Below are 57,671 nucleotides of genomic sequence, written 5' to 3'. Positions count from 1 at the left end.
ATCAATATCTATATTGCCTTCTGCATCAATATGTTCCATCGGTTGTTCTACATAAATTTGCTGATTTCCTAACACATCATTAGTTTTCTTGAAGGCAGTTTGATTAACTACTACATAGTACGGGATTGAAATATGGAACATATCCTCAATAACAGCTTTAGTAAGTTCAATGCCTCCTTTTTCATAAATACTATTTAACATAGTCGCATCGGTTTGATCACGATTATCGATTTTACTATTACTTGGAATGCCGATAACGTCCATCGTTTTTTGATCAAGGTTTACAGATAATAGGAATAGACTATCACCTTGACTAGGATTATTGTCATCAGTGCCGATAACCAAAATATATAAAGGTTTATCTAAGCCTTTTTGCTCTACTGATACAGTATTTGCGTCCTGTTTATTTCCACTATCTGTCACGGCTTCAGTAGCTTCAGTAGTTCCTACAATTGCTCTATATGCATAAGATACACCACTATATATGCCATACCCTATCCCACCGAGCAAAGTGAAAACTACAACAATAGCCAAAATAACTCTAGGCCACTTCACAGATGGCTTTTGTTGACGTCTTTTTCTACGTCGGCGAGCTCTTGCACGTTCACGTTCGTCCATATAAAAACTCCATTATTTACAAGATTTTAATACATCATTACGACCAAGAATGGTCAAAGGATAAATTGAAAGATGTTGCTCAATAAGGTGGTTAATAGTATTGTCAAAACCAAGCAATACAGCCTTATTTAGATCTTTTTTAGCCACATTTCGAAGTTCATCAACACCTGGAAAATCACGATTGGGTTCAATATAATCTGCTAAGAATATAACTTTATCTAATTTAGACATTCCCACCTTACCAGTTGTATGAACACGAATAGCTTCTAAAATCTCTGAATCGGTTATAGAGAACTCAAGTTTAGCTCGAATCATACCTGCTAATCCATGTAAAAGATTACCATTGGCTAATAATTCTTCATCAGCTTTGTAATTATTCTCCTTCACCAAATCTTGCATCTCTTTCAAAGGCATTTCTTTAGCACAATCATGTAGCAATGCCGCTAATCGTGCTTTTTCTACATCAACATTATAAAGTTTAGCCAACTGAGTTGCGGATTCAACAACACCTAGAGTATGCTTAAAACGTTTTTTCCCCATCCATTGGCTTACCCTATGTTGTATTTCATCAAACGATAACATCATTTATTCCTTCCCATATATATGGTTTTCTTCTATATAATCCACTACACATTTAGGCAACATATAACGAACGGTCTTTCCAGACCGTAAGCGCTCTCGTAAATACGTAGCAGACAATTTCATTTCAGGCACTTCCATAACATGTATTTTTTCACGTGCTTTAGATCCTAACTCATCCAAAGTAGAATCAATAGCACTTGATCCATCTGGCCTAGTAGCTCCAATAAAATGAACCTCATCTATAAGTTCATCTATAAATTTCCAAGTCGGTAATGCACGAATAGTATCAGTCCCTGCAATAAAGTAAAATTCAACAGTAGGACCATATAGTTTTTTAAAATATTGAATCGTATCAACGGTATACGAAGGGCCTTCTCGGCGCATCTCTACATCAGAAATTTCAAAATTTGGATTATCCGAAACTGCGGCCGCCGTCATAGCATAGCGATGATGACTATCAATCACATCATGTTGCTTATGTGGTGGAATACGAGCAGGTACAAAGATAACCTTTTCTAAATTAAAGCTTTCACAAGCCACCTCTGCAATCATTAGATGACCTAAATGAATGGGATTAAATGTTCCACCAATTATACCTATACGACGTTTATCTACCATAATGTGGTCACTCCCTTAATGACAATGACACAAATAATGATGAATATGAGCAATGCTTTTATATAGGATATCCATTCATATCGTCCCTTTGGTGTTTGAATGTATCTATAGTATGCCCTTAAAAAATAATATAATTTCTTCACGTCCGTACTTGGCCTTCTCCAAATACAAAATATTTATAAGATGTTAGAGCCTGTAACCCCATAGGACCTCGAGCATGGAGTTTTTGTGTACTAATGCCAATCTCAGCACCAAAGCCAAACTCAAAGCCATCTGTAAAACGTGTAGATGCATTATGATACACAGTAGAGCAATCCACTAAATTCATAAACACATTAGCACGCATAGGTTCATCTGTGATAATAGCCTCAGAGTGATGTGTAGTATACCGATTCACATGATCAATAGCTTCTTCAAGATTTTCAACGATACGCACATTTAAGTCCATATCATTGTATTCTGTGCTGAAAGACTCTTCTGTTAGAGGAATTGTATTTACCATATATTGAGCTACAGCCTCATCACCATGAATACGAACACCATATTCTAGTAGTGCTATATTAAGGCGTGGTAAAAACTCTCTAGCCACAGCTTGATGAACTAGTAAGGTTTCCATAGAGTTACATACAGATGGACGTTGGACTTTAGCATTGACTGCAATTTCTAAAGCCATCTCTAAATCAGCAAATTCATCAACAAAGGTATGACATACACCGCTACCAGTTTCAATAACAGGGATACTACTATCTTCTACAACACGACGAATAAGTCCAGCACCCCCACGTGGAATGATTACATCAATATATTCCCGTTGTTGTAAAAGTACTCCAACCAGATCTCGATCAAGCACCTCAACGAGTTGAATAGAGTCACCATTAATACCTAACGACTCTAAGGTATTCCGCATGATAGACACGATGATTTGATTCGTGTGAAATGCCTCCTTACCACCTCGTAAAATTGTAGCATTTGCTGTCTTTAAACAAAGAACACCTGCATCTATGGTTACATTAGGACGGGCTTCAAAGATAATACCAATTACACCAAAAGGTACGGATCGCTTTTCAATAATCAAACCATTAGGACGAGTGATTGTTTCTATAATGGAACCTACAGGACTTTCAAGAGCAGCCACTTGACGCACCCCTTCTGCCATTAAAGCAATGCGACTAGGTGTCAAAGTCAATCGATCTATCATAGTTCGAGGTAAATTATAGTCAACAGATTTTTCTAGGTCTAACTCATTAGCCGCCATAATTTCATCTGTTTGTGCTTCTACAGCATCAGCAATTGCTAACAATGCAGAATCTAAAGTTTCTTGGTCGAGTTGGGCTAATTCAAAAGATGCCGTTTTAGCTCTCTGGCCCATATCTTTACAAATTTTTTCATACTGGTTCATAGGATTTCCTCAGTGTAATAAAACTAGATTATTACGATGTACAGCCTCATCATAGGTCGTATTAATACCCAGAATCTCGGCTATATCATTTGTATTGTGACCTTTAATCGCCTTCATATCATCAATACTATAATTAATAAGTCCACGACCAATTTCCTTATGATCATGATAAATGGAAATTGTATCACCAGGTCCAAAAGTCCCCTCTACTTCAATAATACCAGCGGGCAGAATGCTAGCACCCTTATCTAAAACAGCGCGAGCACACCCGTCATCAATCGTAATGGAGCCTTTTAATCGTTTACCAAAAGCTAACCAATGATGTTTACCAGATAAACTTGCATCATGGGCTTCAAAGAGTGTCCCAATTTGTTCACCCTTACATACACGACGAACAGAATCCTCTACTTCACCTGAGGTAATAACCATTGGTACACCAGAATTTGTTGCCATATGAGCAGCTTTAATTTTTGTATACATACCACCCGTTCCCATATTAGAACCAGCACCACCTGCAATAGCATAGGTTTCATCGTTAATTTCAGAAACAGTTTCTATCAAAGTAGCATCTGGATTAGTGGCTGGGTTAGCTGTATATAAGCCTTCAATATCTGACAAAATGATAAGTAAATCTGCATCTACAATACCTGCAACAGTAGCAGATAATGTATCGTTATCACCGATTTTAAATTCTTCGATAGCAACCACGTCATTTTCATTAATAATAGGAATAACGTTAAGTTGCAATAAAGTATGTAATGTATTACGCAAGTTAAGATAACTATGTCGTCCAGTACTATCCTCTTTCGTTAAAAGAATTTGCCCTACGGTTCGACCATATTCTCGAAACATGCGCTCGTACATATGAATGAGAATACCTTGACCTACTGCAGCAGCTGCTTGTTTTAATACGAGATCTCTAGGCTTTTCTTTAAAGCCTAAAGGGGCAAGACCTGCACCAGTAGCACCAGAGGAAACAAGAATAATCTCTTTACCTTGGTTAGCCAAATCTGATAATTGGCGCACTAATCTTTCAATACGCTCCAAATTTAAATGTCCGTTAGTGTAACAAAGCGTACTGCTACCAACTTTGACTACAATTCGTTTTGCATTAACGATGGCGCTGCGCATAGACTAACCTCCTAAGGTTGAAATTCTTAACTACGATGTATACAAATTTTTATGATCTACTAGATATAAAATTATTTTGGCAAAATGATTTTAGGTTCTTTTTTAGCTTTATATAAAACACCATTAAAACCAATCACTTGAACTAGTTCAGCGCCAAGCATATCTGCTAAGTCTTGAAAAATTGTCTTATCTTCAGGACTATTATTATGTAATTTAACCTTAATAAGCTCACGTGCTGTAATCGCTGCACGAGCACTATCTATAACGCTATCCTCTAAACCATTTTTACCAATTTGGACAACCGGTGGTATTGTAGCCGCCAATGAACGTAAATACCGTTTTTGTTTTCCTGTCATTATTACTCCTACTCTTGGAAAGTAAAGCGCTGATCGCCGATTACAACTTCATCACCGTCTTTACAGCCTTTTTCCTTCAATTTTGCATCAAGCTCCATAAAGCACCAAATGCGTTGGAATCTACGAAGAGATTGATCATCGTCAAGATTTGTCATAGCTACTAATCGTTCAATACGTTTACCAGTAATGTAGAAAGCAGCATCATCACCACGAGTAATGACAAATTCTACATCTTGTTTTGCTTCGTATACAACTGTGTCATCATTTGCTTCAGGCTCTGGTTCGTAGTTTTCTACATAGTAGTAAGCTCGTTCCATAAGCTCTGACAAACCTTCACCACTTAAGGCGTTAATGAGAAATACTTCATAGCCTTTATCTTCAAAATATTTTTTTGTTTCGGGAATCGTCGTGTCATCAAAGACCATATCGATCTTATTGAGAGCTATAATTTGTTTCTTATTAGCCAATTTTTCAGAGTATTTACGTAACTCTTCATTAATCGCATCAAAGTCGACCTTAGGGTCTCGGCCTTCCATACCAGATACATCTAGAACATGAATTAAAATATTCGTACGTTCAACATGACGTAGAAAATTGTGACCTAGACCTACACCTTCACTAGCCCCTTCAATAAGACCCGGAATATCAGCCAAAACAAAGCTACGATCTCCAGAAATTGTAACTACCCCGAGTACTGGTGTTAGTGTAGTAAAGTGATACGCTGCCACCTCTGGTTGAGCTTTAGATACTTTTCGCAAAATACTAGATTTACCAACAGATGGATAACCTAATAAACCTACATCAGCTAATACTTTAAGCTCTAATTGTAACCAGAATTCTTCACCAGGTTCACCCTTTTCTGCAAAGGTTGGTGCACGGTTAGCACTAGTTTGGAATCGAGCATTACCACGACCGCCACGACCACCTTTTGCAATAACAAAGGTATCGCCATCGTTGACAAGGTCGCAAAAGATTTTTCCTGTTTCCTCATCTTTAATTACTGTACCCAATGGAACTGGAATGATAAGAGGATCGGAACCTCGACCGTGCTTATTAGAGCTTTCACCATTACCGCCAGCTGGTGCCTTAAACTGACGTTTATATCTAAAGTCTACAAGCGTATTAATATTCTTGTCAGCTTTAAAAACAACATCCGCACCTTTACCACCATCACCACCACTAGGGCCGCCATTTGGCACGTATTTTTCTCGACGGAAGCTGGACATACCATCCCCACCGTCACCAGCTTTAACAAAGACGCGCGCTCTATCTATAAACATAATTTAACTCCTATGCATTATTGCTGTAATAGCTCTAATGCTTTTTTAATTTGAATATCATCTAATGTACTAGATGGATGTACACCTTTTGGTAAATCGATTTCTACATCAGGTTTAATACCTGTTCCATCAATAACACGATCACTTGGCGTGTGGTACTTAGCAATAGTTACTTTAATTCCTTCATCATCTAAACTAGGGAAAATAGTTTGAACGGTACCTTTACCATATGTATTAGTACCTACGATAGTGCCTAATTTACGATCTTGAACAGCCCCTGCTATGATTTCTGATGCACTAGCAGAGCCCTTATTAACTAAAACAACCAATGGCATAGCTACATCAGGTCCATCTGACTTATAAGTATCCTTTTTACCTGATCGATTTTGTACTGTTACGAGTGTACCTGGAGGCATAATATAGTTAGATATCTTTTCAGTAGTAGATAATAAACCGCCTGGATTATCTCGTAGGTCCAAGACAAGGGCCTTCATACCTTGAGATTGAAGCTCTTTATATTGAGTGGCAAAATCTTCTGCGGTATTTTCTGCAAACTGACTAATACGAATATATCCAACTGTGCTAGTAAGCATTTTACTTTTAACAGTAGGCAAAACTATGGATTCACGAGTGATATCAAAATGCAACTTTTCACCATTACGTTCAATATCTAAAGATACGGTAGTACCAGCTTCGCCACGAATACGAGAAGATGCTTCCTCTACCGGAATTTCAGTAGTGGATTGTCCATCGATAGCAATAATGTGGTCTCCAGGTTTAATTCCAGCTTTAAAAGCTGGTTGGTCTTCCATTACGCTAACTGCATATAGACCTTTATCATCAGTACCAAGAACCATACCAACACCAGCATATGTTGCAGATGTTTGCATTTTCATGGATTTATATTCTTCTGCATTTAAATAAACACTATGTGGTTCTCCCAAAGAGTCAATTAACCCCTTTAGCATACCATCATAAAGGGTAGTTTTAGCCATAGGTGTCATAAAAACTTGACTCGCAGTATAATAGGCTATAAATAATCTTGGTAGCCCCCAGAATGAACCGGAAAGATACCAAAATGTAAGCCACATAATAACAATGCCAGAGCCTATATATTTCAATAGACTCCATAACACTGTACGTGTATCAAATTTCATATTATAAATATCCCATAGGATCCACAGGATCCCCACTTATACGAACTTCAAAATGTACATGTGGCCCTGTACTATTACCTGTGCTACCAGCATAGGCAATAACCTGACCCTTACCTACGTCTTGCCCTTCAGAGACAGCAAGTTCAGAATTATGTCCATAAAGAGTAGACATGCCATTACCATGATCGATAACTACGGCATAACCATAGCCACCCATCCAACCCGACCAAGCAACAGTACCACCATCTGCAGCATGAACAGGTGTACCTTCATCAACACCAATATCAATGCCAGAATGATAAATTGTAGTGCCCCAAATCGGATGTGTACGATAGCCATATGGAGAGGTAATTTCACCACTTACAGGCCAGCCAAGTTGACCAGACCCTTGTACCCAAGAGTAAGTTGGTGAAGATTGTTGAGCCGCTGCTGCAGCACGAGCAGCGGCACGCTCTGCTTGACGTGCTTTCAATAACGCTGTAATCTGTGCAGAAGATGCATTTAATTCTTCTACTGCTTGCATTGCTGTAGCACGATCATTTTGAGCCTTTTGAAGAACTACCTCACGTTCTTTCTTCTTTTGCTCTATTTCAGCTCGTTTTGCCGCAGCTGCTTTTTCAAGCTCAACTAGTTTTGCGCGAGACTGTTCTAGTGCTTGCTTTCGAGCCGCTATTTCAGCGCGCTCTTTTTTGATTTCCTCAATTAATTTAATATCAGAATCAATAATTCGTTTTAAAATTTCTAAACGATTAGCAAAGTCTGTAAAATCTTTAGATCCAATAACTACATCTAAGTAACTTAAACGACCATTAATATAAATATCAAGTACACGCTTATAAAATACGGCTTCTCGCCCTTCTAGTCGCTTTTGTGCTTCAGCAAGTAATTTTTCATTCACTGTAATATCATTTTCAACAGCTATACGTTGTTGTTGAATAGAATCCAATTGTTGCTGAGCCTGACGTAATTGTTCTTCGATTTGACGTAACTGTTCGGATACACTGACTATTACAGTTTCAGCATCTGCCTTTTTAGCATTTTGTTGATTAACTTGTTGTTGAATTGAATCAAGTTGATTTGTTAAATCTTCGTCCTCTGCAACGATGTATAATGGTGTTCCCAATACCACTATACCAGTCAAAATTGCCGCTACGAAGCGAGATTTAAATATACTATTATTCATAAACATTACACCTTCATGTATTGTTTCAAAGAAATAGTACTACCAATAGCACCTACTACTATGCCGCCACCTAAGATATAAAGGGCTACATCATAGAAGAATGGGAACATTGGTACTAAAGGGAAGAATGCTAATGATTCAGAAACTTCCATTGTGATGAAGTGATAAAATTCACCAACGCAAAGAACGGCAATGATAGCACCAATTAAGCCTAACAACATGCCTTCAATCAAAAATGGCCAACGAATAAATCCATTAGTAGCACCTACATATTTCATGATTGCAATTTCTTTACGACGTGCGAATACAGTCAACCGAATTGTATTTGAAATGATGAATAGTGTTGCAGCTGCTAGGAAAGCAATCAATACAATCCCACCAATACGAATTACTTGCGTAATGCGGAAAAGCTCTTCTACAATATCTTGACCATAGTGTGTACTTTCTACGCCTTGGAATGTCGTAGCTAATTTTGCAGTTGCTTTTACATCGCTAGGATTATCAAAGGTTAACACATATGAGTTAGGCAACGGATTTACATCACCTAAAGCATTCACCAATTGTTGCTGATCACCAAGGCGTTCTTTGAACTCCTTCATAGCTTGCTCTTTATTAACAAATTCTAAATGCTTTAAGTTAGGTATAGCCTTAATTTGCTTTCCTACTGCCATAATTTGATCAGTTGTTAAGCCATCCTTTAAGTAAATACTTAACTGTACTTGATTTTCTAGACTGGATGCCATGTTATTCAAATTAATGACACCACAAAGGAATACACCGAGCATAAATAAGGATAAAGCCACTGTAGAAATGGACGCTAATGTCATAAGTCCATTACGTTTCATAGACTTCAGTGCTTCTTTAAAATAGTATTTTATCGTTCTAGGCTTCATTAATTTCTGCACCTCTCATATTATCACTTTGAACACGGCCGTCTTTTAAACGAATAACGCGTTTATTCAAGTATGAAACAAGATCCATATTATGGGTAACCATAATAACGGTAGTGCCGAAATTGTTAATATGCTTAAACAATTCAACAATATCCTTACTAGTATCAGGATCAAGGTTACCAGTAGGTTCATCAGCAATTAATACTGTTGGGCGATTAACAATTGCACGCGCAATAGCAACACGTTGTTGTTCCCCGCCAGAAAGATCCTCTGGTAAATCATTAGCCTTCTCAGATAAACCAACAAGGTCTAATACATGACTCACCTTTTCTTTAATAATTTTTGGTTTTTCTTCAATAACTTCAAGAGCAAAAGCAATATTCTCTGCTACCGTTTTATTAGGCAATAATCGGAAGTCTTGGAATACAACGCCAAGCTTTCTCCGCAATTTAGGAATTTTACTGCGCTTCATACGCGTAACATCAAAGTCATCAACAATGACAGTACCAGCATCTGGCACTACCTCATGTGTTAATAACTTAAATAATGTCGATTTCCCTGCACCACTGTGACCACAAACGAGAACAAATTCACCATCGTTAATGGTTAAACACACATCGTCTAATGCAACAGAACCATTATCATAGACTTTACTAACATTCTTAAATTCAATCATGGGATCCCCTTTGATTATTTACGAGCGATTACACGTTTTACGGCTTCTACAATATCATTGGCAGTTAAGCCATACTTTGCCATTAGTTCTTTTGGTGTTCCACTCTCCCCAAATGTATCTTGGACACCAACGAATTCCATAGGTACAGGCTTATTAGATACTACTACTTCAGATACAGCAGAACCGAGGCCACCAATAATATTATGTTCTTCAGCTGTAACGATAGCACCAGTTTCCGCAGCGGCTTTTATAATTGCTTCAGCATCAATAGGTTTAATAGATGCCATATTAATAACACGTGCAGATATATTAGATTCAGATAAAGTTTTAGATGCCTCTACAGCAGGTCCAACTAATGCACCACAAGCAATAATTGTAACATCAGAACCATCTACCAAAATAGTAGATTTACCTGGCACAAATGAGTAGCCTTCTGTTGTTACATCATCTACACCAGCACGCCCCAAACGAACGTATACTGGGCCGTTATAAGATGCAGCCCATTCGATAACAGCCTCTGTTTCACGCTCATCAGCAGGCACCACTACAGTCATATTTGGCAATGTACGCATACAGGAAATATCCTCTAAACTTTGGTGCGTTGCACCATCCTCACCAACAGTAATGCCCGCATGTGTAGCACATACTTTCACGTTTAATTTAGGATAGCATACAGCATTGCGAATTTGTTCAAATGCACGTCCTGTAGCAAACATGGAGAAAGATGATACAAATGGAATCTTACCTGCCGCTGCAAGTCCAGCACCAACAGAAATCAAGTTTTGCTCTGCAATACCTACGTTAAAGAAACGTTCCGGGCACACAGCTTTAAATGTATCTGTTTTAGTAGATTTGGATAAATCCGCATCTAGTACGATAATATTAGTATTCTCTTTACCAATGCGAGCTAGCGCATTACCATATGCTTCACGTGTTGCTTTACCCATTATTGCACCCCCATAATTTCATTAACAAAGGCTACACCTTGCTCTTCACTTGGTGCTTTACCATGCCAGCCTGCTTGACCTTCCATCTCTTCAACGCCTTTACCCTTTACAGTATGCATGATAATACATGTTGGGCCTTCTGTGAAAGCTTTCGCAGTTTCAATAGCATTATGAAGCTCATCAAGGTCATGACCATTAACTTCAATAACATTCCAATTGAAAGCTTTGAACTTTTCTGGAATTGGTAATGGAGAAAGAACTTTAGTAATATCACCATCAATTTGAAGACCGTTAAAATCGACAAAAGCTGTCAAATTATTCAGTTTATAAAAGCCAGCAAACATTGCAGCTTCCCACACTTGACCTTCTTCAAGCTCACCATCACCAAGAATAGAGTATACACGGTAATCTGCATTATCAATTTTGCCTGCCAATGCCATACCACAAGCCGCAGAAATGCCTTGTCCTAAAGAACCTGTAGACATATCTACACCTGGTGTGTGTTTCATATCAGGATGGCCTTGTAACATATGATTAATTTTACGTAAGTTCAAGAGTTCTTCTTTAGGGAAATAACCTTTTTCAGCCAATGTAGCGTATAGTGCAGGCGCTGCATGACCTTTAGAAAGGACAAAACGATCTCTATTAGGAGCTTTTGGATTTGCTGGATCTACATTCATCTCAACATAGTACAACAAGGCCATCACATCGGCGATGGATAATGAACCACCTGGGTGACCGGATTTCGCTGCCGTTACAGACTGTACAATACCAACGCGAATAGCTTTTGCCTTCTCTTGAACTAATTGTTTAACATCTTGTGTTAATGTAGCCATAGAGACCTCACTTTCTGGATAAAATCCAATATATTAATAATCTTTAAGTAATGAAATAGCAATTTCTGCATTGCGTTGGGAATCTACACGCAATGATTCAATGCGATCATAAGATGCTTGATACTCCTCACGAGAATTCAACAATTTATGACACCATTGATATAAGGCTTCTTCACGCAAATGAGTCATTGTGCCAATAGGCTCTTGACCAATCATATGTAAAAAGCTTGTAATTTTAGGATCATAGGAAATACCAATAACTGGTTTTCCCATTAAAGAACTAAAAACTAAAGCGTGAAGACGTATACCAATCATGAGGTCCACATTTCCAGATAATGACACTTGTTGCTCTGTAGAGAACGGACCTTCTAGCACAATAGCGCCATTCGGCATATAGCTGGCAATGATCTTAGCCTCTTTTGTATCCTCAGGATGTGACATAGGAATAAAGATAATTTCCACATTATCTTGTTCTTGTAATCTGCTCAATACATTAGCTAAGGATTCTCTATACTCTGTATCCTCTTTCCAACTACGAACCGCCACACCAATTCGTTTACGTTGTTCATCTGCTTCAGATATTTTAGATATATACCCTTTCAGAATATGAGAGCCAATTGAAAGATCTGCTGGTTGCATGGCCAATACCGCATCTGCAGTAACTTCTACATCTTCAATTCCCAAAGAAACTAGTTCATCCTTTGAAATAGAATCTCTAACTGTAATAGTATCTACAAAACGCAATACAAATCCAACGGCACGACGTGTTGATGAACGATTTAAAGGACCAATACCTTGGGAGTATAGCATTACTTTTTTCCCAAGCAACTTTGCTAACGCCATAATACTTAAGTAATAGTAAGTATTGCGAATACTAGTAGCATCTTGTAATAAACTACCACCACCACTAATAACAAGATCCGAATGAGCAATTGCTTTTAAGATACCCAATGCAGAAAATGTACCTACAGCATTAATATTATGCTTTTTACTAGTCTCTTTAGGATTACCAGAAATTACAGTAATATGTGCATCAGCCTCTTCTTTACGAATAGCATCGATAATAGCACAAAGCATGGCCTCATCACCAGCATTACCAAAGCCATAATAACCAGAGATAACAATATTACTCATGGTCAACCTCCCTAGCTTGGGACCATTGTGTTACGTACATCATAAACCGTACTGCGATGATAAGAAGCACTCCAAAAAGGGCGCCAATTAACAAACCATCATAACCACGCATGATGGACATGAACACTGGCGTTCTAAGATGACAGAAGGTTTCAACCATCGAAGCAATGCCAATAACACCAGCTAGAGTTAACAAGAAATGAATTACTGTAGGCCACTTACGCATGAACGCAAAGGTAGCTAGCATTAAAGCAGGATGACCAATAATGAACTCTTTTTCACGCGGTCTCGCATACATTGTATTTTCAAGAAAACGACGTAGCATAAGTTCAAAGCCTGGTACAGGAACACCTGCAGTGTGTCCACTACGGCCAACAAATACCCATACTGCACCACCAAGTGCTGCTATTATAAAGAATACATATAATTTAACATCCATAGTTAAGAATTCCACTACAAATGTTTTCGCTTCTTCTTTGGAATTAATCATGCGGCCGTTCCACAATGGGAATCGTTGAAGGTACGCAATAATAACTAAAATAATTGGCAGAACAAAGGTCAACTTAACACCTCTAAAGAGAGCAAACTCCATAAAGAATTTCGTATTGCCCAATAAAGATGCGATATACATTCCGCCAATAGCAGCAAATAATGCAGCAATTACAAGATATAATAAGGCAAGAATCGTAGACTTAATGGCACCTAATGGACGTGCACCATCATAACGGCGCCACTCTTCCATCAAGCGTATCATAGCACCTACAGGAGCCATAATAGCACTAGATAGAGCCCATATTTGAGTAATTAAGGTACCACTTGTAAGAATAAATACAACAATGGATGCCAAAGAAATTCCAAAAAAGGCCACAAGTTGCGTATGCTTAGACATTGGTAACATCATTTGTAGAACATATACAAAAAGTGCTATAGCCCCGATCATTGTAATAACTACTAATAATGGATTTGGTGTATAAGCAGGATAAATATCCGCTGGACCAAATTCATAACCTTTTACAGCCAATTTCTCTGTAGCTATGTTAATATAGTTGATTGTAGTCTGTAATACAGTTTCATTATTTATACCTGTTTCATACATCGGAAACAAGTTAAAACGAATATTTCGCTCTATATCACTAATGTAAAAGCGTTGTGCCGCTTCTTCAGGGGTAATTTTCTTTAACTCCTCTTTAGCGATAGTATACACACGACCTACACTATAATTATTTTTGGCCGCCATTTCCAAGAAACCTTGTTGTGGCTCATACTGCAACTGATTTACAGCTTCGATACCAACTAGTGGAATATGGTTTTTATTTAGTAATGCTAATGTTTCATCCGTTAAATTAGGTGCACCTAGAGCTTCTTTACCAGCAAAAATCATCCCTGTTACATGAGGAATGCCTTCAAGTCGTTTAAATACATATTGAATATCTTCAGATGTTACGTTTCTATAGTTTGTTGGACGAACGATAACATTGAAACCACGATCTACAACCTCTTGTGCTTGCAACTTTGAAATACCAAGATTCATCTTTGCATAGCTATCTGCTGTTGCACCATACAATTCAAGAACAGGACCAATACTTGTATTAAGCTCTTTCACCTTGTCCTTGCCAATACGGTGGTATAAATCCTCTCGAATTTCTTTATAATAACCTTCTTTACCTGAAATTAATGCCACATAAGTCGCCCCAGGTTTAATCGCAGCGCCATTAACACGAACAGAGTCCATCTCTTCAGAGCTTAATACTTTAACTTGGCCCGCATCTTTTGCTTTTTCTAACGTGCGATCATAAATAGCAAAAGCAGTCACACCAGCATTACGTAATGCATCAAAAGCTTCTTGTTGACTACGCTTTTCAAAGGCGCTGGCTCGTAAAACTGCATCATAGTCTACAATATTTTCAATATGATTTTGAGATTTCTCAATCTGATGGCGTTCAAATACTAAGTATAAGGAAGATAAAAGACCTATAATAATACAAAGTATAAGAATCCATGAGTACTTACTTTTTTGTGCGTTCCGATGATTCACGACAAATCCTTTCTAGTTGAGTACAGGTTTAACTTTAATGAGAATTTCACCATTATCAACAGTTAAACTTTCCGCTTTTACAGGAATTGGAAAATTGTTAAAGTCATAAATTTGAGTACTTTCTAACACATTAGATGTCATACCAGGAATTGTAGCACCATTTATGGTGAACTTTTTAGGTGAAAACAATAATGTATTGCCCTTTAACTCTAAATTCCCATCTAATTTAACATCCCCTTTAAACACCATGCCTACATTCATTTTACCGGTTAGGCTGATATTATCTTTACTAATGTCAACTTGTACGTCTTGAATATCACTACCTGCTTCATTACTTAAGAAAGTCCCTAAATCAGCTTTATTAATAGTCCCATCAATACTAGCATTCCCAACACTAACGATATCAATTTGTTGACTAGCTAATAAAGAAATTGGATTAACAAAAATTTGTTTAGCATCAAATCGGAAGCTAGCAAAATTCAATTTACCCAGTTTAATATTCTCCAAAGTGCCATAAACACGATCCACCTCACCATATAAAATTTTGAAAGCAGGTTGAGCCTCAACATTTACTGTTTGAGCCGTTGGTTTCAATGTTTCATTTAATTGACTTTCAATACGAGAGCCAATAAAAGATGGTAATAAAAATTGGGATGCCACTACAAGAGCAATAATTAGCACTAATAGGAATAGTAAAAACTTTTTCATAGTATCTCCTAAATTGTTAAGTTAGCCTCTTTTTTTAAGAAACCTTCGATAAATGGGTCTAAGTTGCCATCCATAACAGCTTGAACATTACCAGTTTCTACACTAGTACGATGATCCTTAACAAGATTATATGGATGGAATACATAGGAACGAATTTGACTCCCCCACTCAATTGCTTGGTAGGTACCTCCAATCTGTTCTTTAAGTTTAGCTTGCTTTTCGAGCTCTAACTCAAATAGTTTCGCCCGTAACAAACGTAAAGCTTGTTCTCTATTCTGCATTTGAGAACGTTGTGTTTGGCATTGTACTACAATACCTGTTGGCTTATGGGTCATACGAACAGCAGAATCGGTTTTATTAATATGCTGACCACCAGCGCCACTAGCACGATATGTATCAACTTGAACGTCTTTCATATCGATATTAATTTCTACAGTATCATCGATTTCAGGCATTACATCGACAGCAGCAAATGATGTATGACGTCGAGCCGCGGCATCAAATGGTGAAATACGAACGAGACGATGCACACCTTTCTCAGACTTCAAGTAACCAAAGGCATTTTCACCTTTAACAAGGAATGTAGCAGATTTTATCCCTGCTTCATCACCAGGTTGTTCATCCATTAACTCGATGGAGAAGCCAGATTTTTCAGCCCAGCGCAAGTACATGCGAATTAACATAGAACACCAATCTTGTGCCTCCGTCCCACCAGCACCAGCATGAAATGTTAAAATAGCATTATTTGCATCATATTCACCACTTAACAATAAAAGTACTTCTTGCTTTTCCAAGGTTTCTTCTATTTGCTTAACATATTCCTTGATTTCACTCTCCATGGAGAGGTCATCTTCATCTATAGCCATTTCAAGCATCATATTAGCATCTTCAATATCACTAACAAGTTGCTTATAGCTTTCTACAGCATTTTTTAGTTGTGTGGCCTCTTGAGAAATCTCACGAGCTTTATCTGGATTATCCCAAAATGTAGGATCACTCATCTGTACATCAAGTGTAAATATTCGGTCTTCCTTCTGAGCGATGTTAAAGTGAATCCCTCATCCCATAAATACGTTCTTCTAGATTAGAAATAATCGGTTTTAAATCTTCTAACAATTTATGTTCACCACCTTTAGTTAATTAGCCTATTACATCAATAAACTATTACCTTAACAAAATAGAAAAATGGCCGTTGCCCAGTGGAAATCCCTTTGAGCAACGTGCCATTCACAAATCTTAATCTATGTTTTGTGGCTCCAACACATCTTCATGATGGGATTGTGCACCTTCTAAGTGATCAACTGGTTCTTCGATTTCTTGAATCAATTGTGCACGAATTTTATATAATGCCATGATTGTCTCATCTTGAATAGCTGCAATCATGTTTTGGAACATATCGAAAGCTTCAAACTTATATTCTACCAACGGATTCTTTTGACCATATGCACGGAGGCCAATACCTTCTCGTAGCATATCCATATTATCCAAATGTTCCATCCATTTATTATCAACAACGCGCAACATAATCGCCTTTTCAAGTTGACTAAACATAGCCTCTCCAAGCATATCAACGCGATCTTGATACTCTTCATGAGCAATTTCTAATAAGCGTTCTAATAAGTCTTGACGACTATATTCTTCCATATCTTGAGAAGACATAATCTCCTCTGTTAAGAAATATTGACTTAAATGTTTATAGAGACCTTCATAATCCCATTCTTCTGGATAGAGCTTTTCATCAGCATAAGCATCTACAGATTCGGTAACAAGCTTGTCAATCATTTCATTAATTGTTTCACGCAAGGATTCGTTACGTAAAATACGACGTCGTTGTTCGTATAATACTTCACGTTGTTGATTCATAACATCATCATACTCGAGTACATATTTACGAATATTATAGTTATGATCCTCTACTTTCTTTTGAGCACGTTCAATAGATTTAGTAATCAAAGAATGCTCGATAGGTTCATCCTCTTCCATACCAAGTTTATCCATGATACCTGTAATATTATCAGCACCAAAGATACGCATTAAGTCATCTTCTAATGATAAGAAGAATTGAGAAGAACCAGGATCCCCTTGACGACCAGCACGTCCGCGTAATTGATTATCGATACGTCGGCTTTCATGGCGTTCTGTCCCCAGAATTGCTAAACCACCTAGTTCTGGCACACCTTCTCCAAGAGTAATATCTGTACCACGACCAGCCATATTAGTAGCGATTGTTACCATTCCCATTTGGCCAGCAGCTGCAACGATTTCTGCTTCTTGTTCATGATGTTTAGCATTCAATACTTTATGAGGTACACCTGCACGCAACAACATGTCTGAAAGTTCTTCAGACTGTGTAATAGATGTAGTACCAATCAGAATAGGTTGCCCTATTTGGTGGCGTTCTACTGCATTTCGTACTACAGCACGATATTTAGCAGCTTTAGTTTTAAAAATTTGATCAGGCAAATCCATCCGGATTAAAGGCTTATTTGGTGGAATTGGTATAACCTCTAATCCATAAATATCGATAAATTCTTTTTCCTCTGTTTTAGCAGTACCTGTCATGCCTGATAATTTATCATACATACGGAAATAGTTCTGGAATGTAACAGATGCTAAGGTTTGGCTTTCGCGTTCAACTTTCAAACCTTCTTTAGCCTCAATAGCCTGATGCAAACCATCAGAGTAACGGCGTCCAAACATCAAACGGCCCGTAAATTCATCGACGATAACAACTTCACCATCTTTAACCACATAGTCTGTATCACGATGCATCATAGCATAGGCACGCAAAGAAGCACCAAGCAAATGATTCAACTCGATATTTTCTGCATCATATAGGTTTTCAACACCAAGCATTTTTTCAACCTTTGCGATGCCAGAATCTGTAGGGGCAATAGTTTTTTGTTTTTCATCGATAACATAGTCTTCATCTTTTATAAGGTGAGGAACAATTTTAGCCAATTTATAATAATTATCAGTGGAACGTTGACCAGGGCCTGAGATAATTAATGGTGTTCTTGCTTCATCAATAAGAATGGAGTCTACTTCATCCACAATGGCATAATTCAATGGTCGTTGTACCATTTGAACAACATCGGTTACCATGTTATCGCGTAAATAGTCAAAACCAAACTCATTATTTGTACCATATGTAATATCACACGCATAGGCTTCTTTACGTTGATTAAAGTCAAGATTAGCCACAATAAGACCCGTGGAAAGTCCTAAGAAATTATATAAACGTCCCATTTGCTCGCTATCACGAGTCGCCAAATAATCATTTACTGTTACAACGTGTACACCCTTACCGGTCAATGCATTCAAATATACGGGCAATGTAGCTACTAATGTTTTACCTTCACCAGTACGCATCTCCGCGATATTACCATTATGAAGGCAAATGCCCCCCATTAACTGTACATCGAAATGACGCATGCCTAAAACGCGTTTAGATGCTTCACGAACTACAGCGAATGCTTCTGGCAATAGGTCGTCTAACGTTTCCCCTTTTTGCAAACGACGTTTAAACTCATCAGTTTTTGCCACTAAGTTAGCATCACTTAATTTAATATAATTAGGTTCAATTTCATTAATATGATCTGCAATAGCACGCATTTTTTTAATTTCTTTTGCGTTATTATTGCCTAATAGCCTTTGTAAAAAGCTTAACAAACAAATCACTCCTCTACGGGACATCTTACATTATTTTATCTAACTTATTATAACGAAAAAGCCTTGAATAGTCAAAGAATTCAAGGCATTTCAAGATTATTTATAATATTATTTTGGCAAAAAAGGTGGATGACTATTTTAAGTCATCCACCTTAATATAATAATCGGCTGATTTAAAGTAGAAAGGAGTTAGGATTAAGTTCAGCCGACATTATATATTATTGAAGTTCTGGCTCGATCAAACCATAGAAACCATCATGTCTACGATATACAACGTTCATCGATTCAGTTTCAGCATTGAAGAACATAAAGAAATCATGACCAATAAGATTCATTTGTAAAATCGCTTCCTCAACATCCATAGGACGCACAACAAAGTGTTTGCGTTTTACAACTTCAATAGTTTCTTCTTCCACAGGAGTTGCCAAAGCTTCAGGATGGAAAGCTTCTTGTTTTTTGAAACGTTTAGCCAAACGAGTTTTATATTTATGGATTTGGCGAACAATTTTATCTACTACTAAATCAATAGCTGCATACATATCATCGTTGGTTTCCACACCACGAAGAACGATTTTATCAACAAAGCATGTAAGTTCAATTGTAGATTTATCTTTTACAACGGATAAAACCGCTTGTGCATTTAACTCATCATCGAAGTAACGAGTCAATTTACTCAATCTTTTTTCGATATATGCTCTTAAGGCATCTGTTACTTCAATGTTTTTTCCTCTAATTGCTACTTTCATAAGTCAACACCCTTTCTAAAAATCATCCACGAGATGCGAGTGTGTGGTATTATATAACCTTATCTCTCGTGTTATATTTAGTATTTCTACATCCAACTGTAAAACTCCTTCTTTTTTATCTAAAAATCTTATATTTTTTGTAGAATTATGTATAAAATATATATAGAAAATCAAAAACCCTGATAGTATATACTATCAGGGTCCAATTATATATTGTTTTTATAATTTTTTTGGTATGTAGTTACGCTTTAACAACGTTAGCGGCTTGAGGTCCACGGTTTCCATCAACAATCTCAAATTCTACATTTTGACCTTCAGTCAAAGATTTGAAACCTTCGTCTTGGATTGCAGAGTAGTGTACAAATACATCGCTACCGTCTTCACGTTCAATAAAACCATAACCTTTTTCTGCGCTGAACCATTTTACTTTACCTAACATGGTAACATCCTCCTAAAAATATATATATTGTCTTACTGTCTTGCTCTATATGTGTATCATAACACAGCATGTATAAAATATCAAACAACAATATTTACATTTTTAATGAATATACAAACACTAGAAATAAGAATATCATTTGCTGTAAATCTCAAAAATCCCTATATCTATACATGTCATAAATAATTATATAAGCCCTATAAATTAATTGTATATTTTTATAATCATAAAAATATGTGAATTAAAAATTATTGTTTTTAAAAATGACTGTATAAATTATTGTTATATCACAAATATTTATAGCAATAATCGTGTTTTTCAGATTAATCTACCCTGTAAATCTTTATACAAACTCTTTATAATTAATAAATTCACTCTAAAGGTTATCAAATATATTAATAGATATTAAGCTATACATATATAATATAAATAGATAGGTTAAATTTAATGTAAAAAAACAGGAAGCAATTTCTAATTCTAGAATTTGCTTCCTATAATTATATTATTTAATCTAACAAAATTTTATCTAAGAATGATTTTGTTCTTTCATTGGTAGGTGCATCAAATACGCGTTCAGGTGTATTATCTTCTAAAATCAATCCACCATCAACAAATAACACTCTATCCGCTACCTTTTTCGCAAAGCCCATTTCATGAGTAACGATGACCATCGTCATACCTTCCTCAGCTAAAGACTTCATAACATCTAGCACTTCACTAACCATTTCAGGATCAAGAGCTGAAGTAGGTTCATCAAAAAGCATTACTTTTGGTTTCATAGCTAAAGCGCGAGCAATAGCAACACGCTGCTTTTGACCCCCTGACAAAGAATCAGGGTATGCGTTGGCTTTATCCGCCAAACCTACTCGATCAAGTAAAGCTTGACCTATCTTCTTAGCCTCTTCCATAGATGTTTTACGAACCTTAGTTTGTGCTAAGGTAAGGTTTTCCATAACCGTCATATGTGGGAACAAATTAAAGTTTTGGAAAACCATTCCTACTTCAGCACGAACGTCATTTAACTTTTTCTTATCAGAAAGATCCATGCCATCTACGATAACCTTACCAGATGTAGGTTCCTCCAAGTAGTTCATAGTGCGCAGTACCGTACTTTTACCAGAACCAGAAGGACCGATGATTACAACAACTTGACCTTGTTCAATATGTAAATTAATACCTTTTAGTACTTCATTTTTACCAAAAGATTTATGTACATTTTCTAATTTAATCATTTAATGCTATATTTCCTTTCAAGATATCCAACTAATTGTGAGATAGTCACTGTCATAATAAGGTAAATCACAGCAACCGTACCCCAGATTTCAAAGGATGCATAGGTTTTAGCAATGATTAATTGACCACGACGTGTCAACTCCTCGAAACCGATAACAGAAACTAAAGAGGAATCTTTCAACATGGCAATAAATTCGTTCCCTAACGGAGGAATAATTGCTTTAAAAGCTTGAGGCATAATGATGTAACGCATGGTTTGTCCCCAAGTTAAACCAAGAGAACGACCGGCCTCCATTTGACCTTTATCAATAGATTGAATACCAGCACGGAAAATTTCAGATACATAAGCACCAGAGTTAATACTACATGCGGTAACAGCCGCAATATATGGATCAATCCGTTGACCTGTAATCATAGGCAAGGCAAAATAGATTAGGAAAATTTGCACCAGTAATGGTGTACCACGAATGATATCTACATAACATTTTGCAAGCAATCTAACTAATCTAAATTTAGATAAATTTGCTAAAGATACTAAAAGACCGATAAAAAAACCACAACCTACAGACATGGCTGTAATTTCTACAGTCACTAGAGCACCTTGTAGCAAGAGCGGTAAATTATCCGCAATTAACCCCCAATTAAAACTCATAATCTCTCCTATTATTTAAATTCTAAAACTACTGGCATATCAGCAGGTGCATCTACATTAAACCATTTTTTATATAATGTATTAAATTCCCCATCAGCCTTCATATCAGCAATTGCTTTATTGATTTCTTCTTGCAATGCTTTGTTATCCTTATTAATTGCTAAGCCCAAATATTCTTTAGTATTTGGATATGCCATAAATTTCATATGTTGGTCAGGATGCTTAGTACTGTAATATTGAGCTACAGGTAAATCGATTACAGTTGCATCTACTCCACCATTTTGTAATTCTAACAAAGCTTCATTACTATGGTCAAATTCTTTTACAGTAGTACCTTCAATTTTATGAGCTAAATCTGCACCAGTAGTACCTAATTGGGCTGCAATTTTTTTACCCTTTAAGTCATCAAGAGAATTCACAGCCGTTCCATCTTTATATACCACTGCTAAGGCATTTTCATAATAAGGAGAAGAAAATAATACTTTTTCACTTCTCGCTTTTGTAATAGTCATACCAGATGCAGCAACATCAATATCATGTGTGTTCAAAGCTGGAATCAAAGCATCAAAAGCTACATTTTTTAGCTCTACATCTTTATTAATACGCTTACCGATCGCACGAATCAATTCAATATCAAAACCTGTATAATCTTGAGTTTTTTCATCTTTAAACTCAAATGGAACAAATGTAGCATTAGTGCCAACGACAAGTTTATTAGATGTAGGTTGATTAGAAGAACCACATCCACCAACTAAAGAAGCCGCCATCACTAACATACAACCGCCAAGAATTATTTTTTTTACTTTGCTATTTAACATATTATCAACCTCATTATTTTAACTTACTACTACTTTATAATAGTATATAGATTAAGTATAATTATGTCAATAATTTTGTATATAATTTTAGATGCAATCGCAAAATCTCTATATTTATATTTTAATTTTATACATTGTTTGTATAAATATTACGTCCATGTATAAAAACTTTCCCATAGTTAGTGGTTTTCTATAGATTTTATAATATACAACTGTATAAAAAAAGCACATGAGAAAAGCCTCATGTGCCCCTATACGGCTGACCTGGTCTTTGCCCCCACACTCGCCTGCTGGAAGGTTCGCTCATAAGTCCAAGACTCCCCACTACTACCTCTCTCGATTTTATCGGCAGGACTTACACCTAAGCCGCACCATGCTCACAACCCTTTGGGCTGCTTATGTGGATCGTTTTGCCTGCGACTAGCCTCGACTTTCAACCACAGACCCGTATAGACGTATTATAAAGAATAACAGTATTCATGTCTAGTTTTACTATTATTTTAAAAAATTTTGATTATATAGTTAAGTAGCCAAACATAATTTTTTTACCAAACATACTATCGCATAATTCTTAGAACAATGAGAATAAATTTTGCAACCCCTATTTGTTGATGTATAGAAAATTGGAATAGAAAACCTAAAATATTCTTCATAATATTTTAATATTTCTAAAATCACATTTTTTAAGTACCATATCTAGTGGATTCTTAAATTGTCAATTAGTTTTTGTATGCCAAATATGAATACAACATATTTGTAAGAACATACGTATCATACACAAAAAATTATTTATGGTGTATAATTTGTATACTGTTAAATTAGAACGGCCTAAAGTTGTACGATATGAACATAAGTACGAGGGGTTGTACCATATGTTCAGTTTGTTAGTTAGAGGGGTTTATTATGTTTATGTTATCATTGATGCAACCATCAGGTTTGTATGAACTGGAGAAAGATAGTTTAGAAGCCATAAGCGCACAACTTTTACAGATGATACAAATGAAAAGCTATCATCTTTATACACATTCTATCCAGGTTTCAAACTATGCTGTTAGCATCGCAGCTAAAATGGGTTTGCCATTAAATGAAATTGAACAGATTCGTCACGCAGCTCTACTTCATGACGTGGGTCTATTAATGGTACCTAATGCATTAATCCAAAAATCTCCATATCTTAATAAGCAAGAAATGTCTAAGTATAAACAACATGCGGCAAGTGGAGCCAATATGATTGAAAACTATCCTTGCTGCCAACAAATTTTGCCTTATATTCGTTACCATCATGAAAAATGGGATGGCTCTGGTTATCCCAAACATTTACGTGGTGCCAATATTCCGTTAGGAGCTCGAATTATTGCTGTAGCAGATTACTATGATACAACAGTTAATCCTTCTACTGAATTTTGGGCGAAAACAAAAGCTAAAGCAAAAGAAGAACTCTTTAGTGCATCTGGCTCACTCTTTGATCCTGATGTAGTTAAAGCATTTATTGATGTGCTTGGCTAATATGAAATCAAATATTATATTCCTACATTTAGTAATAAAGATTAGAAACTACCACTAGCCAGCGTAAGGGCATCAATGCGTAGCGCTTTATGCTTTTGTAAGACTTTTGCTACAGCTTCAATTGTGGCACCTGTAGTATATATATCATCAACAATTAATATATTCTTATTGGTAAAATCAATATCCTTATAATCAGCACATATAACAAAGGCATCATCAATATTTTGATGTCTTTCTTTATTTGTTAATCCCCACATATCTCGAGAAGTATCAAACTTGTATATACAATCTAACCATTTAAAGTTTTTTCTATCTATCTCCCATAAAGAATGAGCCCATTCAAGAAAGAATAAATCTACTTGATTATATCCTCTCTTAGCTTTTTTCTTTTCGCTAGATGGTACAGGAACAATATAATCATACATAATTTTACAATTACTATTCACAATATTAGACTCATTATATTTCATGTAAAAGTTGTACGATACTAAAAAAGGAGCGGCCCCTTTGGACTGCTCCTTTTTTTCATTAAATTTTACATCGTAAATCATAGACTTTAGACCACCACGATATTCGGCCAACACACATACATCATCTACATAGTGTAAAAATTTATGTGGTACATGACGAATATGTAATAAATCTGTAAAACAAGCTTTACACCAATCCCCTTGTGTTGCCACAGGTGCACCACAGTGAGGGCATACAGGTGGAAATAGGAAATCCCAAAGACTCATTACGAATCACATCTCCCTTGTAGTCGTTCTTTAAACAATGTGTAACGTTCATCGGCATTAACAGTACGCACAGCACGTTCAACTGCGCTCGTAGTACCAACGATGATTACTTTACGCTTTGCCCGTGTAACAGCAGTATACAACAAATTACGTTGTAACATACCACCATAACGTGGAACAAATGGAATAATAACTACACCATACTCACTACCTTGACTCTTATGGACCGTAATAGCATAAGCAGGCATAATCATATGTGCTTCATCGATAGGTAGACGAACCTCTTTATGGATAAATCGGATACAAATATCGATCCGCGTAATAGCATAGATAACGCCAATTTCGCCATTAAACACTTCTAACTCATAATCATTGAGAATTTGAATAACCTTATCCCCAACGCGATACATAATGCCATTGACACGAACTTCTCCCTTATAGCTATCTGGAGGGTTTACGGCTTGTTGTACATATTGTGATATCAATGTACTACCTGCTTCACCACGGCGCATAGGAGAAATAATTTGAATATCTAATTCATCCTCTATCGTCTCTTGTTCACGTTTATATACATCAATGATGGCTTTCATCATCATGTCATAAGATTTAACAGGAATAAAAGAAAACTCTTCGCTCACACCTTCCAGGTTAGGCATTTCACCACGGTTAATTGCGTAAGCACTTTCAACGATAGTATTACCAGAGCTTTGACGATAAATCTGATTAAGTCGTGTATAGGGCACACAATCACTATCTAATAAATCTTTTAATACGAACCCAGCACCTATAGGTGGTAATTGATCTACGTCACCCACAATAATGACATGGGCTTCCTTTGGAATAGCAGCCATCAAAGAATAGAATAAACGCACATTAAGCATAGATGCTTCATCAATGATAATGACATCTATATCTAGAGGATCATCTTCATTCTTTGTAAAGTCATAGGAGTCACTACCTTGAACAGGTACCAATAGACGATGAATTGTAGTAGCTTCAAACTCAGTGGCCTCGGTCAGACGCTTTGCAGCACGTCCCGTAGGAGCACAAAGTATAATGCGCCCCAATCCACCGAGTTGGAAACCTTTTACTAGTGCCTTGATGATAGTTGTTTTACCTGTACCAGGACCACCAGTTATAAGAGAAAACTTTTCAAAAAATGAGAGCTGTATAGCTTCTTTTTGAGCATCACCAAAGATAATGTAGTTGTCTCGTTCAAACTTTTCAATAAAACTAGAAATATCTAATGCTATTGGATCAGCTTCTAATAGAAACTCACGAGTATAGTGGACACCTTCCACTTCAGAAACATACATCTCTGGCGGATAGATATATAAGATATCTTCATAATACGTACTATACAGTGCACCTTGTTCCAGCAGGCTTTCAATAAAGTTCGCAATATCATCTACATCAGTTTGTAATAAATCGTCAAGTCGACCGATAAGTTGGTCTACTGGTAAACATGTATGACCTTGATTATCTAGACTACGTAGAATCCATTCTAAACCAGCCTCTAAACGGCGTGTATCACTACCATTAATACCAAGATGCTCTGCTAGTGTATCGGCCGTACCAAAAAGCATATCCGGTGCTACACGTAATAATGTATAAGGATTATCCTCTATAACTGCGACAGACTGCACACCATAATAGGTATATACAATACGACTCCATTTCGATGAAATGTGATGACTTTCAAAAAAATGATTTAAATCAGATAAAATACCTTCGCCAAGTAAGGTATTGAATAGCTCATCCTTAACACTCTTTCGGAGACCTGGAACATCTTTAATCTCTTCTGGACGTTCTTCCCGTAAAATTTCTAAAATACGAATACCGAAATATTCTAGTACCTTCTCTACGGATTTTTCACCAAAACCTTTTATTCCTAGATTCAACAAATAAGTCTTGGCAGCACCCATATTATCAGGTTTTAACTTTTCAACACTGCTCGCATCAAATTGGCGGCCGTACTTTTCATGTTCTACATAGCGGCCCCGTACTTCGATGTCTTCCCCTTCTTTAGGAGACTCAAATTTGCCAGTACAAGTAATGTATTCCTCATTATAATCTTTTAGGATAAACACGCAATATGTACGTTGTGTATTCTCATATATAGTTCGGTATACAAATCCTCGTATGGCGTCCATTATTTCTCCGTATTCGGCAAAGCTTCAATAATTTCTTGCACTGCATCGGTAATACTGCCTTCGTTACCAATTTTAATATGTGCTACTTCTTCATATAAAGGATAACGTTCTTCATATACATTAAAAATATATTCGATACTTTCTTTTACAAGCGGACGAATCTCTAGATCCAAATCATCTAAAATATGATTTACATCGCGGTTAACAAATACAACAAGACCATTATTGCGCATCAATTTAACAGTTTTATCATAGGTAACAGTGCCGCCACCTGTAGCAATGACAGATGGTTTATTGTGAATTAATTCTTTGATTGTACTATATTCATATTCACTGAAAGCATCTTTACCATCGTAAATATAAATATTTTGAACGGATTTACCTACCTTGTCTTGAATCGTTTGGTCTAGATCGAAAAAGTCGCGGCCTAACTCTTTTGCTAGAACCTTACCAACAGTAGTTTTACCTGCGCCAGGCATACCAATGAGAAAAATATGCTTATGCATATGCTCCTTTAAGAACTCATTACTCATAGAAACGACGGTTTTTATATAATTTTCAACATAAGGTGCTAAAACTTTATCTTTACAATTTTGAGTATGTAAAGCAATGATACTTTCATCCCGTTCTTCATCAATAAGTGGTAAGTGATGTTCATCCTTATATTTACCAATTTCTTTAATCAGTGTGAGTCGCTTCTCAAACTCCGTAACTAATACAGAATCAATACTATCTATCTGTTTTCGAGCTTCTTTAATATCCATGAGAACCCCCTTTTATGCATTAGCCAAAATAGCTAGAGCCTGTTCTTCATCTACCTTCATTTGATCGATAAGATCTTGTAAATTATTAAATTTAACTTCCCCTCTAATATAAGAAATGAACTGTACAATTACTTCTTTTCCATATATATCTTGGTCAAAGTTAAAAACGTGTACTTCACATCTATGGTACTGATTTCTAAAGGTTGGATTATCTCCAATATTGCCTACCCCATCATACCAAATACCATCAATACATACACGATTAGCATAGACTCCGTCTGGAGGTGTAGCCATTTCATTAGGAAGTAATAGATTTAATGTAGGAAATCCTAATGTGCGTCCCCGTTGATCACCTTTAATCACAGTTCCTTTAAACTGGAATGGCCTACCTAGCCAATGATTTGCATCCTCCAAATGCCCTTCATGAATAGCTTTTCTAATTTCTGTACTAGAAATAGGTGTACTACTACCATCACAAGGTAATAAAGGCTGTACAAGAACTCGTATATTCTTATCCGCTACCACTTGTTTCATATATTCTGGATTACCAAGCCCCTTTGCACCAAATGTAAAGTTCTCACCGATTACAATAGCTTCCACATTCATATCATTGCAGAGTTCATGTAAGAATTCATCTGCAGTCATTTTTAATAATGCTTCAGTCATAGGTAACCGCAAAATATAGTCAACTTTGAGTTCTTCTAGCACAGTATCCATAATCTCTTCTTGAATCACTCGTTTAGGTACTCGTTCTGGATGTAATATAGTCAATGGATGATGCTCGAAGGTAATGATGATACTAACCCCATCGACTGATATAGCCTCTTCAACAGCCTTATGTATAACTCGTTGATGACCTCGATGAATGCCATCAAAGGTACCAAGGGCATATACTTTTGTATCTTTGATTTGACGTAGTTCATCAAACGAATGTAGTTGCTTCATACTTATCCTTCAATAAAAATATTTTTTTCCACTTTTAATGTGTGGTTGTTTCGTTTCATAATACCAATAAAACCATTCGGTCCATAAGCTCTATAGAGCTGACCTATTTCTGTGAAAGCAAATTCTTTACCAATCGGTAACTGCTTGCCTTCTATCATCATTCTTAATTGTACACTATTTACAGTTACTTTTGAAAGATGAGAAACAGCCGTATCTGTTGGCAACAACAGACTTTCACCATGTAGCATCAATTCTTCGGCCATCTTAGCAGAGCCGATATCAAAAGGGCCTACTTGAGTACGTGCCAAAGAAGTCATAGCGCCAGGAATACCTAAAGCAATACAAATATCGCGTAATAACGAGCGAATATAAGTCCCCCCTGAGCATGTCACACGAACCGTGAAAAAAGGGAATCCATAAGCAATGAGCTCAATATTTTTAATATGAATTTGACGTAATGGTAGCTCTACAGGAATACCTTTACGAGCATATTCATAAGCTCGAATACCATTTACTTTAATGGCAGAATACTTAGACGGTCTTTGGTCCTGAACGCCAGCAAATTTTTTCAAAATACTAACCAATTCTTCAAAGCCTGGTTTAACCATCGTTGCCGAGATTTCTGTAGATTGAATAGCTCGATTCAATACAATACCATTTCGCAATACCATATCATTATCTGGCAATACAGGTTGTCCTGAGCTATCTTCAGTATCCGTAAAAGTACCCAATTTACATTCTGCTACATAGGTTTTATCAAATTCATCCGTGTATTCTATGAGGCGCGTAGCCTTGCCAAGAAACACAGGCAATACACCATAAGCCATAGGATCTAATGTACCGCTATGACCAATGCGCTTTTCCTTTAGAATACGACGACAAATAGCAACGGCATCATGGCTTGTAATGCCAGGTGGTTTTAAAAATGGTAATATCCCATCCATTATTAAATTACCTCAATGAGAGCTTGTTTTGCCTCTTCTAATGGTAGATTAATAGTACAACCAGCAGCACGAATATGACCACCACCACCAAAATGGCTTGCTACAACGTTCACATCAATACCTTTAGAACGTAAACTTACACGTGTTATATCATCAGCTTCTGCTTTTAACAAAATTGCCACATCTACAGTATCAACATTTCTAATAATATCTACAAAACCATCTGTATCATCGCCAAGAATAGTCATAGCCTCACGATTCAACTCGATGGTAGCAATCGTATCATTCTTGTAAAACTCGATAGTTTGCATAACTTGTTTTGTTAATTCTAAACGACTGGCAGATACGGCTTCTATTGTTTCAGAAATAACATTTGGTCTAGCCCCTGCAGCTACACATTTGGCAGCCATCTCAAGAGTATTTGCTGTAGTATTGCTAAATTTAAAGAAACCACAATCTGTAGCAATCGCCATATATAATGCAGTACCCATAGATTCAGTGATAGGCCAATTCCATTTTGTACATAAGTCGGTAACAATTTCACCAGTAGCAGCAAAGTCAGGCTTTAAATATAGATGGTCCGCGAATTCTGTATTAGAAATATGGTGATCTATATTAAAAATAGGTGCACTCCAAAGTGCACCTACTTTGCCAATTCGCTCATACGTGCTAGCATCCAAAACCATAAGCATATCAATATCAACTGGATTAGTTTCAAAATACGCTACATCATGAATGTGGTCCGTATATCGTAAGAATGTGTACTTCTCAGGAACTACATCATCCACTACCATATATACAGTTTTACCTTGTCCTACAAGGGCTTCGTAAAAGGCTACCATGGACCCAATAGCATCACCATCAGGTCTAATATGGACGGTTAGCATAATAGAATTAGCTTCACACAGAGCCATATGTAATTGACTAATAGTAATCTTACTCATGTTCTGTATCCTTTTTGTTAATTTGTTTCTTCATCCTTTTTGATTTCATTCAAAAGGGATTCAATATGCATGCTATAGTCTAAAGACGTATCCTTATCAAATGTGATAGAAGGAATATGGCGTAATTTAAGTACTTTGCCAAGCTCTGTACGAATATGACCTGCTGCATGCTTTAATGCGATAAGGGTATCTTCTTTTTCCTTATCGGAACCAAACAAGGAGACATAAATCGTAGCTTCACGTAAATCACCTGTTACATGAACATCGGTAATAGTAGTGAAGCCGATACGCGGATCTTTCAATCCGCGCATCAACATTTGACTTACCTCTTGTTTGATAAATTCTTGTAATTTTCTGACACGAACATCACTCATATAAACCTCCTATAATTGAGGTGCAATTTCTTCCATCAAGTAAGCTTCAATAACGTCGCCTTCCTTGATGTCGCGGTATCCTTCTAAGGAGATACCACATTCAAAGGATGTTTTAACTTCCTTAACTTCATCTTTAAATCGACGTAAAGAATCAACCTTACCTTCAAATACAACGATGCCGTCACGAATTAAACGAACTTCAGAGTCGTTAGTAATACGACCTTCTGTTACATAAGAGCCAGCTACAATAGCCTTTGGTGTGGAAATAACCTGACGCACTTCTGCACGACCTACGACAACCTCTTTAAATTGAGGCGCCAACATACCGCGCATAGCAGATTCAACGTCATTGATAGCATCATAAATTACACGATATGTACGCAAGTCAACCTTTTCTTGTTCCGCTGCACGTCGAACATTAGCATCAGGGCGTACATTAAAGCCCATTACAATCGCATTAGATGCAGATGCCAACATGATATCCGATTCATTAATAGCACCTACTGCAGCATGAACAATAACAATACGAACCTCAGGATTTTTGATGCCTTCTAACGATTGACGCAATGCTTCTACAGAACCTTGAACATCGGCTTTGATGATAATATTAAGATCCTTCAACTCGCCTTGTTGAATTTGGTTGAAAATATCATCTAATGTAACTTTATGTGTAGCTTGCAATTCTTGAACCCGTTGCTTAGCAATACGTTTTTCAGCAATTGCACGTGCTTCGTTGTCATCCATACCATTTATAATTTCACCGGCTTGTGGAACTTCGGAGAAGCCCAAAATTTCTACCGGCATAGATGGACGAGCAACTTTTACTTTTTCACCGCGCTCATTTGTCATGGCACGTACTTTACCGTATGCAGTACCAGCAAGTACTGTATCACCTACACGAAGAGAACCTTTTTGTACCAAGACAGTACATACAGCACCACGACCTTTATCAAGTTGAGCCTCGATAACTACGCCATATGCCTTACGGTTAGGGTTCGCTTTCAATTCCATAACTTCTGCTACGAGCAAGATATTTTCAAGTAAGTCATCAATACCTTGTTTTTGTTTAGCAGATACTGGAACCATGATTACATCGCCGCCCCATTCTTCTGGTAAAAGACCATGTTCAGACAATTGTTGTTTAACATGGTCTGGGTTAGCACCTGGTTTATCCATTTTGTTGATGGCTACAATAATAGGTACATCTGCAGACTTCGCATGATTAATAGCCTCGATAGTTTGCGGCATTACACCGTCGTCGGCAGCGACTACAAGAACTGCAATATCCGTAGATTTCGCACCGCGTAGACGCATAGCAGTAAATGCTTCATGACCTGGTGTATCAAGGAATGTGATTTTATTATCCTTGTAGCGAACTTGGTACGCACCAATATGTTGAGTGATACCACCAGCTTCGCCAGCTGTTACATTAGTTTGACGAATTACGTCCAACAAGGATGTTTTACCATGGTCAACGTGACCCATGATAGTTACTACAGGAGGTCGTGGTTTTAATGTTTCTGGTGCATCTTCAATTTCAATAACATCTGTAGGGTCTTCTTCAGGTTCTACTTCAGTTACAGTTACACCGAACTCTTCAGCCACGATAGTAGCTGTATCTACATCAACCTCTTGGTTAATGCTGGCCATAACACCTAAAAGCATCAATTTTTTGATGATTTCAGATACTTCGCGACCCATTTTTTCAGCTAAGTCTTTAACAGTTAGAGGCCCGCTCAATTCAATTTCTGTAGCAATTGCTGCTTCAGCTTTACGTTCAGCTTCTGCTTTTTGTTGTAGGTACTGCTCGTTACGATGTTTTACGCGATTTTTCTTTTTTTGCATAGATGTAGATAACAAGGATTGTGGGCGATTATTACCACCTTTTTTATTTTTCTTGTTACGGCGATCATTATTAGAATTGCGATTATCGTTATTGCGGTTGTCGCTATTACGATTATCGTTGTTTCGACTGTCATTGTTACGCACATCATTAGAACGACCGTTATTACGGTTATCATTATTGCGGGTATTATTAGGGCGATTGTTAGCACGGTCTCCACCATGTTGCTTACCATCGGATTTGCGTGTAGGCTCAGAGATTTGTACATGACGGACATTGCCTTTTTTATGGTCCTTTTGTTTAGATTGATCGTCTTGTTTTTGACCAGCTTGTTTGTGTTTATCTTTTTTCTGTTCGTTAGAACGATTTGAATGCTGTTGTTTATGTGATGCAGCTTCTTGTTTATGAGCTGCAGTTGGAGCAGATTTCGATTCTACTTTTTTTTCTTTTTTTTGTGCTACTTTAGGAGCTTCAGATTTTTTACCTAATTGTTTTTTTACAATTTCATAACCTGAATCATCTACAGAATTAACTGCTTTAGTAACATTAATATTATGTTGTTGCAAGATAGAAATGACCTGCTTACTTTCAACGCCGAACTCTTTGGCGATTTCATGAACGCGTTTTTTGGACATCTACATACCCCCTTATTATCGATCAATCTCTTTAAGTAATGCCTTTGCAAATCCATCATCTAGTACGGCGACTACTACCCGAACTTCCTTACCAATGGCCGTGCCTAAAGCCTCTTTATCGGCAATACTGTGAAGTGGAATGTGATGGGTTTCTGCTAATTGAGTATATTTCTTTTCATTATTGGCTGCACAATCACTAGCGAGAAGTACTAATTTCGGTTCCTTTCTCTTTATAGCTTTTTCTACGATAAAATCACCAGAAATAACTTTTCCTGCTCGTTGCGCTAAGCCTAAGAGATTTAAAATTTTATCTTCATTCATGTATATCAGTGATTACTCATTCTCTTGTAAATCACGTTGTAACGCTTCATATATCTCTTTAGATACGCTATGCTTTAAGGACCGTTCTAATCGTTTTGCCTTATAGGCCTGCTCAAAACATGACATGGATTCACATAAATAAGCTCCACGTCCTGGTGCTTTACCGCTGCGATCAATAGTGATATTGCCGTCAGGACTCAAGGCTAAGCGAATCAATTCTCGTTTTGCCTTAGGTTCACCACATCCTACGCAAGTACGCATAGGTTGGGATTTTGATTTCATGACTATTCACCATCCTCAGCATTGCCGAAACCTGTAAAAGGTTCTTCAGCAGCTTGAGTTTCACTTTTAATATCGATTTTCCAGTTAGTCAACTTAGCCGCCAAACGAGCATTTTGACCAGCCTTACCAATAGCTAAAGATAATTGGTAATCAGGTACTACTACATATGAAGATTTTTCTTCTTCGCTTACATCTACCGATACAACCTTCGCAGGGCTTAAGGAGTTAGCAATGTAAATTGCTGGATCTTCATCCCATTTTACAATGTCTATTTTTTCATCGTGTAATTCATCAACAATATGTTGTACACGTTGCCCTTTAGGACCTACGCAAGCACCTACAGGATCAATATTTTCATCACGACTATATACAGCGATTTTAGAACGCATCCCCGGCTCACGAGCTACAGACTTAAGCTCTACTACGCCTTCAAAGATTTCTGGAACCTCTAGCTCAAATAGACGTTTCAATAAACCTGGATGTGTGCGAGAAATCATAATTTGAGGGCCTTTCGTAGTTTTCTTAACCTCTACGATATAGCATTTAATACGATCTCCTTCACGGTATGTTTCAGTAACAATTTGCTCAGTTGGAGGCAAAATCGCTTCCGTTTTACCAAGATTGATAAATACATTTTTACCTTCAACGCGAGTAATAACGCCAGTGATGATGTCTCCTTCACGGCTGTAATACTCTTCGTATACTACACTCCGCTCAGCCTCTTTTAAACGTTGAATGAGCATTTGTTTAGCAGTATGGGCAGCACTACGGCCAAAGTTGGCAGGAGTTACATCTACTTCTACTACATCACCAATCTCAAAACGTTTATCTTTTTTGCGAGCATCCAACAAGCTGATTTCTGTTTCAGGTAATTCAACAGTTTCCACAACTTGTTTTTTAGCCATTACTTTATAAACGCCTGTTTCGCGGTCAATCACAACGTACGCATCTGGGTTAGATGTTGGTTCTTTGCGATATGCTTGCAACAATGCAGCCTCTAAGGATTCAAAAATAACCTCAGGAGCAAAACCTTTTTGCTTTGTAAGCACCATTACCGCTTGAATTAATTCTTGACTCACTCGTATGCCTCCATATATTAAAAATCAAGATGTAATCGAATTTGTGCAATGGTAGAACGTTCAAATGTCATGCTTTCACCATTGATAGTAAATTCGATAGTTGTGTCTGTAAAACCTTGTAATGCACCAGTAAATTGTTTACTGCCATTAATAGCCTTAAACAACTGAATATCTACATCACGGCCATTATAGCGAACTAAGTCCTTGTCTTTCTTAAGAACTCGATCAAGACCGGGAGAAGATACCTCCAATAAATAGTTTTCCGTAATTGGATCCTTTTCGTCGAGGACAGCACTTAATTTTTCGCTCACCAACTGACAGTCATCCAAATCTACACCACCTGGTTTATCAATGTAGACACGTAAATACCAATCCCGTTCACGTACATAGTCTACATCGACGAGTTCCATATCGGTGCCGGCTATAATACCTTCAACCACAGAGGATACAATCTCCTCCACTGCTTCTCTTTTCATAGCCATCGCCTCCTTACTTACTACATCCTGTATATATCTCTTGATAAAAACACTATAAAATTGAGCTAATCATAAATGAAAGAGTGGACATAAGCCCACTCTTTTAAAAGATTTATATAAAAGTCATATATAGTATATCACATTTACTGCGTATATACAAATTCTACGTTTTCTAATGGGCATTAAAGAAACCAATCCCACATAAGTCATTTTATAAAAACAAACAAATGACAAAAAATAGCATAGTTAAATCTATCCAAACTTTAATCAATGCGCTCATTCAAACCTTTTAATATAGCACCTAAATGCTCGCGCAATAACAATGCTAAATCATCTAGATTTTTTGCATCTAAATGATGGTCAATTTCTGGATAGCTTTTATACCGAAGTTCCGCAAAGTATTCATCACGTAATTCATTATAATACAATAGTAAGCCTGTACACTCGTCCATCTTACGGTATTCGCCGATGATAAAAGACCCATTAATCATGCGAATCGCGTGGGCTGGATCAATATCGCGTACAAAACCTTCTAACTCCTCAGGCATAGCTTGTGAGAAGTCCCATTCAGGAATCCCTCGGCGACGATAAGTAAAGGTAAAATTATTAGCAGGTTCTATTAACATATTGGTTAACCCTTTTACACATCGTTCTTGTAGCCCTGTCCAAAAAGACTCTAAATCGGCTCGCACAAAAGAAATGTCCACAAAGGAAAATAGTGGCATTTCTATATGTACTGTATAGTCCTCTACCTCTTTATCATATAAGGCAGACCAACACCATCCTAAATCGTTTTGATAGTGGAAAATAGGTACCTTCAATACGTCTTCACCAGCACTAATACGATTAGCTAACTTTGTATAGTCACTTTCAGTAGAGGTAACTAGTGTAAAGCCTTCAATGGATTGAGGCAACCAGGAATAGTCTAAGGCTTTACAAGCTTCAATAATCGTTTCCATATAATGCCTCATATCTTTCTTGATACTGTAAGACTGCTTTTACATAGCTACGAGTCTCAGGAAACGGAATCGTATCAACCATTCCATTCCAGTTATTTTCGTGAATCCACGATTCTACATGACCACGACCAGCATTATAAGCAGCTAATGCTAGTACTTGATCCCCATTAAACTCCTTCAGCAAATGACCTAGGTACCAAGTACCTAGCTCAATATTTATAGTAGGTTCTTTTAATTGACGATCTGTATAATTGCCATGCCCAACTTGTTGTGCCACCCAACGAGCTGTATCTGGCATGAGTTGCATCAATCCAAGCGCACCAGTTTCAGACTCCGCTGTGTTTTTATACTTGCTTTCAGCTAAGATAACACTGGCCACCAAAGACGGAGGTACCTGCTCTTTCTCAGCTGCGGCTATAACTTCCTCTTTATAGTTAAAGGGATACGCGATTTGACGCGCGAAATGGTCATCTAGATATGTAAAATAAAACCATCCTAGTACGACACAGGATAGTGCCGTTGCCGTTGCACGTTTCATATATCCCCCTTTCTACATACAAACTGAAAATAGTCATCAAAATCTAACATATAACAAATGCTAAACTAATATCATGCTAAGTTTTATGGGCTTATTATACCATTTATTACTATTATTTATATACCAAATTTGACACATAAAATGGCAATTATCAATTTTCTTATAGAGCTGATTCGATACGCTCATTCCAGATGGTATCTAATTGTTCCTTTAAATCCAGAGGTGTACCATTATTATCAATGATTACATCCGCATAAGTCCGTTTGTCATCAAGACGCATTTGACTCTTAATACGAGCCAATGCATCCTTTTTGGTAAATCCATTGCGATTCATTAAGCGCTCAATTTGAGTTGACTCATTCACATATACGAGCCACACCTCGTCCATCATGGTATACCACTCTCCTTCGATAAGTAAGGGAATGTCATATAGTAAAACTGGTGTATGTAGTGCCTCATAATGAGCTGTGAGCTCCATGATTCGATTTTGAATATGCTCTTTTAAACAACCATTCAGTTGTTGGCGTTTTTTTTCATTGTGAAAGATAATAGCCCCTAATGCTTCTCGGTTTAATGTCCTATCATCGTGCAATACATCGGTTCCAAATGCAGCTACAATTGCTTCTAGCCCTTTTGTACCAGGCTCTACAACTTCACGAGCCACAATATCAGCATCGATATATGGTATACCTTTATCCTTAAAATATGTAAGAACTGTACTTTTGCCAGATGCAATGCCACCAGTTAAGCCAATTTTAAACATATATACCTTCTATTAATTATAAACACATATTACTTTACTAATGCCCAGTTTTCTGCATGATGTACGTCTACAATAAGAGGTACTTGTAGCTCTACAACAGATTGCATTGTACTACGCAATAATTCTTCTATAGCTTCTAATTCAGAGTTCACTACTTCAAGCACTAGTTCGTCATGTACTTGTAATAAAAGTCGAGACTTAAAGTTTTGTTCTTCTAATTTTTGCTCCACTTGGTTCATGGCTAACTTAATAATATCTGCGGCAGTGCCTTGAATTGGCGTATTCATTGCGGTCCGTTCAGCAAAAGAACGACGGTTAAAGTTACGACTATTAATATCAGGTAACTCGCGTTGACGACCAAACATAGTGTGAACCTTCCCTGTTTCATGAGCCTCTTGAACCATTCGATCCATATACTCTTTAACCTTAGGGTAACGGCTAAAATAAAGATCAATATAATTTTTAGCTTCACCACGTGTAATACCAAGGTCACGAGATAAACCAAAGTCAGAAATACCGTAAATAATACCGAAGTTAATAGCCTTCGCATGAGAACGTTCTTCGCTAGTTACATCATCTTGAGCTTTACCAAGCACCTCTGCCGCAGTAAAGCGGTGAATATCCTTGCCTTCTACGAAGGCTTTAATCAATGCTTCATCGCCAGATAAATGGGCTAAGATACGCAACTCAATTTGGGAGTAATCGGCACTCACCAATGTATCATATCCAGCACCCGGATAGAATAAGGCACGAATTTCACGGCCTTTTTCGGTACGAACAGGAATATTTTGCAAGTTCGGATCAGATGAGCTAAGTCGACCTGTAGCCGTAACCATTTGATTAAAAGTCGTATGAATACGACGAGTCTTATCATTGATGAGAACTGCCAAACCTTCACAATAGGTAGATACTAATTTAGCAACAGAACGGTATGCCAAGATTTTTTCAACAATCGGACTTTCGTGACGAAGCATATCCAGTACTTCCGCATCTGTAGAATAGCCGGTCTTAGTTTTCTTGATGATTGGCAAGTTCATCTTTTCAAACAATATTACACCCAATTGTTTAGGTGAATTAATATTAAAAGTTTCTCCGGCCAGTTCATAAATCTCTTGTTGTACTTGAGCTAGTTCCTCTTTAAAGCGAGCCGTTGTTTCTGCCAACTTCTCTGTATCGATATAGATACCATTCTTTTCCATCACTACTAAAGTATGAATCAAAGGCAACTCAATCGTTTCATATAAAGACCATAACTCTTCACGACGAGCAGATTCACAAGCTGCTTCGTTCATGGCGAGTAATGCTTTCACCATGGATACGCATTCAACATCTGCACTACCGCTAGCAATGCTAGGTACAGAGAAGCGCTCAGTTAGATATAGATATCCATAATTAGTACGCGTAGGATCTAATAAATACGCAATGAGAGACATATCGTGAACACGAGCAGTTTTATCAGCATTAAATAAAGAAATCTCAGCTGGCACATCTGCACCAAGGGCTTCGATAATCTCCTTAGTTTGAGTTGTAACAATGACTTTAGCACCTTGTAATACAGCTAAAACAGCTTTAGTATCGTCTGTTTTTACAATAGTATCACCATTATATAGATACGTATTCGTTACCGTTCTAAATGGAGTCTTACCATCTAATATAACATGCACTGCTACCGTTTTATCTTTATAGAAGTCGGCTGTTAATGCTTTAGCATCCGCTAAATCATCTAAAGAAATCTCCTCTTGTGGTGCAAATAAAGAGCCTGGATCTCCAAAAGTTGCTTCCTCGCCCCCCATTACTTGAACAATGCGAGGTGTTAATTTAGTAAAGCCTAAAGTTTCAAATAAAGGCTGTACTTCAGAGGTATGGAAGTTTTGTACAAAATCTTCTACTTTATAAGATAACTCCATATCTGTTTTGATTGTTGCCAACTCACGAGATAAGAAGGCTAACTCTTTATTATCTACGAGTCGCTCTTTTAATTTCTTACCAGAAATATCTTCAATATGTTCGTATACAGATTCAAGATTGCCATATTCGGTAATTAATTTAAGCGCTGTTTTCTCACCTACGCCTGGTACACCTGGAATATTATCAGAAGAGTCACCCATAAGCGCCTTCATTTCGATAACCTTATCAGGACCATAACCATAAAGTTCCTCCATATTATCTAGAGTAACCTCTAACATATCAGAAATACCTTTTTTAGTTAAGAACACATGGCTATGTTCTGTTACAAGCTGTAAATTATCGCGGTCACCTGTAATAATTTGAACAGCCATCTCAGGGGCTCCAAACTTTTTACTCAAGGATCCAAGGATATCATCCCCTTCAAAACCTTCTTCTTCGATGACACAAATGCCCAATGCTTTTAATACATCTTGAATTAAACTAAATTGTGGACGCAAATCCTCAGGTGCATCTGGACGATTTCCTTTATATTCACTATACATTTCAGTACGGAATGTTTGACGACCTTTATCAAAAGCTACGGCAATATAGTCAGGATTAATTTCTTCATACAATTTAATGAGCATCGTTAAGAAGCCATATACTGCATTCGTTGGTGTTCCTAAAGCAGATTTCAACGGTGGTAATGCAAAAAATGCGCGAAATAACAAACTGCTGCCATCTATAATCATTAATTTTTTCATAAGACACCTCACTTAATTCTATTCTTCATTATAACATAAGGACCCTTTTAACTTTCATAAATAAAAATTAATATATTGTTACACTAGAAAATGAGTAAGTAATTTGATTTTAAAAACCACATATATGCTTTCCTTAATAAACAGTAGAAAATGTTTTACAAATCATGTCATTAAGGAAAATATTGGGCTGAAAAGTCCTTGCGTATCAATATTTGGTATGATATAATCATTCAGGTATAAGAAACGATTTTTAAGGAGGTGACTCAATTGCCAAACATTAAATCCAGTATTAGAAGCGTAAAAACGGATGCTGAACGTCGTGCGAAAAATGCCGCTGTAAAATCTCAAATTCGTACAGCAGCTCGTAAAACCGTTGAAGCTGTTCAAGCAGGCGCAGTAGAAGAAGCAAAACAAGCACTTGTTCATGCTACTAGCGTAATTGATAAAGCAGCCTCCAAAGGTGTACTTCATAAAAACACTGCAGCTCGCAAAAAATCTAACCTTGCAGCTAAAGTAAACGCTTTATAATTTTAAAAGCAAGCAAGACAGTCTCTCGGATATCCGTTGAGACTGTTTTTTTATGCCCTTTTCCTATTTAATCATAAAATAATTTTTCGTTTGTTATACAGTTATATTTTATTACGCCCTATGGGCAGATTAGAGGACTATTACTATGAGAACACTATTATTAATGCGTGGTGCTCCTGCTAGTGGTAAGTCTCAGTGGATTCGTGACAACAATCTTGAGGCTTACACCCTTGAAGCCGATCATTTCCGTATGCTTTTACGTAGCCCTTCCCTTGGTGAGAATGGCTGGTATATTTCACAAGAGGATAATGGTCCAGCATGGAAGCTCCTACTAGATTGTTTAGAAAAACGAATGAGCAATGGTGACTTTGTCGTCTTAGATGCTACCCACACTACATCTAAAGCGGTTAATGCTTACAAAGAATTGCTTAACAAATATAAATATACTGTATATTACTATGAACCAGATACATCCTTAGAAGATTGCTTGGTCCGTAATGCGGCTCGCGCCGATTACAAACGAGTGCCAGAGCAAGTCATTCATCGTATGTACAAAATGATTAAAACAAGTACATTACCAAAGTTTTGTAAAAAAATTAACTCTATTGATGAAATCAACAATTACTTTACGGTTAATCTAACAAATAGATATGATCGAGTGCGTGTTATCGGTGATATTCACGGTTGCTACACCGCATTACAACAAGCTATTACACCGTGGGATGAAAAGACATTATACATCTTCTGCGGTGACTATTTAGAACGCGGTATTGAAAACAAAGAAATGATGTACGAAATGATGCGTCTCAGCACATTACCCAATACAATTATGTTAGAAGGTAATCACGAACGACATATTGCAAACTTTGCATTCCATACAAATTTAGATCGTTCCAAGCGCTTTATGAAAGATGTGGTAGCACCTATCGTAAAAGATATGACGAAAAAAGACGTAGAATCACTCCAACGAGAACTACGACTCTTTTATAAATCACTTCGTCAATGCTATCCATTCAGCTTCCATGGCAAAAAATATTTAGTTTCCCATGGTGGCCTCTCCTATGTGCCTAATATGACCTTCATACCTACCTCAACATTTATTAATGGTTTTGGAGCTTACGAAACAAATATCGCTAATATTTACGATACTAATTACGAGCAAGGCATGTGTCAGGACTTCATTCAAATTCACGGTCATCGTGGCGTTCCAGATGGAAAGTACTCCTTCTGTTTAGAAGGAGAAGTTAAGTTTGGTGGAGAGCTAAAATACATCGATATTACAGCAAATACTTTCATAAAAAATGGAATAAAAAACGATGTATATGATAAAGATTATATGCGCCATGAATTCCAAAATATGACACAACATGTCATCTTCACACAAAATGAAGATATTAATATTATTGGCAATTCAAAATTAGTAAAAGTAAAACAATGTTTCCCTAACCTATATTCCTTGAACTTTACCTCTCGTGTATTTCATAAACGATTATGGAATGAAAGTACAGTACAAGCTCGTGGATTATTTGTGGATCGAATTACAGGAGATGTGAAATTACGTAGTTATAATAAATTCTTTAATCTTGGTGAGCGCCCAGAAACAGAGTTAGATAATCTAGCTAATACTCTATCCTTTCCAGTTGAAATTAGAACGAAAGAAAATGGTTACCTTGCCATTCTTGGCGTTATCAACGAAGAATTAGTATTTGCCTCTAAATCTACAACAGAGGGTATACATGTGGATTTATTTAAAAACCTCTTCCATAGATTACCTGAAGGCTTACAAGTAGAAATCAAAGATTTATTAGCACGTAATAACTGCTCTATGATATTTGAGGTCATCAGCCAAGAGGATACTCATATCATTAAATACGACCAAGACCATCTCTATGTACTCGATATGATTCAAAATACTCTAGACGTAAATGGTAAGCATATAGATGTCCCATTCTCTAGAGAAAAATTAGCTGAACTTTATACGATTTTACAAAAATATGACACTGACTTGATTTCCATTGTTAAAACAGTTCAACAAGTTTCTACCATGGATGAACTCCAAGGCATTATAAATAAGGAACTAAATTCATTCCATGAATCTGAAGGCTTTGTATTAGTCGATAGCAATGGTTTTATGACTAAATTCAAAGGTCCTTATTATAATACGTGGAAGCACAGACGAAATCGCATTCTAGAGCCATATCAAAAATTTGGTAAAATTCCATATGGAAACTGTAAAAATGAAGATGACACTAAATTTGCAGACTTCCTTGGTTCATTAGATTATGATGTAGTATGTAAATCTACCATACTTGATATTAAAGATATGATGGAAAATCAAGGCTTGCTATAATTAAATAAACTCATCCTGTTTCAAGGATAAAAGCAAAAGGGACTGCAACTAGAATGTGGTAAAACCACATTCTGTTACAGCCCCTTTTTATATTAGCTTTTCATTAAACTTAACACTAGAACTCCATCACACCTGTAGTAGTGATTCTAATTTCTGGAATTACAGTTAATGCAAGGAAACTCAAATTAATAAAAGGATCTAGGCCTTTCGGCACGCCCATACCGTAAGCAATATCTTTCATCTTAGCTACTTTTGCATCTACTTCTTCGTGAGGTCGATTTGTGATTAAGCCCATTACTTCAAGAGCTAGTTCCTCTACTACTTTGCCTTTACTAGCAATGACATATCCGCCGCCAATTTCGCGAATACGCTCAATAGCAACCATCATATCTGCATCGTTGTCGCCAACAACAATCAGATTATGTGAATCATGTGCAAAGGATGACGCAATAGCACCATTTTTTAAATTGAAGCCTTTCAAAATACCAATACCATTTCTACCAGATGCTTTATACCGCTCGATACAAGTAATTTTATTGTACTCAGCATTAGGCTTGAACAGTCCATTTTCAACAGGAACCTCTTCAACAGTTTTTTGTGTAACTATTTGCCCAGGTACGATATTAATAATCGCTTGCGGACCTTCAACAAAAACATCTAATTTATTCTTTGTGAAAGTACCTATATTAATCGTATGCAGTAATTCAGCTGGTACAACCTTCTCTTCTCTTACGAGAACACGTTCAATCATTTTTCCTTTATAAAACACCTCGTGAATATCTACGCGTTGTTCATCATTAAGAATTACAAGATTAGCACTATAGCCGGGTGCAATAGCGCCTAAATGTTTCAAACCGTAGCATGATGCCGGATGAGTGGAGGCCATTTTATAAGCTTGGATTGGTGTCAGTCCCAGTTCAATAGAACGACGAATATTATAGCTGATATGGCCTTCTGAACGAATATCCTCAATATGTTTATCATCTGTACAGAAACCATAACGTTCCGTATTCCCTTGTTCTTCTACAAGCCCTTTCACAATGGAGTCTAGATTATGAGCCGCACTGCCCTCACGAATCCATACATAGATGCCATTTTTAACTTGCTCTTTTGCTTCTTCGTAGGAAATACATTCATGATTTGTAGTAATGCCTGCCAAACGATAGCTTGCTAGTTGCTCTAATGAAAGTCCAATAATATGACCATCCATAATTGTATCTTTAAAGTAATCTAACTTTTTCATCATGTAAGGATCACTATTGATAACACTATAACAGTCCATGACTTCACCTAATCCTAAAATACGTGGATTAGCTTGTAGCTTATGTAACATATCTCCATCTAGAATAGCGCCATTATCTTCACCTGGTACAGCGGGCACACAGGATGGAGCCATAACATACACATCACCTTGAGCCGATGCAGTTTCATTGATCATGTACTCAATACCTGCAATACCTGCAACATTGCCTGCTTCATGAGGATCTACTATAAAACCTAAAGTCCCTACTTGAGATGCTTCAAAGACTAATTCCTTAGGATTTACTAATGTAGACTCTAAATGTAGATGACTATCGATAAAGCCAGGTACGACATATTTACCACTATAATCATATTCTGTTTCACCACTATAAGTACCAACACCTATAATCGTATCATCATGAACGGCAATATCTGCTTTCACCCATTCATCGGTGAATACATTTAAAACAGATGCCCCTTTCAATACAACAGGAGCCTTGTCCAGCCCCTGTGCCTGTCGAGAAATTTTTGCATTAAATTGTATCATATAAGGATCCTCCTTACATAAAGATTTCTTTCAAAATAAAAATGAGCGCCAAGAAATACATGACACCAGAAACATCTCGATATTTCCCAGTCAAAACCTTAATTAATACATAACTAATGAGACCCCATTCAATACCTACACCTATGGAATAAGCAAAAGGCATCATGATTATAGTTAAGAATGCTGGTAATCCTTCAGAAATATCACCGAAGTCTATATCTTTAACAGAGGCCATCATAAATAGACCTACTACGATAAGTACCGGAGCAGTAGCCGCTACAGGAATAACCATGAGTAACGGCGCTAAAAATAAGGATGCTATAAAGAGTCCTGCAATAGTTAAAGCGGTCAAGCCTGTACGTCCGCCCTCTGCGATACCCGCTGCCGATTCAACCGCTACGATATGAGGAGATGTACCTAGTGCACTACCAATGATAGTACCTAATGCAGATACTTTCATACAAGAGCTTTGTGCGCCCAACTGTTTATCTTGAGGCACTTCAGCTTGATTTGTAAGACCAATCAATACGCCCACTACATTAAATAAATTAACGAACAAGAACGTAAAGACCACAAAAACCATATCTACAGATAAAAGTTCGCTCATATCATAATGAAACCAAATCGGTGCCAACGATGGTGGCATAGAAAATATCGTCGACGGCAACTTTGTAATCCCACAGAAGAACCCAACAACCGCAGCAATGATAACGGCTAGAAATATTCCTCCTTTTACATTGCGCCCCGTAAAAACGGCGATTAATATGATTCCCAAAATGGATATCAAGCTAGATGGCGCCTGTAAGTCCCCAATGCTCACAATAGTAGCAGGATTGCTGACGATAAGTCCTGCACTACTAAGACCAATGAGAGCGATAAACAAGCCGATGCCCGCTGTTACAGCCAATTTAATCGTATGCGGTATGGCATTAAACAGATATTCTTTTAACGGTGTAACTGCGATTAGTAAAAATGCTAAACCTGCGATTAATTGAGCCGTTAACGCAAAGGCAAAGCTATGTCCCATTTGGACCACAATAGTGTAAGCAAAAAATGCATTGATACCCATACCAGATAAGCCGGCGAATGGCATATTGCTATATAAAGCTAGCAATAATGTCATAATAATAGCACTAACAGCCGTTGCCGTGAATACGGCGCCTACATCCATACCGGCAGCGCCAAGAATAGCAGGATTTACAGCTAATACATAAGAAACGCAAAGAAATGTAGTGGCCCCCGCAAATAACTCTCTCGATACGGATGAGCCCCGTTCTGAAATCTTGAATACTTTGTCCCATACACTACCTTGTACTTGTTCTCTCATAATGATTCCTCCTCTCGTACTTACGATTATGGGTGTATTCTTTTATACTTATATATTTCCACATATAAGTAAGAATTTCCTGTTTTTTATTAAAATCTACTCTATAAAAAAATACCGCAGTATGTATTTAACTCAATTAAAGTAAATATATACTGCGGTATTTCGTATATGTAATTATTTATAAAATCAATAATGTAAAGCTATTCAACTCTACATAAATATAAAATCTAGATCTATCCCTTCAGAGAATCTAAAAATGAAGTCCCAATCCCCCATTGTTTCAATCCAAAGTTTTGCAATATGGTTTCCCCTATATCTGCAAAACTATGTCTATCACCCAAAGCTACTGAATGACTCATACTTGGACTATAAGCTAGCAAAGGCACCATTTCTCTCGTATGATCTGTACCTTTCCAAGTCGGATCATTCCCATGATCTGCGGTGATGAGAAGTAAATCGTCATCTTTAAGCAAGTCCAACAAACCACCTAATTGGTAATCAAAGTCTTCAATAGCACGCTTATACCCTTCTACATTACGCCGATGACCGTACAGACTATCAAATTCAACAAGGTTGACCATCATGAACCCCCGTGCAAAGCTTTGCCCCAATAGATAAGGAACTACGTTCATACCATGCGCGTTAGACTTTGTCGGATATGATGCATCCCAGCCAACATGAGCATAAATATCGCCGATTTTGCCAACTGCCACTGTCGAAATGTTTGCGTCTTGTAACTCTTGTTGCACCATTTTCTTTTCAGGCATGCGACTATAGTCATGACGATTTGAAGTACGTACAAAATGCCCTGGTGTACCAACAAAAGGCCGAGCTATGATGCGCCCCACATAATAATCACCGACACATACCTTATCGCGTGTAATTTGACACATGCGATACAACTCTTCTAAAGGAATGATATCCTCATGAGCAGCAATTTGAAAGACAGAATCCGCCGATGTATAAACGATTGGCTTACCTGTTCTTATATGTTCTTCTCCGAGGCGTTCAATAATTTCTGTTCCAGAGGCTACCTCATTACCAAGAAATCCATATCCCGTTTCTTTTGTGAAAGTATCCATCAGTTCCTTCGGAAATCCTTCATAAAATGTCGGAAATGGTACCGTTACAGGATGCCCCATCATCTCCCAATGACCACTTGTCGTATCTTTGCCGGAACTCGTTTCAGCCATACGACCATAAGCACCAATAACAGGCTCATCAAACGCTGAAATATCGGCAATATTAGCTAAACCTATGGATTTTAAATTTGGACAGCGAATAGGTCCTGCTACAGCTTCGATATGTCCTAATGTATTCGAACCTTCATCGCCGAATTTAATCGCATCGGCTGCATGCCCTATACCGACACTATCCATTACTAGTAGAATAATTCGATTATACATATGTACTCCTAAATCTATATGAGATTAGTTACTCATATAATGTAAAAATACTTTGTAACATATTACAGTTAAAATCATCAATATGAATTAATAAAATGCATAATATATTGAGAGATAAAATTTCTAAAACTTACTTAAGATATGGCATAGCAAGCATAAGGGCCGCCAAAGATTTGCTATCCTTTATAGTCTCATTCTTGATAGCCTCCAATAGTTCCGGTAAAGTATAGTATTCTAACTCTACATATTCATCAGAATCCCAATTAGTTTCCCCCATGGTAAGCTCCTTAGCAAGATATAAATGTAATACTTCATTACAGAAACCAGGACTCGTAGCAATAGTCCCTAGTGAGATCCATTGAGCTGCACGATAGCCTGTTTCCTCAGCAAGCTCCCGTTTAGCACAAACAATGGGTTCTTCATTTGGATCTAGTTTTCCTGCAGGTACCTCAAGTAATGGCTGCTGCAAAGCATATCTAAATTGACGTTCCATAACGATCTTATTATCCTCTGTTACCGCCACAATTGCTGTAGCTCCAGGATGATGCACCACTTCACGCCAGGCATCTTTACCATTTACATCGGCAATATCATAGGTAACTTGAATCAATTTACCATCAAATTTCACTTCACTAGACTTCTGTATTTCCTTACTAATTGCCATATATACCTCTAATCTTCAATTTTATGTAAAAACCCGAGCCTTCTTATACGTTGTAAAATTTCCTCTAAGTACACTTTATTAGGAACAATAAAATCAATATTATCCCGCGTATGACGCTGAACTGTAATATTGTCATCCATAATAGCAAGAATCTTTTCTCTTGTTGTAGGCTCCACCATTTGCTTTATTACAAAAAGAAATCCATTATCTATATCTTGTTGTACTTTATTGTACATGTCGCCTATACCAATATAGGAGCTGCCTTCCTTTTCTACTATAGTAGAAATAAAATCTATAAAACGTTGAGGTATATACACCTTATTATCTTCAAAAGCAACTCTTTCATATGGTTCGGCATACATATCAAGATTATCTACAATGATTAAATATAGTAAACGAGAATAAACTCTGTCCATTTCTATAGTATAACCAGGTAGCTTTCTATGTATATGATCTACTATATCCTGAACAGTAAATATATCACCCCGATCCATAACCTCTTTAATAGCAATATGGATACTATCCGTCATATTGGAAGGAATACCTGTATTAACAACGCTGCAATAATATAATTTTGATAATACATCTATACTAACTCGTTCATTGCGAACAATCTTTTTACTATGTTTCTCTTTCGTTAATAGGGACATTCTAAACTGCGTATCATAAATGTAATCATAATATTGCTCTTTTGCAATATAATCATCATTTGCCAATTGAGCTATATTATCGTGAATATCCTCTGGTAGCCAACTTATAAAAGATCGTGAAAGAAATACATCCCCAATATATACACAACCTTGATCATTGGCACGTTTTATAAATTCATGTATATATACAGGATCATTAAAAGGCTCTAAATATTCATGAGCCACATAATAATCGTTAGAGCTTAACACATTTTGGATGTTATCAATTTTATAGCTCGCTTTTTGACTTATCCGATTATCCATCCCCATCGTATCCGCTACGAGCTTCAATATATTCTTCGTATATAAAGTCCGTTCCATTAATGGTAGCTCCAACTCTTTTTGCTCTGCATATTGCATGATTTCTCGATACTGCTCTAATCGTTTCCATCCAGGATAGGTATTATACGATACATAAGCTATACCGTTGTCGGATAAATTCTTATTACAGATAGATAGAATTTTATCTTTTACCACATCCGGAACCCAAGACCAAATCCCATGTACGATAATATAGTCAAAAGTGCCGAATGATTCATCAATATCTAGAATATCCTTCTCTATTAAATGTATATTGGTAAGTCCCATCGACGCAATCAATTCATTCCCCATCTCAATCTGCGAAGACGATAGATCGATGCCCGTAAAGGACGCTTCAGGGTAATATAAAGCTTGAGAAATAATGTTTCCACCAAAAGAACATCCGAGCTCAAGGACACGAGCCTTTTTTAAAGGCACTGGGTTTAATCCAAATAACAAAGCTCGTGCTGCTAAAGTGTTCAACGAGGTCGCCCCAAAAGGTTGAGAGATATATACTACATCTTCATAACTCTTTTTAAGTATCTTGTTCTCATCCAATACATGCATAGTATTTTGTGTAGTCTCAATATCATTACCCATAACTGATGTACCTACGTTCTTTTTATGTTTAGACTCCTGTTTCATAAAGCCTCCCGAATTTTCTACTAACTATAATAATTATTATATAGTATTATGTAAAATACTATCATTTTCAACAAGATTTACCATAATTATTTCATAATTAAAAGTAGACCCTAAGAAATAAGAAGCCATATTCATTCCCTGTAAATTAATTTTTGTAGGATAGATTTTATCCCTATCAACATAAGCATAAATACTACCAAGATTATCAAATACTTCGGTTAAAATATATACATTCTATAAATCTAAAAAAACTATCTTATTATCTTTAGTAACAACTACAATAGCCGTTGCCAAAAGATGATAAACAATCTTCTACTATTCTTCATTACCATTTACATCAGCTATATCATAAGTGTATTTGATTATCATACGTAAAACTTCATCTCACTTGATTGTTATAGCTCTTAGTTAATTAATAAAAATCATAGTTGTTTATACGTAATATGATACCACAGAGAAGTACTAATATATATGTTCTCAATACGTATCTACATATACTAGTTACAAAATTTAAATAGAAAATGAATATATATATATATATATTATAGTAAAATTTTGTCACATTAAATTATTATTTAGCATTCGATTCACTATATGAATTAAAGTTCCAGTACAAAAGTAATAAGATTTAAATCCTTAAATATAATTATATTATTTAATGATTTTAATTACTTATTTTTTAGTTTTTTCAGTATATATATTTTCAAAATCATCATAATTTAAATGACAATGATCTAAAAATGATTGTAATTTCTCATCAGATAAAGTATTTAAATCATATTTTATTAATTCATTAACAAATTTTTTAACATTATCTTTTAGTTTTCTCAGACCACTTTCTTTAAGTACATAAACATCATCAGTAAAATTTGCACTATACGCCAACTTATTCGTAGGTATAACCATTATACGTAGAACATTTACAAATTCACCATATTCAGACTTAAACCAACCACAATGATTATTAAATTGACCAACTTCAGTCTTACTAATTTCTTTCCTTTTTACATCAACCTCGCTTTTACACTCAAAAAATATATATTTTTTATCAGTAATTCCCCATAAATTATCTGGTCCTTTTCTAATCGCTTTATCAGGACGTTGACTAACAAACCCTAATAATTCACCCAAACTCATTAGTGAACTCTCAAACTTTTCTGCAGATACACCAAATGTAAGACTATTAAGTATAAAATTTACTTCAAGAGAAAGCTCTGAATAATCGTCAAAATTTTTTAAATACTTTTTTATTCTCTGAGTTCTATCCTCATTTAAGTTTTTGATTTTAGCATATGTTACGCCCCTTCGAGGCTTTAATAAGCTATTGTTTTTCTTAAAAGCAATTTTTTGTAAGTCTTCCGATTCTGATTCTGAATACATATATACATATCTGGCCATTTGTTCTAAATACCACCCCTTTTCATCTTCATCTTCAATAAATTCATCTATAAATTTTTGAGTATGCTTAGCAGCCTCTTCATATTCTCCCTGTTTAAATAAATCTTCTAATTTACTTTCTTTAGTATATCTATCATAAAGTGTATTCGTAATTTTATTAATAGTTAGATCATTCATTTCGCTGTTATAATAATCTTTCCAACCTTCATCGCGATTAAGAATTTGCTGTATCAACAAATATACTTGTTGCATGGAAATATCATCTTCTTTTATATCTTCCTTTGCCATTTTTGCAACATCAAACCCTATATTTATTTGTTTTTGAGTTTGAGCAGAAAAATATTGTCTTGTTGTAACACTTCTCATAAACTTTTCTATATCATTTCCAATTATTAAAATTACACAATAATCTTTTTCACCACGTATAGCCCTACCTAAACCTTGTTCAATTTTTTGCGCTATTTTTTTATTTAGTATTTCACTCTTAGGACAACACTCTTGTGCATATCTTTCAGAATATTTATTATAAAACGGCAATGAGTCTAATATTAAAATTCTACAACTTTCATCAGGTAAATCAATCCCATCATATCTATTATTTATTACTATCAGTTTAGAGTATTTTCCTGATCTTAAATCATTAATAGCATTTCGTAATTCATCATTAGTTTTAGGAAAAATTCCACCTAACGACTCATAATACATTGCTTGTTTTGTATTAGGAACAATGGCAACTATACCAAATTCACTACTTTTTTTAGTTTTAACAAATTCAGTAGCAACTAACTCTCTATCACACCTCTCATCAATAGATGATGGAATTAAAATCATTTTTTCGCCTGACCATTTCAGTTTTGGATAAATAATAGGATTAATAACTGAATCGCTTGAAAATCCTAGACCTTTTATAAAGAAAATATCTTCTTGAGTTGTAGCAGACATCAATATTCTTTTTTGTGCTTTTGAAAACACACCAAAAGCTTCAACTGTTATACTATATGGTGCAATTTCGACTTTACTTCCTGAAATAAAGCATGAATATTCTAATAATCTATCTTTCATCAATGGCCAAACAAATTTTACTTCATCAGACTTTGTATCTTTAAGTAAAAGAGAGGCTAACTCTTCTCTTTTATTTATCCATGCCCAATAAGGAACCAACATATATGTCTCAGAAGAACCAGACTCAATATCAAGAAAACTTCCTAATCTTTGTTCTCTCAAATCATCTGAGAATAATGTCAATATATTATGATATAGAATTTCATTTTGATCTTTTTTTACAGATATGGTAAATGAATCTTTTATTATATCTATACAAGTATGAGAATCATCTAATATAATTGTACCCACTTGTATAGAATTATTTTCAACCCCAAAAATAGATCGTCCATTAAATATCTTATGTGCATATGTTATTAATATTTTTTCTCCTAAATAAAATTCATTAGGAATTGTATTATCTTTATCAACAACACAATAAGGAATGCCAAACTTTTTAGCCTCTTCACAAACTTGATAAGCTAAATATTTACTAGGACAAACATAAATACATGGCCCTTCTTCCATATTTAGTGTTGATTGAAGCATTAATAATCCAATTAATGTTTTTCCTTCTCCTGTATGAAGTTTAATTATAAGATCTTTTTCTAGCCTTCGATTATTATACCATTCAGTTAGAGTATATTCTTGTGAAGGGCGTAAAGGTCCTACAATACTTTTCCGGTCTAAAGTTTTATATAACTCTATTGGATTAGATGGCTTTATATTATTTTTTGAAATTAATCTTTTCTTAAAATCAACCATGATTATATCTCCCCTTTTTAAGAATTAACTTATTTATACATGACTTTATAATAAATAGATATCTTAACTATAATACATAATAATAATAATTCAAATTAGTATTTTACTTAAATAATACCATAATACTTTATTATATAAAGTTATAGAAAACTATAAATCTGACTATTCCTATTCACTTCCGTAATAAGACTTATACTACTAAAATAACATCTATAGGAAATAATAATTAATAAATTAACCGTATATTCGTTAAACCTTAACCTTCCTCTCAAAGAAGACCTGCATTACTTCTTACACCTAAATTCGTATATAACTTTTATTGATTTTAAATTTTTTATTAAAATCTTAATTATAGAGTAAAATTGAACAACTTAAAAATCCATATTGAACCTCGTGTTATGATTTAGGTGTCTAATCAAAATATAACCGAGGTAATCACTATGATCAACAATAATCATAACACGACATTACGCACAAACACTTAATCCTGAAAAAACGCTTTTATGTAAAACTAAAATATGATTCGGTGGTCCAAATTCGACAAAGTAATTCTCATTTTGTATCTTTAGAAGGTTCATGGCAATTAAAGTATAAACAACAACGTCTTGGCTCATTTAATACAATAAAGTTAGGTTCCATAAAGTCCTTCATACTTTAAGTATTTAAAGAACATTGGTCTTTTAATGTTGCTGTCAGATATGCTAAACATCATTGTGTATTTACACGTAATGAATTGCTTTGTACTAAATCTTTATATAAGTATCTTTATCAAAAACTACTTGGGGTAAAAGCTATTAATCTACCTTTAGTAATACGTCGTTCAATAAAAAAGTTTGTTTCGAATAAATATAAACTAAGAAAACCAATAGAACTTCCTGATGCTATAATTAAAACTCAAAAAAAGTATGATCATGGGGAAATAGACACTGTTTATGGAGCAAAAGATAAAACAAATGATGTATTAATTTCTTTAATAAGATGAAAAAGTAAATTATATATAGCTTTACGCTGTCCTTCTGCACGTCCTTATGATATAAAAAAACATTAGAAACATGGTTAAGTACATTTAGAAAAAATGGGGGGTAGGATTGTTATTTAAGACAATAACCACTAATAATAATTTAGAATTTGCGAATATATCTAATTTTGAAGACGAGATACTATCTATCTATTTTGTAAGGTCTATTAAGCTTGGTAACGAGGTTCTAATGAAAGACATAACGGTTTACTTCGTCGCTTTATTCCAAAAGGAAACCGAATAGAAAGTATCTCAGAACATACACTACGCCGAAAACTTCACTGATATAATAACTTACCACGTAAGATATCACATTACAAAACACCACATAAAATCTTTATAGAGGAAGTTAATAAATAGGGAATCTAAATATTGTCCAATTTCATGTTGCAATTTAACAATTCTTATTAGTACTAATTTAGTCCAATTGTATTAATATTGTCTGCTCTTATATGCATGTAAATATCTTACTATTTCACGTAAATTATTTCTGTTTTAATTATATATAACTTTATGTCTAAATTTAGGCGTAAATACTATGTTGTATTTGCATAACCATTTTGTCTGCGCAAGACTCTGTGTCTTTGTTGCCACACCCGCATAGCGGTTGGTTTTATGATTCGCGACTACGTCGCGAACCAGTCTAAAGATAATAATAAAAACTGCACCTCAAAAATTTTCTCCAATTTTTTTGGGTGCAGATCAAACCTTAGTTGAGTAGTTTTTACCATTTTATTTAGAGTCGTTTATAACTAATATAGTTCTATTACAAATGCTTGTTACATCATAATATGTAGTGAATAAAGTAGCTTTTTCGTTTTTGCAAAAATTGACAAAAAAATACGACACTTAAATAAATTTCTATTACTTCTTATAATTATTTTAACTATATTGTGCCAAGAATATGTTGATAAATAAAAATATCAATATCAGTAATTTTATCAAAATCAAAATTTGAACCAGTAGCTATAAAACTAGTATAATGAGATTCTTCAGGAATCTCATTATACTCACAACAAATTAAAATATATGATATTAATGTTCTAAAATCCTTTATTAAGTAAAAAAAAAATTTAAGCAACATCGACATATCTATGCATACATTATGACAACCACAATAAAATTGACTTTGGCTTACGCCATCACTTTCAAATGAAGAATAACGTGCGAAATCAAACCTAACATTATTTAAACGTAAGTCACTAATAAAATCTTCAATAAAATTAAAATCCATATTTTTATTAACGATAGATCCTAACTTAGTATTAGTAACATTACTTTTAAACTCATCATATAAAATCCCTAACTCATGTATTTTTTTTATTTTTTTTTCAAAATTATATAAATTTGAAATAGATAATATACCTGATTTTAACCAACATTCTAATCCATGCATCAAATTGAATAAGATTGGAAAAATTAAATTATCTGCAATATTACACTTATTCCCTTCAGTATATAATTGATAAAGATTTTTAAAGCTTATCGATATATAAGAATTTCCCATAATAAAAAATTGTAGACTATCTATATATTTATTAACATTTGGTTCATTATTTGGATTTTTTTGTTCTTCAAAGAACCAATTCAAATAAGCAAATGCATTTTTAGGTACATCAATAGCTTCTATTTGTTCTTCTAAAAAATTGCTATTATATATAAATTTAGACATATATATTCCCTTTTCTATAAAACCGCCCAACAAAGTTGAGCGGTTTTTACCATTCTATACAGAATCATATGTTGTTTACATAGTCCCGGTACTTCCAATGCCACCAGTTCTTACACCTGTAGCATCATCATCGTTTGTAATAAGGTATTTAGAGAATATACCTTGAGCAACGCGTTCGCCTTTATCAAGGGTAACTGTTTCTTTGCCAAAGTTAAGAAGGGCAATCATAATATGACCTTCATTATCCTCATTGTTGTAGTAATCACTATCAATGATACCTGTACTATTCACAAGTGCCAGATGTCGTTTAATAGCCATGCTAGAACGAATGTGAATAGCAAGATATTCATCGTATGCCATGAAAGCTTTAAGACCTGTAGGTACAAGTTTTATTTCACCAGGTTCCAATGTAATAGCTTCAGCGCATTCAATATCATAACCTGCGCTTTCAGTTGTTTTACGTGTTGGTAAGTTGATATCTTGTTCTTCAAAAGCAGAAACTACTTCAAAGCCACGAATATCCATGTAACACCTCTTATTTTAAACAATCTTTACGGGACAAATTTACACGGCCTTGTTTATCGATCTCGATAACTTTTACCATGATTTCATCCCCTACACTTACTACGTCTTCTACATTTTCAACGCGTTCTTTTGCAAGTTTGGAAATATGTACAAGACCTTCTTTACCTGGTAATACCTCTACGAATGCGCCAAAGGCCATTAAACGAGTTACTTTACCAAGGTATACTTCACCTACTTCAACCTCTTTAGTAAGGTTAGTGATGATTTCTTGAGCTTTTACAGCCCCTTCTTGTTCTACAGAAGCGATAAATACTGTACCATCATCTTCGATGTCAATTTTAGCGCCTGTTTCTTCGATGATACTGCGGATTACTTTACCGCCAGAACCGATCACGTCACGGATCTTATCAGGATCGATTTTCATTGTAATAATACGTGGAGCGTATTGAGACATTTCTTGACGTGGTTCAGCAATTGTATCAAGCATGATACCCATGATATGCATGCGCCCTTTGTGAGCTTGTTCT

General features: G+C 36.0%; 51 protein-coding genes and 1 pseudogene (2 of these 52 cut by a window edge). 3 read left to right on the top strand and 49 right to left on the bottom strand.

What is annotated here, in order from left to right; all coding sequences use genetic code 11:
- From B1A77_RS07250 to B1A77_RS07140, 23 genes are all read right to left on the bottom strand, one after another.
- Window positions 1-618, bottom strand: partial view of an LCP family protein gene (locus B1A77_RS07250; RefSeq protein WP_021148082.1) — the 5' portion only. The gene continues 504 nt to the left of window position 1, outside the view; 618 of the gene's 1,122 nt are visible here — the first part of the coding sequence; it begins with the start codon at window positions 616-618; its stop codon lies off the left edge, out of view.
- 12 nt (window positions 619-630) lie between these two features.
- The gene (gene yqeK, locus B1A77_RS07245) at window positions 631-1,200 is read right to left on the bottom strand and encodes a bis(5'-nucleosyl)-tetraphosphatase (symmetrical) YqeK (RefSeq protein ID WP_004693186.1); all 570 of its coding nucleotides are present in this window, start codon (window positions 1,198-1,200) and stop codon (window positions 631-633) included.
- Window positions 1,201-1,203: 3 nt separating this feature from the next.
- Window positions 1,204-1,818 (bottom strand): nicotinate-nucleotide adenylyltransferase, encoded by a 615-nt coding sequence (gene nadD, locus B1A77_RS07240; protein ID WP_004693184.1) that lies wholly within the window; start codon window positions 1,816-1,818, stop codon window positions 1,204-1,206.
- Window positions 1,819-1,957: 139 nt separating this feature from the next.
- Window positions 1,958-3,217: a glutamate-5-semialdehyde dehydrogenase gene (locus B1A77_RS07235; RefSeq protein ID WP_004697040.1), complete on the bottom strand. Its 1,260-nt coding sequence runs from the start codon at window positions 3,215-3,217 to the stop codon at window positions 1,958-1,960.
- Between the two features lie 9 nt (window positions 3,218-3,226).
- A complete protein-coding gene (proB, locus tag B1A77_RS07230; RefSeq protein ID WP_004693178.1) occupies window positions 3,227-4,348 on the bottom strand; it encodes a glutamate 5-kinase in 1,122 nt (373 codons plus the stop codon).
- 71 nt (window positions 4,349-4,419) lie between these two features.
- Window positions 4,420-4,704, bottom strand: coding sequence for a ribosome assembly RNA-binding protein YhbY (gene yhbY / locus B1A77_RS07225; RefSeq protein ID WP_004693176.1), 285 nt, complete (start codon window positions 4,702-4,704; stop codon window positions 4,420-4,422).
- An 8-nt stretch (window positions 4,705-4,712) separates the two neighbouring features.
- Window positions 4,713-5,984 carry a GTPase ObgE gene (obgE, locus tag B1A77_RS07220; RefSeq protein WP_077708376.1) on the bottom strand — a complete coding sequence of 424 codons (1,272 nt, stop codon included), beginning with the start codon at window positions 5,982-5,984 and terminating at the stop codon, window positions 4,713-4,715.
- Window positions 5,985-6,001: 17 nt separating this feature from the next.
- Window positions 6,002-7,141, bottom strand: coding sequence for a S41 family peptidase (locus B1A77_RS07215; RefSeq protein ID WP_008600791.1), 1,140 nt, complete (start codon window positions 7,139-7,141; stop codon window positions 6,002-6,004).
- A 1-nt stretch (window position 7,142) separates the two neighbouring features.
- Window positions 7,143-8,324 carry a murein hydrolase activator EnvC family protein gene (locus B1A77_RS07210; protein WP_077708653.1) on the bottom strand — a complete coding sequence of 394 codons (1,182 nt, stop codon included), beginning with the start codon at window positions 8,322-8,324 and terminating at the stop codon, window positions 7,143-7,145.
- Window positions 8,325-8,329: 5 nt separating this feature from the next.
- Window positions 8,330-9,217 (bottom strand): permease-like cell division protein FtsX, encoded by an 888-nt coding sequence (ftsX, locus tag B1A77_RS07205; RefSeq protein ID WP_004693167.1) that lies wholly within the window; start codon window positions 9,215-9,217, stop codon window positions 8,330-8,332.
- Window positions 9,207-9,893, bottom strand: a complete 687-nt coding sequence (gene ftsE, locus B1A77_RS07200; protein WP_004693165.1) for a cell division ATP-binding protein FtsE — start codon at window positions 9,891-9,893, stop codon at window positions 9,207-9,209. Before ftsE ends, ftsX begins: the two co-directional genes overlap by 11 nt.
- Window positions 9,894-9,907: 14 nt before the next feature.
- Window positions 9,908-10,840 carry a transketolase family protein gene (locus B1A77_RS07195; RefSeq protein ID WP_004697368.1) on the bottom strand — a complete coding sequence of 311 codons (933 nt, stop codon included), beginning with the start codon at window positions 10,838-10,840 and terminating at the stop codon, window positions 9,908-9,910.
- Window positions 10,840-11,676, bottom strand: a complete 837-nt coding sequence (locus tag B1A77_RS07190) for a transketolase (RefSeq protein ID WP_012864276.1) — start codon at window positions 11,674-11,676, stop codon at window positions 10,840-10,842. Before B1A77_RS07190 ends, B1A77_RS07195 begins: the two co-directional genes overlap by 1 nt.
- Before the next feature lie 33 nt (window positions 11,677-11,709).
- Window positions 11,710-12,810, bottom strand: coding sequence for a polysaccharide pyruvyl transferase CsaB (gene csaB / locus B1A77_RS07185; protein WP_004693157.1), 1,101 nt, complete (start codon window positions 12,808-12,810; stop codon window positions 11,710-11,712).
- Entirely contained in the window at window positions 12,803-14,845 is a 2,043-nt protein-coding gene (locus B1A77_RS07180) for a DUF5693 family protein (RefSeq protein WP_077708375.1), read from the bottom strand. Before B1A77_RS07180 ends, csaB begins: the two co-directional genes overlap by 8 nt.
- Before the next feature lie 12 nt (window positions 14,846-14,857).
- Entirely contained in the window at window positions 14,858-15,553 is a 696-nt protein-coding gene (locus B1A77_RS07175) for an LmeA family phospholipid-binding protein (protein ID WP_004697145.1), read from the bottom strand.
- An 8-nt stretch (window positions 15,554-15,561) separates the two neighbouring features.
- Window positions 15,562-16,669, bottom strand: a protein-coding gene (gene prfB / locus B1A77_RS07170) for a peptide chain release factor 2 (RefSeq protein ID WP_237301753.1) whose coding sequence is annotated in 2 segments (ribosomal slippage) — window positions 15,562-16,611 and window positions 16,613-16,669 — 1,107 coding nt in all. Because the reading frame shifts where the segments join, the coding sequence is not laid out codon by codon here.
- A 120-nt stretch (window positions 16,670-16,789) separates the two neighbouring features.
- On the bottom strand, window positions 16,790-19,225 hold the full coding sequence (gene secA / locus B1A77_RS07165; protein ID WP_004693148.1) for a preprotein translocase subunit SecA: 2,436 nt from the start codon (window positions 19,223-19,225) through the stop codon (window positions 16,790-16,792).
- A gap of 218 nt (window positions 19,226-19,443) precedes the next feature.
- On the bottom strand, window positions 19,444-19,971 hold the full coding sequence (hpf, locus tag B1A77_RS07160) for a ribosome hibernation-promoting factor, HPF/YfiA family (RefSeq protein WP_008600782.1): 528 nt from the start codon (window positions 19,969-19,971) through the stop codon (window positions 19,444-19,446).
- 241 nt (window positions 19,972-20,212) lie between these two features.
- A complete protein-coding gene (locus B1A77_RS07155) occupies window positions 20,213-20,410 on the bottom strand; it encodes a cold shock domain-containing protein (RefSeq protein WP_004693056.1) in 198 nt (65 codons plus the stop codon).
- A 506-nt stretch (window positions 20,411-20,916) separates the two neighbouring features.
- Window positions 20,917-21,642, bottom strand: coding sequence for an amino acid ABC transporter ATP-binding protein (locus B1A77_RS07150; RefSeq protein WP_012864269.1), 726 nt, complete (start codon window positions 21,640-21,642; stop codon window positions 20,917-20,919).
- A complete protein-coding gene (locus B1A77_RS07145; RefSeq protein WP_004693053.1) occupies window positions 21,639-22,295 on the bottom strand; it encodes an amino acid ABC transporter permease in 657 nt (218 codons plus the stop codon). The genes B1A77_RS07150 and B1A77_RS07145 overlap by 4 nt, the downstream gene beginning before the upstream one ends.
- Window positions 22,296-22,306: 11 nt before the next feature.
- Window positions 22,307-23,113, bottom strand: coding sequence for a basic amino acid ABC transporter substrate-binding protein (locus tag B1A77_RS07140; protein ID WP_077708373.1), 807 nt, complete (start codon window positions 23,111-23,113; stop codon window positions 22,307-22,309).
- A 903-nt stretch (window positions 23,114-24,016) separates the two neighbouring features.
- Between B1A77_RS07140 and B1A77_RS07135 the strand changes: the two genes are divergently transcribed.
- Complete coding sequence (locus tag B1A77_RS07135) at window positions 24,017-24,619, top strand: HD-GYP domain-containing protein (RefSeq protein ID WP_004693025.1); 603 nt, start codon at window positions 24,017-24,019, stop codon at window positions 24,617-24,619.
- Window positions 24,620-24,660: 41 nt separating this feature from the next.
- On the opposite strand, the gene B1A77_RS07130 is transcribed toward B1A77_RS07135, so the two are convergent.
- From B1A77_RS07130 to polA, 16 genes are all read right to left on the bottom strand, one after another.
- The gene (locus B1A77_RS07130; protein ID WP_004693022.1) at window positions 24,661-25,356 is read right to left on the bottom strand and encodes a ComF family protein; all 696 of its coding nucleotides are present in this window, start codon (window positions 25,354-25,356) and stop codon (window positions 24,661-24,663) included.
- Entirely contained in the window at window positions 25,356-27,509 is a 2,154-nt protein-coding gene (gene recD2 / locus B1A77_RS07125) for an SF1B family DNA helicase RecD2 (protein ID WP_077708372.1), read from the bottom strand. Before recD2 ends, B1A77_RS07130 begins: the two co-directional genes overlap by 1 nt.
- A complete protein-coding gene (locus B1A77_RS07120; protein ID WP_004693019.1) occupies window positions 27,509-28,273 on the bottom strand; it encodes a shikimate kinase in 765 nt (254 codons plus the stop codon). The genes recD2 and B1A77_RS07120 overlap by 1 nt, the downstream gene beginning before the upstream one ends.
- Window positions 28,274-28,285: 12 nt before the next feature.
- The gene (locus B1A77_RS07115) at window positions 28,286-29,218 is read right to left on the bottom strand and encodes a bifunctional riboflavin kinase/FAD synthetase (protein ID WP_004693017.1); all 933 of its coding nucleotides are present in this window, start codon (window positions 29,216-29,218) and stop codon (window positions 28,286-28,288) included.
- Window positions 29,219-29,220: 2 nt separating this feature from the next.
- Complete coding sequence (locus tag B1A77_RS07110; protein WP_077708371.1) at window positions 29,221-30,162, bottom strand: tRNA pseudouridine synthase B; 942 nt, start codon at window positions 30,160-30,162, stop codon at window positions 29,221-29,223.
- A gap of 2 nt (window positions 30,163-30,164) precedes the next feature.
- On the bottom strand, window positions 30,165-31,106 hold the full coding sequence (locus tag B1A77_RS07105) for a DHH family phosphoesterase (protein WP_077708370.1): 942 nt from the start codon (window positions 31,104-31,106) through the stop codon (window positions 30,165-30,167).
- A 17-nt stretch (window positions 31,107-31,123) separates the two neighbouring features.
- Window positions 31,124-31,480 (bottom strand): 30S ribosome-binding factor RbfA, encoded by a 357-nt coding sequence (gene rbfA, locus B1A77_RS07100; protein WP_008600771.1) that lies wholly within the window; start codon window positions 31,478-31,480, stop codon window positions 31,124-31,126.
- A gap of 9 nt (window positions 31,481-31,489) precedes the next feature.
- Window positions 31,490-33,958, bottom strand: a complete 2,469-nt coding sequence (gene infB / locus B1A77_RS07095) for a translation initiation factor IF-2 (RefSeq protein ID WP_077708369.1) — start codon at window positions 33,956-33,958, stop codon at window positions 31,490-31,492.
- Between the two features lie 15 nt (window positions 33,959-33,973).
- A complete protein-coding gene (locus B1A77_RS07090) occupies window positions 33,974-34,279 on the bottom strand; it encodes a L7Ae/L30e/S12e/Gadd45 family ribosomal protein (RefSeq protein WP_012864258.1) in 306 nt (101 codons plus the stop codon).
- Between the two features lie 12 nt (window positions 34,280-34,291).
- Window positions 34,292-34,561 carry an RNase P modulator RnpM gene (rnpM, locus tag B1A77_RS07085; protein ID WP_077708368.1) on the bottom strand — a complete coding sequence of 90 codons (270 nt, stop codon included), beginning with the start codon at window positions 34,559-34,561 and terminating at the stop codon, window positions 34,292-34,294.
- A 2-nt stretch (window positions 34,562-34,563) separates the two neighbouring features.
- Complete coding sequence (nusA, locus tag B1A77_RS07080; RefSeq protein ID WP_012864256.1) at window positions 34,564-35,640, bottom strand: transcription termination factor NusA; 1,077 nt, start codon at window positions 35,638-35,640, stop codon at window positions 34,564-34,566.
- Window positions 35,641-35,657: 17 nt separating this feature from the next.
- Window positions 35,658-36,116, bottom strand: a complete 459-nt coding sequence (locus B1A77_RS07075; protein ID WP_077708367.1) for a ribosome maturation factor RimP — start codon at window positions 36,114-36,116, stop codon at window positions 35,658-35,660.
- Between the two features lie 263 nt (window positions 36,117-36,379).
- Window positions 36,380-37,075 carry a hypothetical protein gene (locus B1A77_RS07070; RefSeq protein ID WP_077708366.1) on the bottom strand — a complete coding sequence of 232 codons (696 nt, stop codon included), beginning with the start codon at window positions 37,073-37,075 and terminating at the stop codon, window positions 36,380-36,382.
- Window positions 37,059-37,613, bottom strand: coding sequence for a lytic transglycosylase domain-containing protein (locus B1A77_RS07065; protein WP_012864253.1), 555 nt, complete (start codon window positions 37,611-37,613; stop codon window positions 37,059-37,061). Before B1A77_RS07065 ends, B1A77_RS07070 begins: the two co-directional genes overlap by 17 nt.
- A gap of 160 nt (window positions 37,614-37,773) precedes the next feature.
- Window positions 37,774-38,376, bottom strand: a complete 603-nt coding sequence (gene coaE / locus B1A77_RS07060) for a dephospho-CoA kinase (protein ID WP_077708365.1) — start codon at window positions 38,374-38,376, stop codon at window positions 37,774-37,776.
- A 29-nt stretch (window positions 38,377-38,405) separates the two neighbouring features.
- A complete protein-coding gene (polA, locus tag B1A77_RS07055) occupies window positions 38,406-41,027 on the bottom strand; it encodes a DNA polymerase I (RefSeq protein ID WP_077708364.1) in 2,622 nt (873 codons plus the stop codon).
- 267 nt (window positions 41,028-41,294) lie between these two features.
- Between polA and rpsT the strand changes: the two genes are divergently transcribed.
- Complete coding sequence (gene rpsT / locus B1A77_RS07050) at window positions 41,295-41,555, top strand: 30S ribosomal protein S20 (protein WP_004692998.1); 261 nt, start codon at window positions 41,295-41,297, stop codon at window positions 41,553-41,555.
- A 145-nt stretch (window positions 41,556-41,700) separates the two neighbouring features.
- Window positions 41,701-43,905 carry an RNA ligase gene (locus B1A77_RS07045; protein WP_077708363.1) on the top strand — a complete coding sequence of 735 codons (2,205 nt, stop codon included), beginning with the start codon at window positions 41,701-41,703 and terminating at the stop codon, window positions 43,903-43,905.
- 115 nt (window positions 43,906-44,020) lie between these two features.
- Here the strand turns inward: B1A77_RS07045 and ade are convergent, their stop codons facing one another.
- From ade to B1A77_RS06990, 10 genes and pseudogenes are all read right to left on the bottom strand, one after another.
- Window positions 44,021-45,694, bottom strand: a complete 1,674-nt coding sequence (gene ade / locus B1A77_RS07040) for an adenine deaminase (protein ID WP_077708362.1) — start codon at window positions 45,692-45,694, stop codon at window positions 44,021-44,023.
- 13 nt (window positions 45,695-45,707) lie between these two features.
- Window positions 45,708-47,021, bottom strand: coding sequence for an NCS2 family permease (locus tag B1A77_RS07035; RefSeq protein ID WP_077708361.1), 1,314 nt, complete (start codon window positions 47,019-47,021; stop codon window positions 45,708-45,710).
- Between the two features lie 233 nt (window positions 47,022-47,254).
- The gene (locus tag B1A77_RS07030) at window positions 47,255-48,427 is read right to left on the bottom strand and encodes a phosphopentomutase (protein WP_077708360.1); all 1,173 of its coding nucleotides are present in this window, start codon (window positions 48,425-48,427) and stop codon (window positions 47,255-47,257) included.
- 130 nt (window positions 48,428-48,557) lie between these two features.
- A complete protein-coding gene (locus tag B1A77_RS07025) occupies window positions 48,558-49,091 on the bottom strand; it encodes an NUDIX hydrolase (protein WP_077708359.1) in 534 nt (177 codons plus the stop codon).
- A gap of 8 nt (window positions 49,092-49,099) precedes the next feature.
- Window positions 49,100-50,725, bottom strand: a complete 1,626-nt coding sequence (locus tag B1A77_RS07020) for a class I SAM-dependent methyltransferase (RefSeq protein ID WP_077708358.1) — start codon at window positions 50,723-50,725, stop codon at window positions 49,100-49,102.
- A 672-nt stretch (window positions 50,726-51,397) separates the two neighbouring features.
- Complete coding sequence (locus tag B1A77_RS07015) at window positions 51,398-53,929, bottom strand: DEAD/DEAH box helicase (protein WP_077708357.1); 2,532 nt, start codon at window positions 53,927-53,929, stop codon at window positions 51,398-51,400.
- Between the two features lie 1,516 nt (window positions 53,930-55,445).
- Window positions 55,446-55,541, bottom strand: a pseudogene (locus B1A77_RS07005) (IS200/IS605 family transposase); the annotation flags it as partial.
- Between the two features lie 292 nt (window positions 55,542-55,833).
- Window positions 55,834-56,619, bottom strand: a complete 786-nt coding sequence (locus tag B1A77_RS07000; protein ID WP_077708356.1) for a hypothetical protein — start codon at window positions 56,617-56,619, stop codon at window positions 55,834-55,836.
- 75 nt (window positions 56,620-56,694) lie between these two features.
- Window positions 56,695-57,144 (bottom strand): dUTP diphosphatase, encoded by a 450-nt coding sequence (dut, locus tag B1A77_RS06995; RefSeq protein ID WP_077708355.1) that lies wholly within the window; start codon window positions 57,142-57,144, stop codon window positions 56,695-56,697.
- A 10-nt stretch (window positions 57,145-57,154) separates the two neighbouring features.
- On the bottom strand, window positions 57,155-57,671 hold the 3' end of the coding sequence (locus B1A77_RS06990) for a polyribonucleotide nucleotidyltransferase (protein WP_077708354.1). It continues 1,553 nt past the right edge of the window; the window shows 517 of its 2,070 coding nt (coding positions 1,554-2,070); its start codon lies beyond the right edge, outside the window; it ends in the stop codon at window positions 57,155-57,157.

This window comes from Veillonella parvula (genome assembly GCF_002005185.1).
Taxonomy (GTDB): domain Bacteria; phylum Bacillota; class Negativicutes; order Veillonellales; family Veillonellaceae; genus Veillonella; species Veillonella parvula_M.
The sequence above is the reverse complement of the archived record's forward strand: the minus strand, read 5'-3'. Positions and strand labels throughout refer to the sequence as shown.

Coding starts and splice junctions, on each gene's coding strand:
- B1A77_RS07015 (WP_077708357.1), bottom strand. CDS start 53,929: ATGGTTGATTTTAAGAAAAGATTAATTTCAAAAAATAATATAAAGCCA.
- B1A77_RS07035 (WP_077708361.1), bottom strand. CDS start 47,021: ATGAGAGAACAAGTACAAGGTAGTGTATGGGACAAAGTATTCAAGATT.
- coaE (WP_077708365.1), bottom strand. CDS start 38,376: ATGTTTAAAATTGGCTTAACTGGTGGCATTGCATCTGGCAAAAGTACA.
- ade (WP_077708362.1), bottom strand. CDS start 45,694: ATGATACAATTTAATGCAAAAATTTCTCGACAGGCACAGGGGCTGGAC.
- B1A77_RS07105 (WP_077708370.1), bottom strand. CDS start 31,106: ATGAGTAAGATTACTATTAGTCAATTACATATGGCTCTGTGTGAAGCT.
- B1A77_RS07045 (WP_077708363.1), top strand. CDS start 41,701: ATGAGAACACTATTATTAATGCGTGGTGCTCCTGCTAGTGGTAAGTCT.
- dut (WP_077708355.1), bottom strand. CDS start 57,144: ATGGATATTCGTGGCTTTGAAGTAGTTTCTGCTTTTGAAGAACAAGAT.
- B1A77_RS07130 (WP_004693022.1), bottom strand. CDS start 25,356: ATGAGTCTTTGGGATTTCCTATTTCCACCTGTATGCCCTCACTGTGGT.
- obgE (WP_077708376.1), bottom strand. CDS start 5,984: ATGTTTATAGATAGAGCGCGCGTCTTTGTTAAAGCTGGTGACGGTGGG.
- rbfA (WP_008600771.1), bottom strand. CDS start 31,480: ATGAGTGATGTTCGTGTCAGAAAATTACAAGAATTTATCAAACAAGAG.
- B1A77_RS07065 (WP_012864253.1), bottom strand. CDS start 37,613: ATGAAACGTGCAACGGCAACGGCACTATCCTGTGTCGTACTAGGATGG.
- recD2 (WP_077708372.1), bottom strand. CDS start 27,509: ATGGACGCCATACGAGGATTTGTATACCGAACTATATATGAGAATACA.
- B1A77_RS07070 (WP_077708366.1), bottom strand. CDS start 37,075: ATGGAAACGATTATTGAAGCTTGTAAAGCCTTAGACTATTCCTGGTTG.
- B1A77_RS07135 (WP_004693025.1), top strand. CDS start 24,017: ATGTTTATGTTATCATTGATGCAACCATCAGGTTTGTATGAACTGGAG.
- B1A77_RS07145 (WP_004693053.1), bottom strand. CDS start 22,295: ATGAGTTTTAATTGGGGGTTAATTGCGGATAATTTACCGCTCTTGCTA.
- B1A77_RS07190 (WP_012864276.1), bottom strand. CDS start 11,676: ATGGCTACATTAACACAAGATGTTAAACAATTAGTTCAAGAGAAGGCA.
- B1A77_RS07140 (WP_077708373.1), bottom strand. CDS start 23,113: ATGTTAAATAGCAAAGTAAAAAAAATAATTCTTGGCGGTTGTATGTTA.
- hpf (WP_008600782.1), bottom strand. CDS start 19,971: ATGAAAGTAGCAATTAGAGGAAAAAACATTGAAGTAACAGATGCCTTA.
- B1A77_RS07020 (WP_077708358.1), bottom strand. CDS start 50,725: ATGAAACAGGAGTCTAAACATAAAAAGAACGTAGGTACATCAGTTATG.
- yhbY (WP_004693176.1), bottom strand. CDS start 4,704: ATGACAGGAAAACAAAAACGGTATTTACGTTCATTGGCGGCTACAATA.
- B1A77_RS07115 (WP_004693017.1), bottom strand. CDS start 29,218: ATGAAGCAACTACATTCGTTTGATGAACTACGTCAAATCAAAGATACA.
- proB (WP_004693178.1), bottom strand. CDS start 4,348: ATGCGCAGCGCCATCGTTAATGCAAAACGAATTGTAGTCAAAGTTGGT.
- B1A77_RS07120 (WP_004693019.1), bottom strand. CDS start 28,273: ATGGATATTAAAGAAGCTCGAAAACAGATAGATAGTATTGATTCTGTA.
- B1A77_RS07195 (WP_004697368.1), bottom strand. CDS start 10,840: ATGGGTAAAGCAACACGTGAAGCATATGGTAATGCGCTAGCTCGCATT.
- csaB (WP_004693157.1), bottom strand. CDS start 12,810: ATGAGTAATATTGTTATCTCTGGTTATTATGGCTTTGGTAATGCTGGT.
- B1A77_RS07150 (WP_012864269.1), bottom strand. CDS start 21,642: ATGATTAAATTAGAAAATGTACATAAATCTTTTGGTAAAAATGAAGTA.
- B1A77_RS07075 (WP_077708367.1), bottom strand. CDS start 36,116: ATGAAAAGAGAAGCAGTGGAGGAGATTGTATCCTCTGTGGTTGAAGGT.
- B1A77_RS07110 (WP_077708371.1), bottom strand. CDS start 30,162: ATGGATGGGATATTACCATTTTTAAAACCACCTGGCATTACAAGCCAT.
- B1A77_RS07090 (WP_012864258.1), bottom strand. CDS start 34,279: ATGAATGAAGATAAAATTTTAAATCTCTTAGGCTTAGCGCAACGAGCA.
- rnpM (WP_077708368.1), bottom strand. CDS start 34,561: ATGAAATCAAAATCCCAACCTATGCGTACTTGCGTAGGATGTGGTGAA.
- B1A77_RS07210 (WP_077708653.1), bottom strand. CDS start 8,324: ATGAATAATAGTATATTTAAATCTCGCTTCGTAGCGGCAATTTTGACT.
- yqeK (WP_004693186.1), bottom strand. CDS start 1,200: ATGTTATCGTTTGATGAAATACAACATAGGGTAAGCCAATGGATGGGG.
- B1A77_RS07215 (WP_008600791.1), bottom strand. CDS start 7,141: ATGAAATTTGATACACGTACAGTGTTATGGAGTCTATTGAAATATATA.
- infB (WP_077708369.1), bottom strand. CDS start 33,958: ATGTCCAAAAAACGCGTTCATGAAATCGCCAAAGAGTTCGGCGTTGAA.
- B1A77_RS07155 (WP_004693056.1), bottom strand. CDS start 20,410: ATGTTAGGTAAAGTAAAATGGTTCAGCGCAGAAAAAGGTTATGGTTTT.
- polA (WP_077708364.1), bottom strand. CDS start 41,027: ATGAAAAAATTAATGATTATAGATGGCAGCAGTTTGTTATTTCGCGCA.
- B1A77_RS07025 (WP_077708359.1), bottom strand. CDS start 49,091: ATGGCAATTAGTAAGGAAATACAGAAGTCTAGTGAAGTGAAATTTGAT.
- ftsE (WP_004693165.1), bottom strand. CDS start 9,893: ATGATTGAATTTAAGAATGTTAGTAAAGTCTATGATAATGGTTCTGTT.
- B1A77_RS07175 (WP_004697145.1), bottom strand. CDS start 15,553: ATGAAAAAGTTTTTACTATTCCTATTAGTGCTAATTATTGCTCTTGTA.
- B1A77_RS07235 (WP_004697040.1), bottom strand. CDS start 3,217: ATGAACCAGTATGAAAAAATTTGTAAAGATATGGGCCAGAGAGCTAAA.
- B1A77_RS07000 (WP_077708356.1), bottom strand. CDS start 56,619: ATGTCTAAATTTATATATAATAGCAATTTTTTAGAAGAACAAATAGAA.
- nadD (WP_004693184.1), bottom strand. CDS start 1,818: ATGGTAGATAAACGTCGTATAGGTATAATTGGTGGAACATTTAATCCC.
- B1A77_RS07030 (WP_077708360.1), bottom strand. CDS start 48,427: ATGTATAATCGAATTATTCTACTAGTAATGGATAGTGTCGGTATAGGG.
- ftsX (WP_004693167.1), bottom strand. CDS start 9,217: ATGAAGCCTAGAACGATAAAATACTATTTTAAAGAAGCACTGAAGTCT.